The 57,671-nt window shown below is 47.2% G+C and carries 56 protein-coding genes and 1 riboswitch (1 of these 57 running past the window's edge); of the genes, 40 read left to right on the top strand and 16 right to left on the bottom strand.

Features of this window, described 5'->3' with window-relative positions; genetic code table 11:
- From ACFODW_RS15185 to ACFODW_RS15115, 15 genes are all read left to right on the top strand, one after another.
- Positions 1-221 carry the end of a thiolase family protein gene (locus tag ACFODW_RS15185; protein ID WP_390307637.1) on the top strand. The gene continues 949 nt to the left of window position 1, outside the view, so the window shows 221 of its 1,170 coding nt (coding positions 950-1,170); its start codon lies off the left edge, out of view; its stop codon occupies positions 219-221.
- Between the two features lie 69 nt (positions 222-290).
- The gene (locus ACFODW_RS15180; RefSeq protein WP_390307636.1) at positions 291-878 is read left to right on the top strand and encodes a TetR/AcrR family transcriptional regulator; all 588 of its coding nucleotides are present in this window, start codon (positions 291-293) and stop codon (positions 876-878) included.
- A gap of 33 nt (positions 879-911) precedes the next feature.
- Entirely contained in the window at positions 912-1,316 is a 405-nt protein-coding gene (locus tag ACFODW_RS15175) for an acyl-CoA thioesterase (protein ID WP_390307635.1), read from the top strand.
- Between the two features lie 34 nt (positions 1,317-1,350).
- The gene (locus tag ACFODW_RS15170) at positions 1,351-2,409 is read left to right on the top strand and encodes a phosphotransferase family protein (RefSeq protein ID WP_390307634.1); all 1,059 of its coding nucleotides are present in this window, start codon (positions 1,351-1,353) and stop codon (positions 2,407-2,409) included.
- A gap of 21 nt (positions 2,410-2,430) precedes the next feature.
- On the top strand, positions 2,431-3,222 hold the full coding sequence (locus ACFODW_RS15165; protein ID WP_390307633.1) for a 2-phosphosulfolactate phosphatase: 792 nt from the start codon (positions 2,431-2,433) through the stop codon (positions 3,220-3,222).
- Positions 3,188-3,982, top strand: coding sequence for an enoyl-CoA hydratase/isomerase family protein (locus ACFODW_RS15160; RefSeq protein WP_390307632.1), 795 nt, complete (start codon positions 3,188-3,190; stop codon positions 3,980-3,982). Before ACFODW_RS15165 ends, ACFODW_RS15160 begins: the two co-directional genes overlap by 35 nt.
- A gap of 42 nt (positions 3,983-4,024) precedes the next feature.
- Positions 4,025-5,695, top strand: coding sequence for a long-chain fatty acid--CoA ligase (locus tag ACFODW_RS15155; protein ID WP_390307631.1), 1,671 nt, complete (start codon positions 4,025-4,027; stop codon positions 5,693-5,695).
- Between the two features lie 88 nt (positions 5,696-5,783).
- Complete coding sequence (locus tag ACFODW_RS15150; protein WP_390307630.1) at positions 5,784-6,647, top strand: branched-chain amino acid ABC transporter permease; 864 nt, start codon at positions 5,784-5,786, stop codon at positions 6,645-6,647.
- On the top strand, positions 6,648-7,643 hold the full coding sequence (locus ACFODW_RS15145; RefSeq protein ID WP_390307629.1) for a branched-chain amino acid ABC transporter permease: 996 nt from the start codon (positions 6,648-6,650) through the stop codon (positions 7,641-7,643).
- A gap of 4 nt (positions 7,644-7,647) precedes the next feature.
- Entirely contained in the window at positions 7,648-8,412 is a 765-nt protein-coding gene (locus tag ACFODW_RS15140; RefSeq protein ID WP_390307628.1) for an ABC transporter ATP-binding protein, read from the top strand.
- Positions 8,405-9,112 (top strand): ABC transporter ATP-binding protein, encoded by a 708-nt coding sequence (locus ACFODW_RS15135; protein ID WP_390307627.1) that lies wholly within the window; start codon positions 8,405-8,407, stop codon positions 9,110-9,112. The genes ACFODW_RS15140 and ACFODW_RS15135 overlap by 8 nt, the downstream gene beginning before the upstream one ends.
- Before the next feature lie 47 nt (positions 9,113-9,159).
- Positions 9,160-10,350: an ABC transporter substrate-binding protein gene (locus ACFODW_RS15130; RefSeq protein WP_390307626.1), complete on the top strand. Its 1,191-nt coding sequence runs from the start codon at positions 9,160-9,162 to the stop codon at positions 10,348-10,350.
- 64 nt (positions 10,351-10,414) lie between these two features.
- Positions 10,415-11,425 carry an NADP-dependent oxidoreductase gene (locus ACFODW_RS15125; protein ID WP_390307745.1) on the top strand — a complete coding sequence of 337 codons (1,011 nt, stop codon included), beginning with the start codon at positions 10,415-10,417 and terminating at the stop codon, positions 11,423-11,425.
- Positions 11,426-11,442: 17 nt separating this feature from the next.
- Entirely contained in the window at positions 11,443-12,423 is a 981-nt protein-coding gene (locus ACFODW_RS15120; protein WP_390307625.1) for an MBL fold metallo-hydrolase, read from the top strand.
- Positions 12,424-12,508: 85 nt separating this feature from the next.
- Positions 12,509-12,715 carry a CsbD family protein gene (locus ACFODW_RS15115; RefSeq protein ID WP_390307624.1) on the top strand — a complete coding sequence of 69 codons (207 nt, stop codon included), beginning with the start codon at positions 12,509-12,511 and terminating at the stop codon, positions 12,713-12,715.
- A 363-nt stretch (positions 12,716-13,078) separates the two neighbouring features.
- On the opposite strand, the gene ACFODW_RS15110 is transcribed toward ACFODW_RS15115, so the two are convergent.
- Both ACFODW_RS15110 and ACFODW_RS15105 read right to left on the bottom strand, forming a co-directional pair.
- Positions 13,079-13,762 (bottom strand): hypothetical protein, encoded by a 684-nt coding sequence (locus ACFODW_RS15110; protein WP_390307623.1) that lies wholly within the window; start codon positions 13,760-13,762, stop codon positions 13,079-13,081.
- Between the two features lie 115 nt (positions 13,763-13,877).
- Positions 13,878-15,350 carry a potassium/proton antiporter gene (locus tag ACFODW_RS15105; protein WP_390307622.1) on the bottom strand — a complete coding sequence of 491 codons (1,473 nt, stop codon included), beginning with the start codon at positions 15,348-15,350 and terminating at the stop codon, positions 13,878-13,880.
- 185 nt (positions 15,351-15,535) lie between these two features.
- On the opposite strand from ACFODW_RS15105, the gene ACFODW_RS15100 reads away from it, so the two are divergent.
- From ACFODW_RS15100 to ACFODW_RS15090, 3 genes are all read left to right on the top strand, one after another.
- A complete protein-coding gene (locus ACFODW_RS15100; RefSeq protein WP_390307621.1) occupies positions 15,536-15,847 on the top strand; it encodes a hypothetical protein in 312 nt (103 codons plus the stop codon).
- A 100-nt stretch (positions 15,848-15,947) separates the two neighbouring features.
- Positions 15,948-16,056, bottom strand: a riboswitch (SAM riboswitch).
- Positions 16,057-16,221: 165 nt separating this feature from the next.
- Positions 16,222-16,662: a hypothetical protein gene (locus ACFODW_RS15095; RefSeq protein ID WP_390307620.1), complete on the top strand. Its 441-nt coding sequence runs from the start codon at positions 16,222-16,224 to the stop codon at positions 16,660-16,662.
- A 194-nt stretch (positions 16,663-16,856) separates the two neighbouring features.
- Entirely contained in the window at positions 16,857-17,156 is a 300-nt protein-coding gene (locus tag ACFODW_RS15090) for an iron-sulfur cluster assembly accessory protein (protein WP_390307619.1), read from the top strand.
- 48 nt (positions 17,157-17,204) lie between these two features.
- Here the strand turns inward: ACFODW_RS15090 and ACFODW_RS15085 are convergent, their stop codons facing one another.
- The 3 genes from ACFODW_RS15085 to ACFODW_RS15075 are packed head-to-tail and all read right to left on the bottom strand — an operon-like array spanning position 17,205 to position 19,802.
- A complete protein-coding gene (locus ACFODW_RS15085) occupies positions 17,205-18,221 on the bottom strand; it encodes an aliphatic sulfonate ABC transporter substrate-binding protein (RefSeq protein WP_390307618.1) in 1,017 nt (338 codons plus the stop codon).
- A gap of 44 nt (positions 18,222-18,265) precedes the next feature.
- The gene (locus tag ACFODW_RS15080; protein WP_390307617.1) at positions 18,266-19,027 is read right to left on the bottom strand and encodes an ABC transporter permease; all 762 of its coding nucleotides are present in this window, start codon (positions 19,025-19,027) and stop codon (positions 18,266-18,268) included.
- Positions 19,005-19,802 carry an ABC transporter ATP-binding protein gene (locus tag ACFODW_RS15075; RefSeq protein WP_390307616.1) on the bottom strand — a complete coding sequence of 266 codons (798 nt, stop codon included), beginning with the start codon at positions 19,800-19,802 and terminating at the stop codon, positions 19,005-19,007. Before ACFODW_RS15075 ends, ACFODW_RS15080 begins: the two co-directional genes overlap by 23 nt.
- A gap of 274 nt (positions 19,803-20,076) precedes the next feature.
- On the opposite strand from ACFODW_RS15075, the gene ACFODW_RS15070 reads away from it, so the two are divergent.
- Positions 20,077-20,733 (top strand): SDR family oxidoreductase, encoded by a 657-nt coding sequence (locus ACFODW_RS15070; RefSeq protein ID WP_390307615.1) that lies wholly within the window; start codon positions 20,077-20,079, stop codon positions 20,731-20,733.
- A gap of 91 nt (positions 20,734-20,824) precedes the next feature.
- Here the strand turns inward: ACFODW_RS15070 and ACFODW_RS15065 are convergent, their stop codons facing one another.
- Complete coding sequence (locus ACFODW_RS15065) at positions 20,825-22,048, bottom strand: helix-turn-helix transcriptional regulator (RefSeq protein WP_390307614.1); 1,224 nt, start codon at positions 22,046-22,048, stop codon at positions 20,825-20,827.
- A gap of 167 nt (positions 22,049-22,215) precedes the next feature.
- Between ACFODW_RS15065 and uidA the strand changes: the two genes are divergently transcribed.
- A complete protein-coding gene (gene uidA, locus ACFODW_RS15060) occupies positions 22,216-24,027 on the top strand; it encodes a beta-glucuronidase (protein ID WP_390307613.1) in 1,812 nt (603 codons plus the stop codon).
- Positions 24,028-24,321: 294 nt separating this feature from the next.
- On the opposite strand, the gene ACFODW_RS15055 is transcribed toward uidA, so the two are convergent.
- Positions 24,322-25,194 carry a YitT family protein gene (locus ACFODW_RS15055; protein WP_390307612.1) on the bottom strand — a complete coding sequence of 291 codons (873 nt, stop codon included), beginning with the start codon at positions 25,192-25,194 and terminating at the stop codon, positions 24,322-24,324.
- A 133-nt stretch (positions 25,195-25,327) separates the two neighbouring features.
- Here ACFODW_RS15055 and ACFODW_RS15050 point away from each other — a divergent pair, with 133 nt between their 5' ends.
- The 4 genes from ACFODW_RS15050 to ACFODW_RS15035 all read left to right on the top strand — a co-directional run bounded on the left by ACFODW_RS15050 (position 25,328) and on the right by ACFODW_RS15035 (position 30,512).
- Complete coding sequence (locus tag ACFODW_RS15050) at positions 25,328-26,161, top strand: aldo/keto reductase (protein WP_390307611.1); 834 nt, start codon at positions 25,328-25,330, stop codon at positions 26,159-26,161.
- Positions 26,162-26,192: 31 nt separating this feature from the next.
- Positions 26,193-27,143: a dipeptidase gene (locus ACFODW_RS15045; protein WP_390307610.1), complete on the top strand. Its 951-nt coding sequence runs from the start codon at positions 26,193-26,195 to the stop codon at positions 27,141-27,143.
- A 481-nt stretch (positions 27,144-27,624) separates the two neighbouring features.
- Entirely contained in the window at positions 27,625-29,031 is a 1,407-nt protein-coding gene (locus ACFODW_RS15040) for an APC family permease (protein WP_390307609.1), read from the top strand.
- A 293-nt stretch (positions 29,032-29,324) separates the two neighbouring features.
- Complete coding sequence (locus ACFODW_RS15035) at positions 29,325-30,512, top strand: M24 family metallopeptidase (protein ID WP_390307608.1); 1,188 nt, start codon at positions 29,325-29,327, stop codon at positions 30,510-30,512.
- Between the two features lie 107 nt (positions 30,513-30,619).
- Here ACFODW_RS15035 and ACFODW_RS15030 read toward each other — a convergent pair whose 3' ends face one another.
- Positions 30,620-31,603: a 2-hydroxyacid dehydrogenase gene (locus ACFODW_RS15030; RefSeq protein WP_390307607.1), complete on the bottom strand. Its 984-nt coding sequence runs from the start codon at positions 31,601-31,603 to the stop codon at positions 30,620-30,622.
- 248 nt (positions 31,604-31,851) lie between these two features.
- On the opposite strand from ACFODW_RS15030, the gene ACFODW_RS15025 reads away from it, so the two are divergent.
- From ACFODW_RS15025 to ACFODW_RS14985, 9 genes are read left to right on the top strand one after another with little or no spacing between them, the layout of a single operon-like run.
- Entirely contained in the window at positions 31,852-32,538 is a 687-nt protein-coding gene (locus tag ACFODW_RS15025; protein ID WP_390307606.1) for a GntR family transcriptional regulator, read from the top strand.
- Between the two features lie 19 nt (positions 32,539-32,557).
- Complete coding sequence (gene gabT / locus ACFODW_RS15020; RefSeq protein ID WP_390307744.1) at positions 32,558-33,913, top strand: 4-aminobutyrate--2-oxoglutarate transaminase; 1,356 nt, start codon at positions 32,558-32,560, stop codon at positions 33,911-33,913.
- A 39-nt stretch (positions 33,914-33,952) separates the two neighbouring features.
- Positions 33,953-35,383, top strand: a complete 1,431-nt coding sequence (locus tag ACFODW_RS15015) for an NAD-dependent succinate-semialdehyde dehydrogenase (RefSeq protein ID WP_390307605.1) — start codon at positions 33,953-33,955, stop codon at positions 35,381-35,383.
- A 30-nt stretch (positions 35,384-35,413) separates the two neighbouring features.
- Positions 35,414-35,800, top strand: a complete 387-nt coding sequence (locus ACFODW_RS15010; RefSeq protein ID WP_390307604.1) for a RidA family protein — start codon at positions 35,414-35,416, stop codon at positions 35,798-35,800.
- Between the two features lie 16 nt (positions 35,801-35,816).
- Positions 35,817-37,091, top strand: a complete 1,275-nt coding sequence (locus ACFODW_RS15005) for a M20 metallopeptidase family protein (RefSeq protein ID WP_390307603.1) — start codon at positions 35,817-35,819, stop codon at positions 37,089-37,091.
- Positions 37,024-38,010, top strand: a complete 987-nt coding sequence (eutB, locus tag ACFODW_RS15000) for a hydroxyectoine utilization dehydratase EutB (protein WP_390307602.1) — start codon at positions 37,024-37,026, stop codon at positions 38,008-38,010. Before ACFODW_RS15005 ends, eutB begins: the two co-directional genes overlap by 68 nt.
- Positions 38,003-38,851 carry a D-amino-acid transaminase gene (dat, locus tag ACFODW_RS14995; protein WP_390307601.1) on the top strand — a complete coding sequence of 283 codons (849 nt, stop codon included), beginning with the start codon at positions 38,003-38,005 and terminating at the stop codon, positions 38,849-38,851. The genes eutB and dat overlap by 8 nt, the downstream gene beginning before the upstream one ends.
- A gap of 31 nt (positions 38,852-38,882) precedes the next feature.
- A complete protein-coding gene (alr, locus tag ACFODW_RS14990) occupies positions 38,883-40,043 on the top strand; it encodes an alanine racemase (protein WP_390307600.1) in 1,161 nt (386 codons plus the stop codon).
- On the top strand, positions 40,040-41,107 hold the full coding sequence (locus ACFODW_RS14985; protein ID WP_390307599.1) for a tartrate dehydrogenase: 1,068 nt from the start codon (positions 40,040-40,042) through the stop codon (positions 41,105-41,107). Before alr ends, ACFODW_RS14985 begins: the two co-directional genes overlap by 4 nt.
- A 139-nt stretch (positions 41,108-41,246) precedes the next feature.
- Here the strand turns inward: ACFODW_RS14985 and ACFODW_RS14980 are convergent, their stop codons facing one another.
- The 8 genes from ACFODW_RS14980 to ACFODW_RS14945 form a co-directional block, all read right to left on the bottom strand.
- Positions 41,247-42,938, bottom strand: coding sequence for a DUF6044 family protein (locus tag ACFODW_RS14980; RefSeq protein ID WP_390307598.1), 1,692 nt, complete (start codon positions 42,936-42,938; stop codon positions 41,247-41,249).
- Complete coding sequence (gene rffA, locus ACFODW_RS14975) at positions 42,901-44,031, bottom strand: dTDP-4-amino-4,6-dideoxygalactose transaminase (protein WP_390307597.1); 1,131 nt, start codon at positions 44,029-44,031, stop codon at positions 42,901-42,903. The genes ACFODW_RS14980 and rffA overlap by 38 nt, the downstream gene beginning before the upstream one ends.
- A 4-nt stretch (positions 44,032-44,035) precedes the next feature.
- Positions 44,036-44,392 (bottom strand): EamA family transporter, encoded by a 357-nt coding sequence (locus ACFODW_RS14970; RefSeq protein ID WP_390307596.1) that lies wholly within the window; start codon positions 44,390-44,392, stop codon positions 44,036-44,038.
- Between the two features lie 4 nt (positions 44,393-44,396).
- Entirely contained in the window at positions 44,397-45,086 is a 690-nt protein-coding gene (locus tag ACFODW_RS14965; RefSeq protein ID WP_390307595.1) for a GNAT family N-acetyltransferase, read from the bottom strand.
- Positions 45,083-46,054: a glycosyltransferase gene (locus ACFODW_RS14960; RefSeq protein WP_390307594.1), complete on the bottom strand. Its 972-nt coding sequence runs from the start codon at positions 46,052-46,054 to the stop codon at positions 45,083-45,085. Before ACFODW_RS14960 ends, ACFODW_RS14965 begins: the two co-directional genes overlap by 4 nt.
- Positions 46,030-47,067 (bottom strand): dTDP-glucose 4,6-dehydratase, encoded by a 1,038-nt coding sequence (rfbB, locus tag ACFODW_RS14955; RefSeq protein WP_390307593.1) that lies wholly within the window; start codon positions 47,065-47,067, stop codon positions 46,030-46,032. Before rfbB ends, ACFODW_RS14960 begins: the two co-directional genes overlap by 25 nt.
- Positions 47,060-47,998 (bottom strand): glucose-1-phosphate thymidylyltransferase RfbA, encoded by a 939-nt coding sequence (gene rfbA, locus ACFODW_RS14950; RefSeq protein WP_390307592.1) that lies wholly within the window; start codon positions 47,996-47,998, stop codon positions 47,060-47,062. The genes rfbB and rfbA overlap by 8 nt, the downstream gene beginning before the upstream one ends.
- Before the next feature lie 176 nt (positions 47,999-48,174).
- Entirely contained in the window at positions 48,175-49,329 is a 1,155-nt protein-coding gene (locus ACFODW_RS14945; protein WP_390307591.1) for an acyl-CoA dehydrogenase family protein, read from the bottom strand.
- Positions 49,330-49,941: 612 nt separating this feature from the next.
- On the opposite strand from ACFODW_RS14945, the gene ACFODW_RS14940 reads away from it, so the two are divergent.
- From ACFODW_RS14940 to rpiA, 7 genes are all read left to right on the top strand, one after another.
- The gene (locus tag ACFODW_RS14940; protein ID WP_390307590.1) at positions 49,942-50,958 is read left to right on the top strand and encodes an ABC transporter ATP-binding protein; all 1,017 of its coding nucleotides are present in this window, start codon (positions 49,942-49,944) and stop codon (positions 50,956-50,958) included.
- Positions 50,945-51,877 (top strand): ABC transporter ATP-binding protein, encoded by a 933-nt coding sequence (locus ACFODW_RS14935; RefSeq protein ID WP_390307589.1) that lies wholly within the window; start codon positions 50,945-50,947, stop codon positions 51,875-51,877. Before ACFODW_RS14940 ends, ACFODW_RS14935 begins: the two co-directional genes overlap by 14 nt.
- A 7-nt stretch (positions 51,878-51,884) precedes the next feature.
- Positions 51,885-52,847, top strand: a complete 963-nt coding sequence (gene opp4B, locus ACFODW_RS14930; protein ID WP_390307588.1) for an oligopeptide ABC transporter permease — start codon at positions 51,885-51,887, stop codon at positions 52,845-52,847.
- 28 nt (positions 52,848-52,875) lie between these two features.
- Positions 52,876-53,784 carry an ABC transporter permease gene (locus ACFODW_RS14925; protein ID WP_390307587.1) on the top strand — a complete coding sequence of 303 codons (909 nt, stop codon included), beginning with the start codon at positions 52,876-52,878 and terminating at the stop codon, positions 53,782-53,784.
- Positions 53,785-53,943: 159 nt separating this feature from the next.
- Positions 53,944-55,782 (top strand): oligopeptide ABC transporter substrate-binding protein, encoded by a 1,839-nt coding sequence (opp4A, locus tag ACFODW_RS14920; RefSeq protein WP_390307586.1) that lies wholly within the window; start codon positions 53,944-53,946, stop codon positions 55,780-55,782.
- A 169-nt stretch (positions 55,783-55,951) separates the two neighbouring features.
- Positions 55,952-56,809 (top strand): chemotaxis protein, encoded by an 858-nt coding sequence (locus tag ACFODW_RS14915; protein ID WP_390307585.1) that lies wholly within the window; start codon positions 55,952-55,954, stop codon positions 56,807-56,809.
- 30 nt (positions 56,810-56,839) lie between these two features.
- The gene (gene rpiA, locus ACFODW_RS14910; RefSeq protein WP_390307584.1) at positions 56,840-57,520 is read left to right on the top strand and encodes a ribose-5-phosphate isomerase RpiA; all 681 of its coding nucleotides are present in this window, start codon (positions 56,840-56,842) and stop codon (positions 57,518-57,520) included.
- The last annotated feature ends 151 nt before the right edge of the window (positions 57,521-57,671 follow it).

The following is a 57,671-nucleotide window of genomic DNA, read 5'->3' as shown; positions in this document are numbered from 1 at the left end:
CAGCACAGGTGATTGCCTGTGACCGAGAGCTGGAAATGGATCTGGATAAGGTGAATGTAAACGGAGGGGCCATTGCCCACGGCCATCCGCTTGGAGCCACGGGGGCGATTCTTGTTACCAAAGCTGTCCATGAATTGCAGAGATCTGGAGGAAGATATGCATTAATTACTGCCTGTATTGGTGGCGGTCAGGGAATCTCGGCCATTATTGAAAGAGATTAATGAAGCTGTAGTCGACAAAATCTATATGCTGTAAGATAGAGTTATAATTTGTGGAGAGGAAATTGGCATATGAAGGATAAGATCATGCAAGCTAGTATCCGTTTGTTTGATGACAAGGGATACAGTGAGACATCCATACAGGATATTGTCGACTATCTCGGTGTTACGAAAGGGAGCTTTTATTATTACTACAAAAGCAAGCAAGAGCTGCTGAAGGATATCCACCTTAATTATATTGAAGGTTTGCTGGAGAAGCAGGAACAAGTGCTGAATGATTCCAGTAAAGGGTCGGTGGATAAATTATACAGTATTATCTTTCTGGTAATCAGCAGTATCCGGACACAAAGGCAAAGTGCGAGAATCTTCAATCGGGAAGGCCGTAACCTGGATGAAACACATACAGAGGAGATCCGGCAGAAACGCCAAACATTCAGGCTTGGATTCCAGCAAATGATAGAAGAAGGAATAAAAAATGGGTCCTTCAAGCCAGATCTCCGTTCCGATATCCTCACCTTTGGCTTGCTAGGAATGACCAATTGGAGCTTTTACTGGTTTAATCCAGAAGGAGAATTATCCGAAGAGGAGCTCACCCGTATCTATATGGATATCTTCTTATATGGAATTAAGAATGAAGAGGATGGGAATCCTCGAAAATAACTACTAAACCAGAAGATGGAAAGGGGGGAATTTATGGCTTCGCATGAAATTGACATTTATGTACGGTTTGCTGAAACGGATGCTGCCGGCCACGTCAACAATGTAAGTTATTTCCTTTATTTTGAAGAAGCACGTACTAAATTCTTCCAGGAAATATGCCCGGAAAGGGATGATACCTTCAACTTTATCCTGGCGTCTATTTCCTGTGATTATGTATCGCAGGCATATGCGGGGCAGGAGTTGAGGCTGTTGACAGATGTGGAGAAGGTGGGAGGAAAGAGTTTTACAGTCTATCATAAGCTGGTTAATCCGATGACAGGGGCAATAGTCGCAAAGTCACACGCTGTAACGGTGTGCTATAACTATGAAGAACAAACGTCCATTAAAATTCCGGACCATGTACGGCGAAAACTGGAAAATTATCTAGCCGTACACTAATGTTAGTCAGAATATTCAGTTTAGGAGGGAAGAGATGTCAGCAGAGACCATCCCCGTCCGTAAAGGAGAAGAGCTGAATCTGGAAAAATTGGAAGACTATCTACGGCACCATCTTCATGGACTGCCGGATGAGCCGCTTAAGGTCACTCAATTCCGTGCGGGAAGATCCAATTTGACTTACCAGCTGCAAATGGGGTCATGGGAAGCAGTGCTGCGGCGGCCGCCGCTCGGCCCCGTTGCTCCGAAAGCACATGATATGAAAAGAGAATTTACGATCATCAAGGAACTTCACCCTCATTTTCCACCTGCCCCTGAACCATATCTGTTTGCGGAAGTAGATATATTGGGAAGCCCATTCTTTGTCATGGAGAGAAAGCATGGAAGGGTACTGGATACCTCTTTTCCCGAGGGGGTTCAGGTGACAGAAGGACTATGCCGCAACATATCGCAAAAGATGGTGGATACGCTTGCTAAGCTCCATGCGATTGATTACTCGAAAACAAAACTGAAAGATATGACGAAGCCGGAGGGGTTCATGGAACGTCAGGTGCATGGTTGGATTAAACGATATGAACGGGCGCGTACCGATGATATCCAGGGAGAAGGCTTGCTGAAGAAATGGCTGGTTGATCATATACCTGCTTCCCAGCCGCCGACGATTATCCATTATGACTTCAAGTTGAATAATGCCATGTTCAATGACGACTTCAGTGAATTGGTCGGACTGTTCGACTGGGAAATGACAACCGTCGGCGATCCATTGGCAGATCTGGCGGTGGCCATGAGCTACTGGACACAGGCAGGGGACTCTCCACTGCTGAGGAAAGGATTGGGAGAAGAATCGGTCACCGTCCATCCCGGGTTTATGACGAGGGAAGAATTCATGGAGGCATATGCAAGGAAAAGCGGAAGGAACGTTGCCCATATGGATTTCTATTTGACCTTCGCCTATTTTAAGCTCGCCGTCATTTGTCAGCAAATCTATTATCGGTGGAAGAAGGGGCAGACCCAAGATGAGCGCTTCGCCAATTTGAATTCCTATGTTCGCAACCTCATTCAGTACGCACAGGAGACTGCCGGCAGGAAGATATGATGGATAAAAAGGTGGGGAAGAATGGCAAAATTACATGTTCTCTTAAGGAAAGAAGAATTGGATGAACAAAGGCTGGATGATCATAAAATTGTGGTTGTTTTTGACATATTGCTTGCGACAACTGCAATTACAGCTGCTCTTCATTATGGTGCCAGAGAAGTAGTCCCTGTTCTAGATCGAGAAGCTGCAATGGAAGAGGCGGCGGGCAGAGAGGAAGGGAGCTTTGTTCTAGCTGGTGAGTATCAAGGCGTGACAATTGAAGGGTTTCTTGCACCATATCCACAAGGGCTGGAAAAGGAGGTTGCCGGCAAGTCGGTGGTGTTGTCAACTACCAATGGGACAGTTGCCGTTAGAAAGGCCTCCGGGGCAAAAGTGGTTTATGTGGCTTCTTTGCTGAATACCCAGGCTGTCGTCCAGCATCTGCTTGAAAATCATAGTAATGAAACGGTTCTTCTCGTATGTGCCGGTTCGTCGGGTGAGTTCAATATTGAGGACTTCTATGGGGCAGGTTATTTCATAGAGAATCTAACAGCCAATTCAGAACAAACTTGGCAATACTCGGATGCTGCCCTTGCAGCCCATGAGTTCTACAAAGGTGCAGCCGACGATGGAAGGAAACTCCTCTATGGTTCTAGTGTAGGGAAGATGATCGTCAAGCACGGATATGCTCATGAGCTCGATTTTGTATTGCAAAAGGATATTTATCCGATAGTGTCCTATGTAAATACCGATCAGGCGGTGGTCGCCGCGGAAACAAAGAAGGATGGGAGAGAAGTTCATGCAGTCAACACAAACCGATCATCTGATGATTAAAAAAGAGAATGGAATCATGAACATTACATTGAACCGGCCGGAAAGCCTCAATGCATTCAGTACGGAGATGATTTCTGGCCTTTCCGAGGCGGTACGTGAAGCTGGTTCGGATGACACGGTGCGGGCGGTAACTATATCAGGTTCTGGACGTGCTTTCAGCGCAGGTGGTGATGTCAAAAGAATGGGCAGCAACACCCCAATGGATACCTATGCCCACATTGGAAATTTAAATAGGTTGATTCTATCGATGAAAGAGTTGGAGAAGCCAATTATTGCAATAGTCCATGGTTATGCAGCAGGTGCCGGATTCAATCTGGCGATGGCTTGCGATCTGATTCTCGCAGAAGATACAAGCAAATTCATTATGAGTTTTTCAAAAGTGGGACTGATTTCCGACGGGGGAGGCTTGTATTTTCTTACTAGACAGATCGGTCCATACCGTGCCAAGGAATTGATGTTTAATGCAGAGCCGATTACCGCCGAGGAAGCACATCAACTGGGAATTGTGAATCATGTCTACCCTGCTGCAGAGCTGGAAGAAAAGGCCGGAGAGTTTGTTCGCAGGATAGCAGAAGGTCCCTCTTCGGCATATGGGTTCATAAAAAAGATTGCCGATCAATCATTGAATGCCAACTTGGAGGAGATCCTTGAACAAGAACGGATCACCCAGGCAACTGTCGCAACCTCTGAGGAGCATAGGGAGGGGGTGGCGGCATTTAAAGAGAAAAGGCAGCCGGATTTTAAAAATAGCAGACAGTAGAATGGTAGGATGTTTGACTCATAATTAAGGGAGAGTGAATAAATGTTAACCCGTCATTATGAATATTGGCCAAAATTATCCAAATCGCTGACCATTCCGGAGACACCTCTCTATGATAATTTGTCTGTCAGTGCCAGCAGGTATCCGGATCATCAAGCCATCTACTATTATGGAAATGAAATCAGCTACCGCCAGCTGCAGCGGGAAGTAGATTCGCTTGCCGGCTTCCTCCAGGGAGAACTAGGAGTGTATAAAGGGGAAAAAATTCTTCTGTATATGCAGAATTCCCCTCAATTCGTAATTGGCTATTATGCCATCTTGAAGGCCGGAGGAGCAGTAGTGCCGATCAATCCTATGCTGACAGCTGAAGAGCTTGAATTTTATGTGAAAGACTGTGAGATTCTGCATGCATTGGTTGGGCAGGAGCTCTATGGGAAGGTTGCTCCCTTGCTGAAGGCTACTTCCCTGAAGAATCTTATCATTGCAGCATATTCCGATTATGCTGGCGATCATTTTCCGCTGGGCCTGCCGGAAGAAGTGAAAAAGCCACCTGTAGATTTTAGCTCCGTCAATCATTATCAGTGGAAAGATTGTATAAGAATCCCAGAGGGCCCGCAGGAAAGGGAAATAGAGGCCGGAGATTTGGCGGTGCTTCCGTATACGTCCGGTACAACCGGCCTTCCCAAGGGATGTATGCATACCAATAGTACTGTCCAGGCAAACACGGTGGGAGCGGCAAACTGGGCGGGTGCGACGGCAGATCATATTCATTTGGCCACTTTGCCATTTTTCCATGTGACCGGGATGGTCCACAGTATGCATATGCCTATCTATAGCGGTGGGACCATGGTCATTATGACAAGGTGGGATAGAAACGTCGCAGTAGAGCTGATTGAAACACAGCATTGCACCAATTGGGTGGCGATTAGCACCATGCTCATTGACTTCCTTGCGAACCCACAACTGAGAGCGGAACAGCTTTCTACCCTGATCTCGATCTCCGGCGGGGGTGCTGCACTGCCGGAAGCCGTGGGTGAGCAGCTCTATCAGTTGACAGGTCTCAAATTCGTAGAGGGGTATGGGCTATCGGAGACAATTGCTCAAACCCATTTCAACCCCTCAGACCGGCCAAAGATGCAGTGCCTTGGAATTCCCTCGTTCGATGTAGATGCAAGAATCATCGATCCAGCAACACAAAAGGAATTGGGGGTCGGAGAAGTAGGAGAGATTATTGTGAACGGCCCACAGATCATGACTGGCTATTATAATCGGGACGAAGAAAATGAAAACGCTTTTATAGAAGTGGACGGGAAACGGTTTTTCCGTACAGGAGATATAGGAAGATATGATGAAGAGGGCTACTTCTTTATGGTTGATAGAGTGAAACGAATGATCAATACGTCCGGATACAAGGTTTGGCCGACAGAAATTGAATCCTTCCTTTATAAGCATCCTGCAGTACAGCAGGCATGTGTGGTCGGCATACCGGATGCCAAAAAAGGAGAGGCAGTAAAAGCTTTCATTATCCTGAAACAGGAGCAAAAGGAAAAGGTTACAGAAGCAGAGATCATTGAATGGAGCAAGCAGCATATGGCCGCATATAAATACCCGCGCCATGTGGAGTTCCTGGATTCATTGCCGACGACAAGCAGTGGAAAGATACTGTGGAGGAAACTGCAGGAGAAGGAAAGGGAAAAGTCGAAGTTGCAGTGATTTTCGGACTAGGAGTATAGGGGGAGTCACCTTGAGTCACCCCCTGTACTCCCAAATCTATCATTGTTTTGCGGAAGGGGAGGAAAGAGTGGATATATTTTTGCAGCAGCTGTTCAATGGGTTGACCGTCGGCAGTGTTTATAGCTTGGTAGCCTTAGGCCTGACTCTCGTATATGGGATCTTGCATATTCCCAATTTTGCCCATGGTGCCCTATATATGCTGGGTGGGTATATGACATTAACCATGATGGTGTACCTGGGGATGAATTATTGGATGGCGATTCTGATTTCCATATTGGTTGTAGGCCTTACAAGTGTTCTGATGGAAAGGTTGGTGTTCCATCCTTTACGCCACTCCACACCAATTCAGCATAAGGTGGCTGCTATTGGTATCCTGCTGTTTCTGGAAGCATTGGCACAACTGATCTGGGGAGCAGATTTCCGGCAGATGCCCACCCCATATGGCGGTGTCATCAATTTCGCAGGACTCACGTTTACAGGCCAGCGCCTTTTGATTGTAGGGGCGACCATTGTGGTAATGATACTACTTTATCTATTTTTGAAGAAGACATTTACCGGTGCCACCATTGTAGCGATGGCACAAAACCGCGAAGGAGCTTCATTGGTTGGTGTGAATACCAATAAGGTGGCCATTCTTACTTTCTTTATCGCAGGGGCTTTGGCTGCCATCGGCGCCTCCTTGTCCTCTCCTATTAATCTGGTTTTTCCAGGGATGGGGCATCTGGTGATTCTAAAGGCTTTTGTCATTATTATTATCGGAGGAATGGGGAGCATTCCCGGTGCAATCCTTGGCGGCTATATTCTGGGTTTCAGTGAGAGTATCGGAGCTACTTATATTTCCAGTGACTATAAGGATATCATTGCCTTTGTTCTGCTCGTGGCTATCTTGTCTATTAAACCAGAGGGCATCTTTGCCAAGGGGGGATTATAAGTGAAACAGCTTTTGGAGAAGAAAAGCCTGCTTGCATTATTAATTGTCCTTGCCTTGCTCTTTCCTCTCTTTGTTCCGAATCAATATTATATTCACATTCTGACATTGGCCTTCATCTGGGCAATAGCTGTATACGGGCTGAACCTGCTCTCAGGGTTTACTGGATATCTGTCACTGGCGCATGCAGGTTTCTTCGCCATCGGTGCCTACGCTCTCGGCTTATTGACAGTGAAAGCGGGGATGGGGTTTTGGCCGGCTTTTATTCTAGCGCCGCTCATTACCAGTGTAATTGGCTTTTTTATCGGTTTGATAGCTTTACGGACAAAAGAACATTTCTTTGCCATCTATACGCTGTGTGTCGGTTACATCATCTACTTGGTTATTGATAAATGGGACAGCCTGACCGAAGGAGTAAGGGGGCTGATGGGAATACCGGCACCGGGCGATATTGGGCCTGTCTCTCTTTCTACTCCACTTGCTCAGTATTACTTCGTGTTTGCTGTGCTGCTGCTCGTGATTTTTACGGTATATCGGATTGTGAATTCGTTGACGGGAAGATCCTTTATCGCCATCAGGAACAGCGAGCAGCTGGCCCAGTCTCTCGGCATTTCACCATGGAGAAATAAAATCACCTCCTTTGTTCTCTCTACCTTTTTTGCTGGTGTGGCAGGTGCCCTATACGCTAGCTTCATACGGTTTATTGGCCCGGAAATTGCCTACACCACCATCACCTTTGATTTGCTAACCTACATGATTGTCGGGGGCATCGGCACCTTATCAGGTCCACTTATCGGTACACTGCTGATTGTCTGGCTTTCGCAGAACCTGCAGTTTTTGCAAGATTACCGGATGCTTATTTTCGGCCCTTTACTGACATTGCTGATCATTTTCTCCCCTGGAGGGATTGTCGGTTCCTTCCGTAATTGGCAGTTTAATAGGCAGGAAAAGAAGAGATTATATGCGGCAAACCTGAAAAAACAAGCACAGGAGGGGTGACTGAATGTTTTTGGAAACAAGGGATCTTACCAAAAAATTTGGAGGACTGACAGCCATTAATGGGGTGGACTTCTCAGTGGAAAGGGGGAAAGTCAACGCCATCATCGGGCCAAATGGAGCAGGGAAGTCGACGTTCTTCAATTTGATCACTGGCATCCACCGCCCAAGCTCAGGGGAGGTGAAGTTTAAAGGGAGGGATATTTCGGCACTTTCTCCCAATAAGATTGCAGAATTGGGATTGGCACGCACTTTTCAAACGACCAATCTGTTTGATAGGTCCACCGTTTTTGAAAATGTGGTAGTTGGCCACCGACTCCGGACCAAATCCAATCTATTTGATGCTATATTCCGCACAAATCGGCTGAAGAAAGAAGAAGAGAAGTGTAAGGAAAAGGCATTGAAGGTGCTTGAGTTTGCCGGTCTTTCCGATATTACGGATAGGGTGGTAGCCAACATTTCACAGGAAGAAAAGAAACGGGTTGCCTTTGCCCTAGCTCTTGCTACCGATCCGGAAGTGGTTTTCATGGATGAACCGACAGCAGGTGTCAATCCGGATGAAACGGAAGAGCTGTCCCTCTTAATCGAGAAGATGGCCCAAAAAGGGATAACTGTATGCCTCATCGAGCACAAAATGAAAATGATCATGAATATGGCGGACAAAATAATGGTGCTCAATTACGGTGAAAAAATTGCAGAAGGAACACCGGAGGAAATCAATAATAATGAAGAGGTCATAAAAGCCTATTTGGGAGGAGATGCCAGTGCTTGAATTGAAGCAGGTGACAGTAAACTACGGCAATTTTTCTGCGGTCAAGCAGGCTGACATCTCCGTAGGAAAGGGAGAAATAGTTGTACTTCTTGGAGCAAACGGTGCGGGAAAAAGCACTACATTCCGGGCGATTAGCGGATTGGTGAAACCCAAGGAAGGAGAAATCATGTTCAATGGCAGTCCAATCGGCGGGAAATCCCCGGATAAAATCGTCAAAATGGGTGTGGTGCAGTGTGCCGAAGACCGGAAGCTGTTTCCGCAGATGAGTGTGGAACAGAATCTGACCATGGGCGCCTATGTCCATCGGAAAAACAAGAAAGGAATAAAAATGACGTTGAAAGAAGTGTACGACTTGTTTCCAATTTTGTACGACAAGCGTGGAGAATTTGCGGGTTCTCTAAGCGGGGGACAGCAACAGATGCTTGCAATTGGCAGGGCATTGATGGCCAAGCCGGACCTGATGCTCTTGGATGAACCCTCCATAGGGCTGGCACCGTTGATTGTTGAACAGATGTTTGAGAGCATCCAGCAGATCAACCGGGAGGGAACAACCATCCTTCTGGCAGAACAGAATGCCAATGCAGCTCTCAGTATTGCAGACAAAGGGTATGTCTATGAGAATGGCAGGATTGTTGTAGCAGGAAAGTCGGAAGACCTGTTTGCCAATGAAAAAGTCAGAAAGGCATATGTTGGTGCATAAAAATTCAGGGTGTTTAAGTAGATATATTAAATTTGGGAGGGATATAGATGAAGCGTGCGGGAATGGTGGTAATGCTGGTGTTGCTCCTGTCATTGCTGGCAGCCTGTATTGATTCTGCGGGAAATACGGGAGAGCAGGCAGATGTGGGTGCAGGTGATGGAGAGAAGGTTGTAAACATAGGATATAGCGGCCCATTGAGTGGTGCAGCAGCATATTATGGTGAGAATACCCTGAACGGCCTTGAACTCGCGGTAGATGAAATTAATGAAGAAGGCTTTGAAATTGACGGGGAAACCTATAAGCTGAACGTAGTTGCCTTGGATGATAAATATTTGCCGAACGAGACAGCTGCCAATGCCCGCCGATTGGTACAGGAGAATGATACGCCGATCATCTTTACGCCGCACAGCGGAGGGGTCTCGGCACTGCAGGTGTTTAATGAACAGGAAAAGTTTCTGATTGGTGCTTATTCCAGTGAGCCGTCTATTACGGAGGCCGGAAATTCGCTGACTGTCCGGATTCCACCGAGCTATGACGGGTATATAGAGCCATTTACGAAATACTCCATGGAGCGTTTTGGCAATAAGCTGGCGGCAATCCCACCGGTGACCCAATATGGAAAGGACTGGGCAGAAGCATTGCTGCCACACTGGGAAAGCGAAGGAGGAGAAGTGGTCTATGAATCTTCTGTCGACTTTTCCAAGGATACAGACTTCTTCACCCTTCTGACTAACGCGTTGGAAGAAGATCCAGATGTCTTGTTTATCGGCGGACCATCCGAGCCGACGGCCAAGGTAGCGCAACAAGCGAGAGATCTAGGCTTTGAAGGCGGCTTTATGATTATGGACCAGGCAAAACTGGATGAAATGAAAAACGTCACAGGAGAAGACTCCTATGAGCCATTTGAAGGTGCCATTGGTACTATGCCGTTAGTAAACGCGGACTACCCGGGAGTGCCGGATTTTGTTGAGAAATACAGGCAGGAGTATGATAAAGATCCAGGTTCAGAAGCAGGCTTCCACTATGTTGCCATGTATATTTTCGTAGAAGCCATGAAGGCGGCAGGCAATGTAGAAGATGCCGAGGCAATTCGCAGCCATATCCAAGATGGGCTGGACAATCTTCCAGAAGATAAGAAGGTTTATGTCATTCCATCGATCGGCGAGAACGGCGGGTTTGAGATCGATACAAGATATGGTTCGGTGGAGGACGGAGAAATTGTGCCATATGATGGCTGATTCAATCAAGGAAGAAGCCGCTAACATCGGCTTCTTCTTTATGAAAAATAAGGGAGGTATGACAATGGGGGGAACGAATCGTTGTATATTATTGCGCTCTAGGCCGGATGGGATGCCATCGGGCGAAAACTTCGAATTGGTGGAAGAAGGAGTGCCCGAACCCGGCGAAGGGGAATTGGTGGTTCAGACCATCTATCTTTCCGTAGACCCTTATATGCGGGGGAGGATGACAGGAGTAAGGACATATATTTCTCCTTTTGAAACAGGGAAAGTACTGACAGGCGGAGTTGTCGGTAAAGTAGTTGAATCAAGGAACCCGGATTTCAAAGAGGGGGAAATTGTGACGGGCAATCTCTCATGGGCTGATTATTCCCTCTCTGATGGAAAGCATTTGCGGAAATTAGATCCGGAATCAGCTCCCATTTCCACTTCACTTGGCATTGTCGGGATGCCCGGACTCACCGCCTATTTCGGCTTACTTGACATCGGAAAGCCAAAGCCGGGCGAAACTGTGGTCATTTCCGGAGCGGCCGGAGCGGTAGGAACTGTTGCAGGGCAAATAGCCAAGCTATACGGATGCAAGGTGGTCGGCATCGCAGGCTCAAAGGAAAAAACATCCTATCTAAAAAAGGAGTTGGGATTTGATGCAGTAATCAATTATCAGAGAGAAGAGATTTCAAAAGCTGTAAAGCTGCATGCTGCCGAGGGAGTCGATATTTATTTTGATAATGTAGGAGGCCCCATCTCTGACAGTGTAATGAGGAGAATCAATTACAAAGCAAGGATCATTCTCTGTGGACAAATTTCACAGTATAATTTGAAAGAGCCGGAGAAAGGCCCCCGAGTTCAAGGACAATTGATTCAGCGAAGCGCCTTGATGCAGGGATTTATTGTCTCCGATTATGCTGACAGGCAGGAGGAAGGAATTAAGCAGCTTGGTCAGTGGGTAAGGGATGGGAAATTGAAATACAGAGAAAATATGGTAGAAGGACTAGAGAACGCCCCACAGGCTTTTATCGGTCTGTTTAATGGGGAGAATTTAGGTAAACAGCTGGTGAAAGTTTCGGAGGAGTAGAAAGGAGGTCCCGTCGGATGGCGATGCAAGAACCGAAATCAGCCAAACATGCAGAAAATCTGCTGCAAAAGTGCGGTCTGTATTCAGTTACACTGGACCTTCCTTTTCGACTCGACCATGTCAACTGTTTTATGGCCGAGGGATCAGATGGATGGACGGTAATTGATGCAGGTTTGCATAATGAAGAAACTCTAGCCAGGTGGAAGAAGGAATTGGCCGGCAGGGAAGTAGCTGAGATATTGGTCACCCACTACCATCCAGATCATTATGGGTTTGCGGGCCGGCTGCAGGAGTGGACCGGGGCAAGAGTCAGAATGTCCCGCACAGATGCCAATCTAGGCCTGCAAGCTTGGCGGCCGGAATTTATAAAGAAGTTGCAAGATAATTATATATTGGCGGGTATCCCTGGTGAAATGGGAAGAAGGATGGCAAATAACACGGAAAACTTCATCCCTCGGGTCACCCCATATCCCAAAGTGACTGATTTCCTTGAAGAAGGAGAGAAATTAGCCATAGGCCCTCATGATTATGAAGTTATTTTCACACCAGGGCATTCAGATGGATTGGTGACCTTCTTCAACAGGGAAGAAAATATCCTGCTTTCAACGGATCATATTCTGCCGAAGATAACACCTAATATCTCCTATTGGTTCCATGGAAATCCAGATCCACTCAAGTCCTATCTGGATTCTTTGAAGAAGATAAAGAGACTGGATGCTGAACTGGTAGTCCCTTCTCACGGCCTGCCTTTCTACGGGGCAAATGAGAGAATAGACGAAATCCAGAAGCATCATGGGAAGCGGTTGGAAGAAACCCTTGAATCGATAAGCTGCGGTGCCACTGTATATCAGGCGTGCTTGAAATTATTTCGAAAAGATCTCACCATCCATGAGATCCGGTTTGCGATAGGGGAGACGCTGTCACATTTGGAATACTTAAGGTATCAAGGGGAGTGTCAGCGTGAATGGAAGAATGGCAGTTACTGGTATTATGTATGATTCGAGACCATAAACAAGTTGTTTTTCTCCCTCCATTGGATGGGTATATACCGATAGATGGATAATTTTTAATGGAGGGACAAAAATGGCAGGTAATAATTTTGGAGATAAAGCAAAAGGGATGAAAGATAAGGTGAAAGGTATGGCCAAAGAAGAGATGGGCAGAGTGACAGGAAACCGCCGCAAAAAATCTGAAGGCATGGTGGAAAGAATGCAGGGAGAAGCAAAGGATGAACACGGCAACCAGAAAAAGAACCTTAACTCCTGGGAGAAGAAACGCAAGTCCGATTAGGAAAAAGGGGCAGCGCTGTACATACAGTGCTGCCCCTTTTTTCATGAGTGAAAGATTATAATGCTAGGTGATATTATATTCTTAAGCAGGCATCCGGCTCCAGTGGGGAGAAAGGGTGAATCCTCGGTGTTTCAGCCTTAATTTAGAAGGGAGAATGCCGAACATTTAGGTTAGCGGAGATAACTGCTGCGGAAATATGCTTCGCTTTCCGCGGGCGGCTGGTGAGCCACCTTGTGCTCCGCACTGCGGTGTCTCGCCTAGGCCTTTCCTCCCGCAGGAGTCTACGCATATTTCCTCCGCTGAAGAAGTGTTTCGTTCCCCCTCTAGGCCGAACAGTTTATTTGCGGCCCACCCTCTAATATATTACTCTGATTGTTCAAATGCATCTGGGTATATGATCGTATCAATTATTTCTCCTGATTCCGCATTTTCTACATTTATGGTGACCTCGTAGTCATCAGGGTCCACCCCATCCAATAACTGATAAAACATTCCGCTGAATCCCAGGCTGACTGCAGCAAACCCATCAAAGCTGTTTTCAAATGCTGCTTGGTCGACTACCATGGTGAATTCAGAAAAAGAATCATTGGAGGTTATATCCTGGATGGAAGGTAAATCCCCTGAACCAGCCATCTCTTCGATTGTGGCATTCATCTCGGATTTATATTCGTCCATTAGCTCTCTGTGCTTCCGCTTGGACATTTTATAAGTCAGCGAACCGTCATCATTCTCGATGACTTCATCGATTCCCATTTCCTCCGCTTCCGCAATGGTTTGCTCGATGCTCGTTACACCCTCGTTTGAGTCGAAGAAAGAGGCAGGAAAAGTAATTTCCACATTCAAAAGTCCTTCGTCTACTTCGACTGCTTCGTCCTCATTGGCAGAATCATTCCCGCTTCCGTCGTCAGCAACCACTTCTGAATTGGCCGCATCTCCATCCTCTGCTTCTTCCTGGGCGATATTCCCTTCTGCATCCGCCGGTTCCTCACTGCCGCATGCAGCCAATGCGAACAGGGAAATTAATACTATAAGTAAAAGCTTGTTCAAGGTTTCCAGCTCCCTATGTTTTTTACTATTGTACCATAAGACCAAGCTGGAAATAGTATGGTAGCCAGTTTTTATCGGACGGCAAAAAGCGGGTACAATAAATAGATTGTATCCGCTAACCGCTTCCTCTCAATACATTCTCCAGTTCATCGATTTGATCATTTGGAACCAATATATAGATGAGGTCGCCCTTCTGTAGTTCAACATTTCCATGCGGTGCTAAGGTGTCTCCATCCCGTAGAATGATGGCGATATTGGCTTTGGCTGGAAAGCCAGTTTCTTTGATCTTTTTTCCATTTACCGTTGTTGATTCATCCACCTTATATTCCAATAATTGGATATCCTGTTTTCCGACCGATAGGAAGTCCAACGAATGGAGAGGATTCAGTCCGGTTGGTTTGGCTACTTGGAGCTTATCGGCAATTAATGCCATGGTTGTTCCTTGGAAAATGGTTGAGGACAGAACGACAAAGAAAATAATATTGAAATATAACTGGCTATGCTCCAGGCCGGCGAGCATCGGAAACAGGGCAAGGACGATTGGCACAGCGCCGCGCAGCCCTGCCCAAGATAGGAACAGTTTTTCTTTCAGATTGAATTTCATGCCTGCGACAGAGATGAACGTTGCGACAGGCCGGGCAATAAACATGAGTATAAGAGACAGCAAAAGCCCCTGAACCATAATGTCCCATGTGAAAAGATCTCCTGGTACAACGAATAGGCCGAGGAAAAGGAACATAACAATCTGGGCAATCCAGCTGAATCCTTCATTAAATCTCAGGATGGTGTTCCGCTGTTTCAACCCGGTGTTCCCAATGACCAGGGCGGTGACGTAAACGGCTAATAAGCCACTTGCATTTGCTAGTGAGGCAGTGCTGTAGGCTAAAAAAGCAAATGAAAAGGCAAGCAGAGGATAAAGTCCGCTGGAGGCCAAGTGGATCCTATGTAGCCCTTTACTGCCGACCCAGCCGATCAACAGTCCAATCAGAAGCCCTCCGCCCATCTGCCATATGAATTGCCCAATAAGCCCCAAAATCCCTGCATTCTCACCACTGACAAACGAGATAAGGGTCACGGTCAAGAATACCGCCATCGGATCGTTGGCACCAGATTCCCCTTCCAAGGTTGCGTCCAGCCGATCATTGATATTTTTGCCGGAAAGCATGGCAAACACGGCGGCAGCATCCGTGGAACCCACGAGTGCCCCCATCAAGAATGATTCCGCCCAGCTTAGCCCAAAGATGAACTTTGCTGCAAGCCCGAGAATCATGGAAGTGAGGAATACACCTAAAGTAGCAAGAGAGATGGCAGGCATCGCCATCGGGCGTATGGTTCCCCAATTCGTCTTGATTCCGCCGTCAAACAGAATAACGACCAAAGCCATCATCCCGATAAGCTGGGCTATTTGCGGATCCCGGAATTGGACTAAATTAAATACATCTCCTCCGACCACCATGCCGATACCAATGAAAAAAATGAGGGAAGGCGCATTGATACGGGTGGAAAACTGTACTCCAAGGATGCTGATGATAAATATAAGTGAGATTGCCAAAATGAAAAAATTAGTATTGGTTAATTCTTCTGACATACGCAGACCTCCGGCAACAGAACAATTAAAGTGATGGTTTAATTACTATACCCGAAGTAAATATGCTAAACACCTACCTCAAGCCCATAGGCATTTTGTGGCTGGAATTGGAAATGGCCGTATATTTTCCCTTTTCTCGGGTAAGGTAGGAAAGGTTAATTGGTGGTATGAAAGGAGTGTTCTGATTGCGCGGAATGATTGCTGTCTTACTGTTCATCAGCTTTTTTGCCAGTGCAGGCTGGTTAGGGGGAGAAGCCCAAGCCCAGGTGGAAGAGAGAGAAGATACAACACATGAATGGGTGGAATCCAGTACGACTGAGGATATTATTCATGCTGACAGCCATGAGTATACCTATTGGAAAAATTTCCTTCGGGTAACCCGTACTTGTGAAATCTCCCATCGGGTGACTACTACTGTCTATTATTGTGATGCCCATAATCATACAAAATCGGAAACAAATCTGGATGAGATCATTCACAGTGGAAAGCACCGTTGATAAGCCTGCCAACATAAGCGGCAGGCTTATCAACGGTGCCCAAAAGAAAAAAAAGCCCTTTTTATAGCAAAAAGGGCACAAGAGCAAGATCTTTATCCACTTCTCATCTTTCAGGCAATGCTATTGCCTGGTGGAATTGGCACAGTCACGCTTACGAGTCCGATGCCGAGGTTTCCAGGGGCCATTCCCTCCACCTCTCTGGATAAGAAGGGTATGTAATTGGTTTATAAGTTACACGCTCTTTAAGGTTTTGTCAATACATTTTTCACAAAAGATGATGAATTTTTTAATTTTTCGCGAATCCCATAGCATATAGCGCCGCTGCTGTTGTATAATTGTCCATAACAACCAAGTTTTACGACGGAGGACAAGCAATGAAGACAGCATTCCTGCCTCTGTTTTTGGCAGTAACTATTCTGCTTGGAGGATGTATGAACCAGGCGTCTGCACGGGTAGTGGAAGATATGTACAATGCCGCCCTTGTAGGAAATGACGAATACATCAGGGGGATGTTTTCCCGTCATTACGAGGGTATAGATGAGCATTTGGATGAAGTAGTGGGGGAGCTGGCTTCTCAGGTTCAGCATATGCAGGGCGTGAAAAATATGAGCATTCAGCAGCTGCGTAAATTGCAGATCCAGTCGGGGGTCATTGGCCATCTGGATGAGAAATATGATGAAAACTGGTATCTGATTGTCGCCAGGCTCGATGATGACCAGGTAATCCTTTGGACAGTGAGGAAGGACGGCTATTATTTTATCGCTGGAAGCGAGGAAATGAGTAATGAGGAATATCAGGAGGAAATCCTCAAATAATACTCCTAAGTTTTATATGAGAGGCGCTCCATCCATCATATAGATAAGGGATGCCAATCGCATTTCGATTGGCATCCCTTTTATATTCGCACTTCAGTCGGCCGTATGCTGGTGAAGAAAGTAAAGCGGAATCTTTTTCATTTTCCCTTTGAAGTGAGATAATAGACAGGAATAAATGAAATGGAGGCTGGCCCATGAGAGTGAAAATGAACCGCAATGCCGCTAAAGAGCTTAAAAAAATTCTGGGAAGTGAAGAAGCGGAAGGAAAGATGATCCGCGTATATATTACGGAAAATCATGGCAATCACGCCCATTTTGGCATCAGCCTTGATACGCCGACCGAACATGATGAAGTAGTGGAGACAGATAAAGGTGTGGATATTCTGCTCGACAAGCGGGAAGAATTCCTCGATAATCTGTGGATCAAGTACTTCCATGTGGATGATAGGGGATTTGAAATCACGAATCTTACCACTGGCGCCCATCATCATTAATATACTAAAAGAGGAAGGTCCCTAATGGAGCCTTCCTCTTTCTGGTTCTTACTCTTCAATAAAGCTGGTATCTACCAATCCTGTCAGGTCTGGGGCTTCATCTAGAAACTCCAGATCATGGGAGGAGTTTGCAAAATCCTGCAGTACCTCTTCATCGATTTCATAAGTGAAGGTAATACGCTCCCATGCATTGTCAATTGCTGATGCGGACAACTCCTGGTCGGTGATGTCCTTGATCTTGTCAATGGCGATGGTTTTAGACTCTTCCGGATTTTCTTGGATAAACTCCGTGGCTTTTTTATGAGCGTCCACCAAGTTCTGGATTAATTCTGGATCTTCTTCAGCCAGGCGCTGAGAAGTTACAAACACAGCTGCTGGAAGGGTCTCCCCATAGGCTACATCCGGTGTATCAATGAGCACCTTTCCACTTCCTTTTTCTTCAATCACTGAAGCCCATGGTTCCGGAACCGTGGCAGCATCTACATTTCCCGTTGTGAACAAGCTATGATACGTTGCCGGTTCACCGGTAACATGCTTCATTTCCCCTTTGACACGGTCGGAAGTAAGTCCGTACTCTTCTTTCATCATAGTTTCGAACTGGACATCATGTGTGCATCCGACTCTTGGAGAGATGAATGTCTTTCCAGCAAGGTCTTCCGGGCTTTCGATATCTGCATCACTTCTTGCCATGATGACAGTACCGCCAGTAGATCCTGAGGCAACAATGTTAATCTCCGCTCCACTTGCATAGTGGTTCATTGCTGGCCCGGGGCCGACAAGTCCTCCTTCAATCTCGCCTGTTTCGATGGCCGTCATGAATGCCGAACCATCTGGGAAGTATTGATAATTCACCTGTGTGCCGTCAGGAAGGGTCTCCGAATAGAGATCTTTTTCTTCAGCTACCATTCCGGCAACATGGTTGATATTCGGAAAATACCCGATGGTTATTTCTTCGCCTTCCGCTTCTGCTGCACCTGATTCGCTGGATTGCTGTTCTCCGCTGCCGCAAGCTGTGAGCACCAGGCCAAGCAATAGAATCAGTGCACTGAATAGAAATTTTTTCATGTTTCTATCATCCTCTCACATAAATGTAATAGATTAGTATTCCTTTATTTAACAAGTCCCCATCGTTTCATTACGTTTTTCTCCAACTTCGAAAAGACCAGATTATCCACGACTGCCCCAATTACTCCAATAATAATAATGATAGCAATTACCTGGTCCATTCGTGCATAGTCTTGCGCATAGCTAAGCGTATATCCCAGCCCAGGGCCATTACTCAATAACTCACCAGCCATCAATGCTCTCCAACTGAATGCCCAGGCTAATCTGATACCACTCATGAAATAGGGAATGCCTGCCGGTACTTCCACTCGGTAAAACAGCTTTACGCCTGTTGTGCCCATCGTCCTTGCTGCCCGCACAAACTGAGGGGGTACGTTATGGATGGCTGAACGGACATTTAAGGCCATTACAAATGTTCCACCAAGCACCACAACGAAAATTACCGCGAATTCGGAAAAACCGAACAGCATGATTGCAAGTGGAACCCAGACAATGCTTGGGATGCTTTGCAGGGCGATCAAGTACATGCCCGCTGTTTCATCCGCCTGCTTGGATTTACCTAAAATTACACCTACTACGGTTCCAATCAGTATGGCCAATGACATTCCGGTAAACAAATGACGGAAACTGGCTCCTAGGGCAACAAGGAAGTCTCCATCTGCAAACCCTTCATATAATGCGACAGCTACTTTGGCTGGTGGCGGGAAGATAATTTCTTCAAAGATGCCCAACGCATACACCAGCTGCCAAAGTCCGATGATTACTGCTAAAAATAATATTCGTTTAATTGCTATATTCCACTTCATTGGACAGCTCTTCCTTTAACACTTTATTGATTTCTCCTTCGAGGAGGTCCATCACCTTTTTTTCCATATCAATGACTTCCTGATCGTCCCGCTTCCTTGGACGGGGCATATCAATGGAAAAGTCGGCAATAATTCGGCCCGGCCGTGTTCCCATTACGACGACCCGGTCTGATAGTTTTATAGCTTCATGGATACTGTGGGTGACAAATAGAATCGTTTTCTGTGTCTCCTGCCAGATTTTGACCAGTTCATCATGCAGGATATGTCTGGTCTGCTCATCAAGTGCTCCAAATGGTTCATCCATCAGCAGGACTTTGGGGTCCATTGCGAGCGCGCGTGCAATCGCCACCCGTTGTTGCATTCCACCTGAAAGCTCATAGATATAATGTTCTTTGAACTTGCTGAGCTGTACCATCTTCAGGAAGTGGTCGGCCCTTTCATTGGCTTCCTTCTTGCTCATCTTGCCTTTTAATGGAAAGGTGATATTATCACGCACATTAAGCCAAGGAAACAAGGAAGCCTGCTGGAAGACCATCCCTCGGTCAGGGCCCGGCTTTTTAATTTCCTCATCTTCCAGAGAGATGGAACCTTCTGTTGGATGTTCTAGACCGGCGACCATAGAAAGAAGGGTCGATTTGCCGCAGCCGGAAGGTCCAAGTATGGAAACGAATTGGTTTTCTGGGATGGACAGGTCGACTCCGGAGAAGACTTCGAATGATGATTGCTTTGTATCGTCGGTAAATACTTTTCCGACCTGGTTTAGTTGTAGAAACACCGGTCATTTCCCTCCTAACTCGCTAATTCCTATAAAAAAAGTAGGGTTTTTAGTTGTGTCTCATTATACGCACAGAATAACAAATTCGTCAACCTGTTACTATAATTAATCCAATCAATATGCTTGGTTATTTTGTCGGGGGAATAGTAAGCGTCAGCTTGGATGGCGGAAATGGCGGTCGAATATAAGTATGGCAGATTTCTGACATCGACCCTATCATTAGACAAACCGGCCCTGCATCGATACGATAAATGTAAGATAAGATTTTGAAAGGATGGTTGCTGTGAAAACTCTGATAGTCGGCGCGAATGGAAAGATTGGAAAACACCTGGTTCGTAAAATCGTAGAAGGCGGCCATGAGGCAAGAGCCATGATCAGGAAAGAAGAACAGGCCCCTTATTTCGAAGACCTCGGTGCTGAAACAGCAATAATTGATCTCGAGGACAGTGTAGATGAGATTCGCAAAGCTGCTGAAGGCGTAGACGCAGTCGTATTTACCGCGGGATCCGGCCCAAATACAGGAAAAGATAAGACGATACTGATCGATCTGGATGGCGCAGTAAAAACTGTGGAAGCAGCGCAGGCGGCAGGAGTGGAGCGCTTCGTACTTGTCAGCTCCTTTGATACGAGCAGGGAGGCTATTCAGGAATCTCCGTCGTCCTTCTCACCATATGTAGTCGCCAAACATTATGCGGACAAAGCACTGCGGGACAGCGGACTTCAATATACCATCGTCCATCCGGGCATCCTTACCAATGAGGAGGCAACAGGAAAAGTAGACGCAGCGGAAGTAGTCAACCGCGGGGAAGTGCCACGCGAAGACGTAGCAGAAGTCCTCTTCCAGACCTTGCAGACAGATTCCACCATCGGGAAGGAATTTCAGGTGGTAGGGGGAGAAACTCCTATTCATAAGGCAGTTCAGTCAATATAACGTTAAGAAGGCAGCTGATAGCAGGCTGCCGATCTTATAGCATTGGAAGTAAAACAGGCCCCGGCAGAACAGTTCCGTTCCGCGGGGCTTGTTACATGCTGTTTTCCTTTACATAGGCGGTGGGTGCCATTCCTGTATATCGTTTGAACACCTTGCTGAAGTAATTCACATCATTAAACCCGACCATCAGTGCTACATCCGTAACAGCTATCGTATCGCGTTCAAGGTACCATTTTGCTTCTTCTACCCGTTTCTGGTTTATAAATTCGGTCATGCTTACCCCGGTATCTTCCTTGAACTTCCTTGAAAGGTGGGAAGGAGTGATAAAGAGTTCGGCGGCCACCACCTCCAGTGACAGCTTTTCTCCCAAATTCAACTGGATAAAGTCAACGGCCTTCCGCACAATTGGCCTGTATTCGCCTGTGGAAAACTGTTGAACAAGGTCACAGTAATCTTCTGCCATCACCGCCATCAGTTTCTCCAAATTGTTGATCGTCACTGTCTTTTCAATCAATATAGCAAAACGTTCGGACATATTGTGCAGGTAGACAGGATGGACACCAGCCCGTTCAGCGGCAACACGGTAAAGTGTATTGGAAACAGATGCAATATTCTTGGCTGCCCGTACCGGATTGCCTGGGAGCCGGTCGGAAAAATCCATTATGCCTGAAAAAAAATTGATGGCCTGGTGGACGGCTTCCTTATCTCCTCTTTCAATATAGTGCATCAACTTGTTCTGCAGGTCATACCGCTTTTCAATAATCTGCTGGTTATCTTCAATATCTACTTGCAGGTGGGCAGGATCGAGAACAGGTTTCGGTGTGTCTGCTGTAAAATAATGTGCTTTTACTTGATGGTGTGCACACAGGTTTACGATTAATTCCCCAGTGTCTTTCAGTTCCACCTCACTTAGAAGGGGGAGCGATTGATAAAACTCCTCCAGTTGTTTCCGCTGGCCGATGGGCAGGTTATTGGCAGAAAAGATATCCTGCATCCGTTCAACTACGGAGAGTCCTGAAATGACTGGACCTGCCAGCAAGGTTCCCTGAAAAGCATTCCCCGTCCATAAGCCGACAGCGATGTATTCCAGGCCATAACTATTCTGGTAATGGTAGTAGGAGTTTTGGGGGAGACAGCGAACTGCTCGATTGATGTCCACCATTTCCTCGCTGAGGCGGTCGACGACAACAGGAAGAGAATGATTCACAAATCTGGCAGCTATTTTGCCGGACGTATCACAGAGCCATGAATCTATTTTTATTGCAGAGTGGATCATTCTGCATTTATCGATGAAATTTTGCTCATCGAATTCCATACTGTTTCTTCCTTTCTTTAAATAATACGCTGATTATAGCAAATTTTTACGAATTAGCACATAAAATTACGATTAATGTCAGGTGTTTTTCGGTAAAATAGAATAAAACCCTTACAAGAATATAAAGGTTTGATAATAATGGAACGCAGAAATGGAGGAAATAAATTATGTTATATCCAATAGCCACAGATAGCCGTGTTGTTCTAGATCTCAGTGGGATTTGGAATTTTATGCTGGAAGACGATAACCAGGAAGTTGATGTGAATCAGCCCCTGCCTACGACAGATTCCATGGCAGTGCCTGCATCTTTTAATGATCAGTCGGTTGCATCAGAAGTACGCCGGCATACAGGCTATGTTTGGTACGAAAAGGAATTCACCGTTGCAAAGGCGCTTCGCAATGAACGCCTGGTGCTCCGCTTCGGATCTGCTACACATGAGGCATGGGTCTATTTAAATGGTGAACTGCTTGTACATCATAAAGGCGGGTTCACGCCATTTGAGGCAGAAATGAATGACCTCTTGACAGAAGGCACCAACCGTCTGACAGTGCGGTTGAGCAATATTCTAGACTATACGACATTGCCTGTTGGCAACTATACCGAAAAGAAAGACGAAGACGGCAACCTTGTCCGGAATGTCGATGAGAACTTTGACTTCTTCAACTATGCGGGGCTCCATCGTCCTGTCCGCATTTATTCGACACCGTTCGATCGTATTGAAGATATCGTGATCGTGCCGGAAGTTGATCTGGACAATAAGAAAGCAGACGTGAAATTCTCTGTGAAAACAGGTGGAGAATTTGATGAAGTACGGGTAACCATCCTGGATGAAGATGGAAAGGAAGTTGCTCAAGCAGCAGGACAGGAAACCAGCGCTACCATCGATAACGTAAACCTTTGGCAGCCGCTTGATGCCTATCTCTATACGGCTAAAGTGGAAGGAATCAAGAATGGAGAAACAGTTGACGTATACAATGAGCCATTTGGTGTACGCAAGGTAGAAGTGAAAGAAGGAAAGTTCCTCTTCAATGGAGAGCCATTCTATTTCAAAGGTTTTGGTAAACACGAAGATACATTTGTACGTGGGCGCGGGCTGGATGAAGCATATAACGTGCTTGACCTGAATCTGATGAAAGATATGGGTGCGAACTCGCTCCGTACGTCCCATTATCCTTATTCCGAGGAAATGATGCGGCTTTGTGACCGTGAAGGGATCGTCGTTATCGATGAGACACCTGCAGTAGGCCTGATGGCATCTTTCAACTTCGATCTTTCCATGCTGGAAAAAGGTGCAGTAGATGACGGGACATGGGATAAAATGGATACAACAGAAGCACATGAGCAAGTGATCCGTGAACTGATTGACCGTGATAAGAACCACGCTTCTGTCGTAATGTGGTCTATTGCCAATGAGCCTGCATCTTATTCTAAAGGCGCCTATGAATACTTTAAGCCGCTATTCGATCTGGCACGTGAGCTGGACCCGCAGAACCGTCCGTTGACGTTTGTAAATATCATGCTTGCGAAGCCGAAAGCAGACTTGTGTGCAGATCTTGTTGATGTGATTGCCCTCAACCGTTATTATGGCTGGTATGTAAACACAGGTGACTTGGATGAAGGGGAAAAAGGTACACGTGAAGAGCTGCTCGAATGGCAGGAAAAGTATCCGGAAAAACCGATGATGTACACAGAATATGGTGCAGATACGGTTGCTGGAATGCACAGCATGTATCATGAGCCGTTCAGTGAAGAGTACCAGGAAGACTACTACCGGATGAACAGTAAGGTCTTTGATGAAATTCCTAATTTCATTGGTGAACAGCTGTGGAATTTTGCGGATTTCCAGACAAAGTTTGGCATTATGCGGGTTCAAGGGAATAAGAAAGGTATATTCACTCGTGCAAGGGAACCTAAAAGGGTTGTCCGTTATCTTAGTGAGCGTTGGAACAGTATTCCGCATCTGGGATATAAAAAGTAAGTTTTATATGCAAAACCCTTGAAGTATAGTAATACTTCAAGGGTTTTTATTTTGGAAACAAATGCTCACAGAAATTTTGTCTAGTGGAGATACTCGCTGCGGAAATATGCTCCGCTTTTCCGCGGGCGGCTGGTGAGCCATCTTGTGCTTCGCACTGCGCTGTCTCGCCTTGGCCTGTCCTCCCGCAGGAGTCTGCGCATATTTCCTCCGCTGATTCAGTATTGTCCCCCATGCTGGTTAAATAGGAAAGTTATGCCCGAACCTCTTATTTAGGTAGAGAATCAAGTATGAGCATTAAAGTTTCTGGCCGTAGTATCTGTCGAGGCTGAAGCCTCTTCCCATAATCTCGGAAGCATTGAGAAAGATCACAAAGGATTCCGGTTCCTCTTGTTGCAGGAGTTTTTTCAGCTGGACAGCTTCCGGCTGTTCCGTTACACAGAGGATCATTGTCTTTTCTTCCCTGGAATAGCCGCCGACAGTTCGAACTTTAGTCAAACCACGGTCGATTTTGTCACGGATCAGTGCTTGGACCTTTTCCTCTTCATCGGTAATGATCATTACCAGTTTGGTGGCAGATGTCCGCAATTGGACGATATCGATGACCTTGCTGCATATATAGATGGCCATCAGTGCAAACAGAGTTAGTTCTAGACTGAATACAATGATTGAGCCTGCTACAACAAGTCCATCCACAAGCAGTTGGGAATAACCACTGGAGATGCCGGTGAACTTCTTGACGATTTGAGCAATAGCCGCAGTACCGCCTGTCGAGCCGTTACCTTTGTATACAATTCCCAACCCGATACCAAGTACAATACCGCCATAGACGGCGCCAAGCAGCGGATTGGTGATGGAGAAAGGGATATCCGCCGTCAGGTAGATGACAAAAGGGACCCAGAAAGTTCCTAGAAGTGTCTTCCAGCTGAAGTCGCGTCCCATGGCAATCCAGCCGACGATGAACAACGGGATGTTGATGGCGAACTGGACGAGGGCCGGACTGAGCGCATATAGTTCAAATAGTATGGTGCTTACACCTGAAATGCCGCCTGCTGCCAGCCTGGCGGGCAGCAGGAACATGTTATAGGATAAGGCCACAATCGTAGCCCCGAAGATAATATATACATACTCCAGCAAAGGCTGGTCGATTTTGTAACGCAATCCCATCATTATGCAGTCCCTTCTGAAGTTCGTGTGATGCCTGTTTCATTCTACCATATCGGCTTCTTCCCTGCCGCCTGTTTTGAGGAATCTTTTGCAATGGGGTAATATAGTGGTATATAAGCTGAATGGAGGGTAATGCATGATAAGTAGTTTGAATGATAAAGTCAAGCTGAATAATGGCGTGGAAATGCCAGCGTTCGGCCTGGGTGTCTATAAGGTGGAAGATGGGGAGGTGACCATCAGCTCTGTGAGAACAGCCATCGAAAATGGGTATAGAAGCATTGATACAGCAGCGTTCTATGGGAATGAGCGTGGTGTAGGACAGGCCATCAGAGAGAGCAGTGTGCCACGTGAGGAATTATTCATCACCACCAAGGTATGGAATGACCAGCAGGGCTATGATGAGACACTACAAGCATTTGAGGAAAGCCTGAGCAAGCTTGGTCTCGACTATCTGGACCTTTATCTGATCCATTGGCCTGTCACTGGCATGTATAAGGATACGTGGAAGGCGATGGAGAAGCTGTATGAAGAAGGACGGGTGCGCGCTATCGGTGTTTGTAATTTCCATGAACAGCACTTGAACGACCTCCTGCCCGAATGCACGGTGAAGCCGGCCATCAACCAAGTGGAATATCACCCACACCTTACCCAGGAAAAGCTGATGGAATACTGTGACCGAGAAGGTATCCAGCTCGAGGCATGGTCGCCATTGAAACGCGGTGAGATTTTCGATGAACCGATCTTGCAGGAAGTGGCTGAGAAACATGGGAAAACAGTGGCACAGGTTGTTCTTCGCTGGGATTTGCAGAATGGCGTGATCACCATTCCGAAATCCACCAAGGAACATCGCATCAAAGAAAATGCCGACATCTTTGATTTTTCATTAAGTGATGAGGATATGGAAAGAATCAACAGCCTTAATAAAGATGACAGAGTCGGAAGCAGCCCAGATAAATACCCGGTAGAATGACAGCTGAAGACGTATGGAGGGAAGACGTTTAATGAGAGTGCTGGATACACATTGTGATGCACTAATGAAGCTGCAGGTGGAAAAAAGAGGGGTCCATTATGGAAGGACACCGCTGGATTTCCAGAATGCCGATATGCTGGATACAAATTTGAAGCGGCTTAGACAGGGCAAAGTCGGAACCCAGTTTTTCGCCATTTTTATTGAGCCGGATATCCCAATGGAAGAGAAGTGGCAGCATGCATTGGAACAGTTGGATTTATTTCATACAGAAGTTCTTGATAAAAATCCCCAAATGAAACAGGTTCGCAGCTGGGCCGACTTGAATACGTTAAAGGAAGATGAAATTGGCGCAGTGCTTACCCTTGAAGGGGCAGATCCGATCGGCAATGACCTTGGCAAATTGCGGCATCTGTACCGCGCCGGAGTCCTTGCCATTGGTCTGACATGGAACCATGCCAATCTCTGTGCAGATGGAGTCCATGAGCCGAGGGGCGGGGGATTGACACTGCTCGGCAAAGAGGTGGTGCATCTTAATAATCAGCACCAGGTGTTGACAGATGTTGCCCATTCTACGGTCCGGGGATTCTGGGATATATTGGAGCTGGCAGATTACCCATTTGCCAGTCACTCCAATGCCAGAGCGGTATGCGACCACCCGCGAAACCTTTATGATGACCAATTGCAGGCACTTATCGAGAAGGACGGAATGATCCATGTCGTTTTTCATCCGGAATTTATTTCCGATAGAAAGGAAACAGTGGAAATCAGTGATCTTCTCCGGCATATCGATCATATATGTTCCCTCGGCGGTGTGCGCCATATCGGCTTTGGTTCGGATTTCGACGGCATTGACAGGTATGTGAACCAGCTGGAAAATGCCGCAGCCTATCAAAATCTGATCAATGAATTATTGAAGCATTACCCGGAAGAGCAAGTACGTGGATTTGCCGGACAGAATTTTTTGGATCACATGCCGAAATAGGTGAATGAATCAAAACTGTATTCCCATTTAGCAGGATCATGGGGATACAGTTTTTTTTGTGCGGAAAAGTTGGGGATTTTACGTATTATTCCATGTCCGAGCAGGAGTAGCCCGTCCAGCTTTTCCCTTAATTGCCTAGAACTCCAGATTACCGGTGCAATGCGTCCTATCCTCGATGTACTGAGCAGAGTCAGTCCGCACCCGAAAGGATCTTTGCGCATAGCCTTCCTATACTAAACTTCCTTCTTTAGGCATATACATCTAACATCCACATAGATAAGTTTTGATTGTTTAGGGGGGAAGCCATGGAGGGATGGAAAATTCGACTGTTCGCTTCTACTGCCCAAGGGTGTCCACCACCGGTCAGGGGAGCAAACAGAGCGCGCGCTGATCCATTTAGTTTAAGCAGTTTCTACCTATAAAACTACTGCATAGTTTAGATCCTATCGATTATAAAACCTGTAGGAATGGAGGTAGGAAAATGAGTGATCAGAAACTGCTGAAAATCCTTGGAAGAAAAGATACACTCGCATTGGCATTTGGGGCGATGATTGGCTGGGGCTGGGTGGTTACTACTGGACTCTGGATTACCGAGGCTGGATCATTAGGTGCGATTCTTGCTTTTGCCATTGGCGGCTTGTTGGTATTGGTGGTAAGTCTCACTTATGCGGAATTATCCTCAGCTCTACCGCTAGCCGGGGGAGAGCATGTATATACGTACAAAGCTATGGGGAGAACCGCCTCGTTTATTGCCACATGGGCCATTATTCTAGGATATATCTCGGTAGTTGCCTTTGAAGCGGTGGCTCTGCCGACCGTATTTGAATACCTGGCCCCCAATTACAGTCAAGGATACTTGTACACGATTGCTGGCTGGGATGTAACCGCCACTTGGGTGGGGGTAGGAATGATTGGTTCGCTATTTATAGCTTGGATCAATTATAGGGGAATCAAGCTTTCCACTGCAATTACATTTATCCTCACGTTGCTGATCCTTATTGCCGGGCTCTTACTGATAACAGGAAGTACGGTTGCCGGTAATACTGAGAACATGCAGCCCTTTTTTGAGAATGGCATGGCCGGTCTATTGGCTGTAGTGATCATGACCCCGTTCATGTTCGTCGGTTTTGATGTAATTCCGCAGGCGGCGGAAGAAATCAATCTTCCAAAGAAGCGGATTGGCCAGCTACTCGTATTTTCCGTAGTACTTGCAATCATCTGGTATATTGCTGTTATCTTCGGTGTGTCAAGGGTCATGAGCCCTGCTGAATTAGGAGGCTCGGAATTAGTGACAGCGGATGCAATGGCAGCAGCATTCGGGGGGAGCCAGTTCATGGGCAACCTCTTGGTTTTAGGAGGTATTGGCGGTATCCTGACAAGCTGGATCGGCTTCTATGTCGGCGGCAGCAGAGCAATTTTCGCACTGGCAAGAGCTGGAATGCTGCCGAAGAGCCTTGGTGAACTGCATCCGAAATACCGGACACCACATAAAGCCATTCTGCTTATTGGCGTATTTTCCACTGCAGCACCCCTGCTAGGCCGACCCGCTCTGGTCTGGCTTGTCGATGCAGGCGGACTCGGATTGGTGGTGGCATGGCTGATGGTGGCGGCTTCTTTCATCATTCTCCGAAAAAAGGACCCGGGGATGAACCGTCCGTTCAAACTTGCCGGCGGTGCTGCCATCGGCTGGATAGCTGTAGTGATGGCAGGCGGTGTCACACTTTTATATATGCCGGGAATGCCATCAGCCCTTATTTGGCCATATGAATGGCTGATTATTCTTCTTTGGATTGCCCTGGGATTTGTTTTATACCGGCTGTCGATCGCTCGATATGGGAAAGCCTATGCGGATGAGCATATGAAAAATGAGATTGACCGGATTACCTGATTATATGGAATAAGGTTCCCGTATCGGGGGACCTTTTTATTATCCACATAAAAAAATAACGGAATTTTCTATTAATATATTGACAGCAAGGCTGGGGAGACACTACACTATAAAAAAGGAATTGTCGACAATCGACACAACGCACCCATATCAGATCACCTATTATGTCCACTAATGATCCTCTATTGCCTATTTATTGAAAGAACCCGTCAACGTACGAAGCAGTGTTTCATACAATGTATAAACGGCTCAGCTGGTGGTACTGAAATAAAAAAAGAGGGGAAGGGATGTGTATGTTAACATTTTCCGTTTCTGAGTTTCAGGAAAGGATTGCGAAAACAAAGGAACGCATGGCTGCAGAGGGGATGGATATTCTGCTGGTTACAGATCCAGCGAATATGAATTATCTTACCGGCTATGATGCATGGTCCTTTTATGTCCACCAGCTGTTGGTCGTTATGATTGATGAGGACCAGCCGTACTGGATAGGACGGGGGTTGGACGCCAATGCTGCAAGATACACAACCTGGTTGGATGAAGAGCATATACTTCCCTATGCCGACCACTATGTGCAGTCGACTATAAGGCATCCAATGGATTTTGTGTCAGATTTTATTCGAAGCAAAAAGAGCGGGAACCAACTGATCGGTGTCGAACTTGATGCTTATTATTTCACTGCCCAGTGCTATATCCATTTAGCGCATGGGTTGCCGGATTCCCGGTTCAAGGATGCCACTAATTTGGTAAATCGCATCCGCATCGTTAAGTCAGACCAGGAAATTGCCTATATGAGGAAAGCTGCGAAAATCTCAGAGAAAGCTATGCAGGCGGCATTTGAAACCTTGAATGAAGGTGTACGGCAAAGCGAGGTAGCTGCAGCCATCAGCCATGCGCAAATCATTGGAACAGAAGAATTTGGCGGAGATTACCCATCGATTGTTCCAATGCTGCCAACGGGGGAGAAAACATCCGCCTGCCACCTGACTTGGACAGACGAGACCTTCTCTGAAGGAGAACCTGTAATCATTGAACTGGCCGGATGCTATAAACGCTATCATTCTCCGTTGGCCCGTACGGCAGTCGTCGGGATGCCAAGCGAAGAAGTATATCAACTAAGTGAAGTTGTCATTGCAGGCATCCAGGCTGCTTTGGAAGCGGTTAAACCAGGAACTGCCTGTGAAGAGATCGAGCAGGCCTGGAGAAAAGAAATTACCAAGCATGGCCTGAAAAAGGAATCCCGCATCGGTTATTCTGTAGGACTGAACTATCCGCCTGATTGGGGAGAGCATACAGCAAGCCTCCGTCCGGGCGATAGAACGATCCTGGAACCGAATATGACCTTTCATATGATACCGACCATTGACCTTGGCCATATCGGCATGGAAATCAGTGAATCTTTCCGTGTCACTGAAGACGGCTATGAAACGCTGGCCAAATTTCCGCGGGAATTGCTGATAAAGCCCAATGCCCGGCTTGCCTGAATAGCTGCAGGAAATAACGCCGGAGCAGTTGAAACACTAAACCCCGAAGTCCTGCCATCCCCACAGCAAAAAAAAGCCGTACCCTGTCAAGTGTACGGCTTTTAGCTTTACCCTTTATCTTCCCATACTTCTGCGTTAATCATTGTCGGCGGTTTTTCGCCGGCCAATCCGGCCCTCAGGTTCTTTGCAGCCAGATCGGACATAGCCAGTTCGGTTTCCCAAGTGGACGAGCCTATATGCGGGGTGGTTACAGCATTCTTCATTCCAAGCAGTGGATTATCCAAGTCCATCGGCTCCTTCTCGAATACATCCAGTCCGCACCCGGCAATTTCCCCCTTCTTCAAGGCCTCGATCAGATCGCTTTCTATAATGGTTTTCCCCCGGGATCCATTAATGAATATGGCCGTGTTCTTCATCAGGCCGAATTCCCTTTTGCCAATCATACCCTCTGTCTCCGGTGTCAACGGTGTGATCAGGCAGACGAAGTCGGATTCTCCGAGGAGCTGGTCAAAATCCCGGTAGACTGCATCAAATCGTTCTTCGGCTTCCGGCTTTCTTCTTCGGCTATGGTAGATAATATCCATGTCAAAGCCGAAGCGGGCCCGCTGTGCAATCGCAGCTCCAATTTTCCCCATACCGATGATTCCCAGTGTCTTGTGGTGGACATCTATTCCGTAATGTTCTGGGCCAAGCGGTTCCGTCCAATTGCCGCTCTTTACTTTATTGTCCAGCTCGGGGATCCGCCTGGCCGCACTGATGATCAAACCGAACACTGTATCTGCCACCGTATCGGTCAGAATATCGGGTGTGTTGGTGGCAATAATGTTTCTTTCCGTCAGCTCGGAGATATCCAGGTTATCATAGCCGACCGAGACGTTGCTGACGATTTTCAGGTTTGGTGCACGGTCCAATAGTTGTTTGGTGACAGGCAGGGCCAGCCCGATAATTCCTTCAGCTTCCCCCAGCCATTCAAGGAATTCCGGGTCTTTGTCCACGTCAATATTTTTAAAAAAGCGGACATCGAATTCTTTTTCCAATTGATCCAATACCGGCTTTTCCACCCGGTTGTAGGCGAGTACTTTCTTCTTCAATATTCATCCCCCTTGTTCATCCGTCTACTTCATTCTATGCGGGCCGCGGTCATGCAAAACTGAACCTGGCAGTACATAGATCAGTTAACATCAACATAGATGAGAAATACCAGGAAGTCAATACGAAATAAATATATTTTAAATTATCGGAAAATGATTGACAGACACGGAGAATATCTTTTATTCTAAGTATTAAGATATTGTCGACAATCGACAATAGGCATGTCAAGCAGGGAAAGAGCATATTCATGGAGAAGGGAAGTCAAACAACGATGGAAGAGGACCGTACGATTGTACAGAAACCGTTGAGTGAATTGATTGCAGAAGAATTGAGGCAGCGAATCTGGAATAGGCAGATACAGTTTGGCGAGAGACTGCTGGAAACCGAACTGGCAGAAATGTTTGATGTGAGCAGAAGCACGATTCGGGAAGCATTGAAGATCCTGGAACAGGAACAGCTTGTCATCAGCAAGGCCAGAAAGGGAACCTATGTTACCCAGTTCACCGATGAGGACCTGGAGGAGATCATCGAGCTTCGGACTCTGATGGAGGCACATGCGTTTCAAGATGCACTGCCAGGGCTTGGAAAAGAACAGTTTGCCGAACTGGAAGAAATGCTGGAAGATATGAAAACTGCTGCCGGAAAGGGGAAATGGGGAGAACTCTTCGATCTGGACATGAAACTGCACGGTTATATCGTCAATCAATCCGGAAATTCACGGATCATCCGTATCTATGAATCCATCCAGGTACAGATTCGTGCCTATCTCGTCCACCTGGACCAATACTACTCCAGTCCACAGTCATTCTATAAGGAGCACCGGGACTTGGTGGATGCCCTGAAAACGAAAGATTCCAAGAAAGTCGACCGCAGTGTAAGGGATCATATATCCTATGTGGAGGAAAAGCTGCTTCAGACAAAACAGACACAATAAATTGTGAGGGAGGCTGCATATTATGACTAAACAGTTTGCCAACGTAAGGACACAACTGCCGGGTCCAAAAGCAAAGGAGCTTCTGGACAGAAGGCACGCTATTGTGCCGGACGCCGTAAGTTACGGAGCGCCGACATTTGTCAATAAAGCCAAAGGTGCATTGCTTGAGGATGTGGATGGGAATACGTTTATCGATTTTGCAGGAGCCATCGGTACGATCAATGCAGGGCACAGTCATGAGACGGTAACAGATGCTTTGAAGGATCAGGTGGACCGTTATATTCATACAGGATTCAATGTGATGATGTATGACCCATATATCGAACTGGCAGAAAAAATAGCGAAACTCGCTCCGGGTGCTTTCGATAAGAAAGTGATGTTCTTGAACAGTGGAGCAGAAGCAGTGGAAAATGCCGTTAAACTGGCCAGAAAATACACCAAGCGCCAGGCTGTTGTATCCTTTGCCGGTGGCTTCCATGGACGCACGTTGATGACCATGTCATTAACCGGAAAGGTGAAGCCGTTCAAATATGAATACGGCCCATTTGCCCCGGAAGTCTATAAAGCAGCCTATCCTTACCATTACCGCCGTCCCGAGGGCATGACCGAAGAAGCTTACAGCCGCCATCTCCTTGATGAATTGGAAAAATTCTTCATCAGCCATGTGGATCCGAGTCTAGTTGCAGCAGTAATCATGGAACCGGTCCAGGGGGAAAGCGGGTTCATCATTCCTGATAAGGCGTTCGTACAGGGAGTGAAGCAGCTTTGTGAGAAGCACGGCATTCTTATGATTGCCGATGAAATCCAGACTGGTTTCGGCCGTACGGGCAAATACTTTGCCATGGAGCATTTTGATATAGAACCGGATCTAATAACCATCTCCAAATCGATGGCTGCAGGCCTGCCGATCAGCGGCATTATCGGCCGGAAGGAAATCATGGATTCCCCGGGAAGCGGTGAGCTCGGCGGAACGTACTGCGGAAGTCCGCTGGGTTGCAGGGCAGGGCTTGCGGTACTGGAGATAATGGAGAAAGAGAGGATCAATGACCGGGCGGTTTCCATTGGAAAGCAAGTGATGGACCGGTTTAAGGATCTCCATGAAAAATTTGAGGCGGTTGGCGACTACCGGGGGCTTGGTGCCATGTGTGCCATGGAATTTGTCAAAGACAGAGATACAAAGGAACCGGATAAGCAGCTTACCAATGAAATTTTCAAGGAAGCCTACAGCCGGGGGCTCATTTCCATGAAAGCCGGCGTCTATGATAATGTGATCCGCCTGTTGATGCCGCTTGTGATTACGGATGAACAATTGCAGGAAGGACTTGATATCCTGGAGGAAGCTGTAGAAGCAGTGCTTGCACCTGCGAAAAATTAACCGAATATTTAATCAGAAACAAGGATTGGAGGGGCATATATGAAAAAATATTTGATGTATGTAGATGGAGAATGGGCTGGGAATGAACTGGACACGATGGACGTCGTCAACCCGGCAAATGGGGAAGTCATAGGCACTGTCCCCTATGGCGGTAAAAAGGAGGCACAGGCGGCCATTGAGGCGGCTGACAGGGCTTTTTCCTCCTGGTCCAGCCTCACTGCTTATGAAAGAGCCGGATATTTGAAAAAGCTGCAGGAACTGATGCTGGAAAATGAGGAAGAGTTGGCAGAGACAATGACCTTGGAAATGGGGAAGCCGATGAAGGAATCGAGGGGGGAAGTAAGGTATGCAGCCTCTTTCCTTGAATGGTTTGCCGAGGAAGGGAAGCGGGTGTATGGGGAAACAATCCCTTCCCATCTAGGCGGCAAGCGGCTCCAGGTCTGGAAGAAGCCTGTCGGTGTTGTAGGAGCCATCACGCCATGGAATTTCCCTGCTGCGATGCTGACACGTAAAATAGGTCCCGCCCTGGCTGCAGGCTGCCCGGTTATCATGAAGCCTTCCAGAGAAAGTCCGCTCACGGCAGTCAAACTTACAGAGCTTTGTGTGGAAGCTGGTTTTCCAAAGGGCGTTGTAAACCTGGTGACAGGTTCTTCTTCTCAAATAGCCGGAGAACTAATGCAGAATGAAAAAGTACGGAAGATCACGTTTACAGGATCTACAGAAATCGGCAAGCAGCTGATCAGGCAGAGCGCAGACCAAGTCAAGAAGCTTTCCTTGGAGCTTGGCGGACACGCGCCCATGCTTGTGATGGATGATGCAGACCTGGATAAGGCGGTCAAGGGGGTAGTTGCATCCAAGTTCCGCAATGCCGGTCAAACTTGTATCTGCGGCAACCGGATCTTTGTCCAATCAGGCATCTATGATGAGTTTGTCCAGAAATTCTCCGAAGAAGTCCAAAAACTGAAAGTCGGGGATGGACTGGATGAAGAAACAGATATCGGTCCGCTGATCAACAAGGATGGCCTTGAGAAAGTCGCCAGGCATGTTGAGGATGCAGCCCGTAAAGGAGCGAAAGTGGTTACTGGTGGCAAGCCGATAACCGTCAAGAACGGAATGTATTATACACCGACCGTCATGTCGGAGGTTAGCGAAGATATGATCTTAATGAAAGAGGAAACATTCGGTCCGGTGGCTCCGATCATGAAGGTGGAGACCGACGAGGAAGCAGTCAGGCTGGCGAATCAGACACCATACGGTCTTGCTGCTTATGTATTCTCTGAGAATGTAGCCAGAGGCATGAAGATCATCGAGCAGCTCGACTATGGCATTGTCGGCTGGAATGATGGCGCACCATCGGCAGCCCAGGTGCCTTTCGGTGGTATGAAGGAGAGCGGAATCGGCAGAGAAGGCGGCCACGAAGGAATGGATGCCTTCATTGAATCTCAATATGTTTCCATCGGCATAGATTGAGTGAGTTTTCTACGAAGGGAAGTGGATGCGATGAAGGAAAAAATCCAGACCAATAATGCACCTGCGCCGACAGGGCCATACTCCCAGGCTATTTTTCAAGATGGATTCGTCTTCATTTCCGGGCAGGACGGTATTCATCCTAACGGGGAATCGGCTGGAGAGACGATTGCCTTACAAACGGAAGCAGCTCTGAGAAATATTGAAAGTATTTTAAAAGAAGCCGGCGGTAGTCTGGAGAATCTAGTCTTCGTAACCTGTCATCTTGATGAGTTGACGGAAGAGAATGCACATGAGTTCAATCAAGCATACCGCAAGTATTTTGAACAAGTAGAAAATAAACCGGCAAGAATCACGGTCGGCAGCCAGCTGCTGGATGGAAAGGTGGAAATAACGGCGATCGCCGCCATAGGCAGCTGAAGGAAGAGGGGGGCTTATGGAAAAAAAGAAGATGATTATGAAGGAAAAAGCGCAGGAAATCGCAAAGGACCTCTCCTTATGGCGGCGCCATCTGCATCAGCATCCGGAGCTTAGCTTCTCGGAACACCATACGGCCGAATTTGTTGCCGGGCTGTTGGAAAAGATCCCAGGGATGAAAGTGGAACGGAATGCCGGCTACCCTACAGCAGTGGTCGGCACTTTATCCTCTGGTGATGGTCCGACAGTGGCAGTAAGGGCCGACATGGATGCCCTGCCGATCCAAGAGGAAAATACAACAGGCTACAGCTCTCGTATAAAAGGGGTCATGCATGCCTGTGGACATGATGCACACACAGCAATCGTCCTGGGAGTGGCACATCTGTTGGGTGATAGTTTCCGAGAAGAGGAATTGAAGGGAACCATAAAGTTCATTTTTCAGCCTGCGGAGGAACGAGCAGATGATACTGGATCCACCGGGGCGCCCTATATGATCAGACATGGTGTCCTCGACGGTGTGGGAGCAGTGTTTGCATTGCACATGGATCCCGAGTACCCATACGGTTGTGTGAAACTCCATAACGGCTACAGCATGGCTAATGTCGATGTATTTCGCGCAAAGATCAAGGGAACCGGCGGGCATGGTGCCTATCCTCATCTTGGCACTGACCCCGTCTGGATGCTTGGCAATGTTCTGCAGGCTGTGTATGGGATTACTGGAAGGCATGTATCTTCCCTCGACTCTGCCGTCATCAGTATCGGCAGAGTCGAGGCAGGTTCAGCCAGTAATGTCATTCCAGCGGAAGTGGAAGTTGGCGGGACTGTCAGGACCTATAAACCGGAAATCCGTGAGAGAACCCATAAGGAGCTGCAGCGGGCATTTTCGGTTGCTGAATCATTGGGTGGCGAAGCCGAATTGGAGATAACGGCCGAGGATCCCGCTTTATACAATTCACCGGAAGTGAACAGGATGATGGAGAGCGCTATTAAAGGATTATACCCGGATTTCCAGCTGGCGGATGAGCCGTTCGGCATGGGCGGGGAGGACTTTGCCCATATGGCTGGCACTGTCCCTGGTGCTATGTTTTTCCTGGGCTGCCGTCCGGATCCGGATCGAGTACGCCATCTTCATACCCCTTTCTTTGATATTGATGAGAACAGCCTTATAGCCGGAGCAGCCATCCTAGCAGAAACGGCCAGGCAATATATGAAGGGGGAGATAGAGCATGCAACAGCAAATAACACAGAGGGATGTCTGGAAAGCGAAGCACAGGATAGCTTCCGTCGTAAATAAAACACCGTTGATCCACTCGCAGGAATTATCGAAGCTCAGCGGTGCCAACGTGTATCTGAAGCTGGAAAATCTAACAGTGACCGGATCCTTCAAAATCAGGGGCGCGGCAAATAGGATTCTGAAGCTTTCCCAAGAGCAGAGAGAACGCGGGATTACCACCTTCTCTACCGGGAATTTCGGCATGAGTGTCGCTTATATGGCAAAGCGGCTTGGGATACCGGCAACCATCTGCATCTCGGAAAGGGTTCCGTCTGCAAAGGTGAAAGTGCTGGAAGAGGCCGGCGCCGAACTCGAGGTTTACGGAAAATCACAGGATGAGGCGGAAAAAAGAAGCTATCAACTGGGAAAAGAAAATGGATGGGCGGTTATTCATCCGTTTGATGATCCGGACATCATTGCCGGCCAAGGGACCATGGGCTTGGAGGTGCTGGAAGAACTGCCGGAAACAGACATGGTCATTGCCGGCTTATCTGGAGGGGGATTGCATGCTGGTTTAGGGACAGCTTTGAAAGCGGCTGATCCGGATTTATCCCTGCTGGGTGTTTCAACGGAAAAGGGGCCTGCCATGCTAGCAAGCATCCGTGCCGGAAAGCCGGTCACCGTCCAAGAACACGACACATTGGCTGACAGCTTGCTCGGCGGAATAGGCTTGGATAATAAGTATACCTTTAAGCTTGTTCAGCAGTATGTGGACGATATCCTCCTGATCAGTGAGAAAGAAATTGCGGAAGGGATGTCCTATATGTTCCACCACCACCGGATGATGATTGAAGGGGCAGCGGCTGCCGGGATAGGCGCCCTGCTCAACCATCGTATTAATCCCAGTACAAATATTGTGCTGGTCATCAGCGGTGGGAGTGTGGATCCGCAAACAGTTATGGACATTGCCGCAAAGCAAAAGGGGTGGGCAGATGAGTAAAATTTTATTTGATGGCCAAATCATCGACCGGGATAACCTGGTCGACATCGAGGACCGAGGATACCAGTTTGGTGACGGAGTTTATGAAGTGATCGGGGTTTACGAAGGAAGGCCGTTTATGATGGATGAACATTTACACCGGCTGAAGAGGAGTGCAGGGGAAATCCAGCTGAACCTGCCATTCAGTCTGGAGGAATTTCGCCGGCAATTGAACCAGCTGGTAAAAGCCAACCATTTGGATGAAGGAATCATCTATCTGCAGGTGACCCGCGGGGCGGCATCACGCTGGCATGAGTTCCCTGGAAGAGGAGTCCGGCCAAAAGTGACTGCATATACACGGGCAGAGGAGCGTATGACACAGGTGGAGGATCAAGGGGGCCACGCTGTGCTTACGGAAGATATCCGCTGGCTCCGCTGCGATATAAAGACACTGAATCTGCTTCCAAATGTGCTGGCCAAACAAAAGGCAGTGGAAAATGGCGCTGTTGAAGCCATCCTCCATCGAGGAGATACCGTTACGGAAGCGAGTGCATCCAATGTTTTTATCGTGAAAAACGGGGAACTGTTCACCCATCCGGCTAATAACTATATCCTTAACGGCATCACCCGGCAGAAGGTATTGGAAATCTGTAGGAAGATCAATATTCCTGTCCATGAACAGACCTATACCGTGGATGAACTGCTAGCAGCCGATGAGGTATTTGTGACGGCTACCAAATCGGATATTATTCCAATCTTGGAGGTGGATGGAAATCAGATCGGTTCCGGCAAGCCCGGTGCGACCACGGGTCAAATTCTGAAGCAGTTCCGCAGCTTGATCCATGAGCTGGTGCACACCTGAGGAAAAATTAATCAGGGGATGGGGGCTTTGTATGGTATTATCCCAACATCTCACAGGCAGCCCGACAGAAGCCATTGTACAATTGCATAAATTCCGCGAAAACGTGAAGAAGGTTAAAAAACATCTGAATGAAACCTGGCTGATGGCAGTGGTGAAAACGAATGCCTATGGCCATGGAGCAGTACAACTCAGCAAGGAGGCAGTCAAAGCAGGCGCCGACCGGCTTGGTGTCACTTCCGTTGCCGAGGGAGCCCTGCTGAGGCAGGAAGGAATTCAGATTCCGATCCATATCCTAGGATCCATTCCTGCGGTCCAGGCAGAGGAGGCAGTGAAACATGATCTGATCGGTTCTGTTTCCACGATCAAACAGGCTTCGGCTCTAAGTAAGGCAGCGGTCCGACAGAAAAAATGGGGATACGTTCATTTAAAGATCGATACAGGACTCCATCGGTTCGGTGTCTTGCCGGAAGAGGCACTCGCCTTTTTAGAGGAATGCAAGGGCCTGCCAGGTTTGTACTGGGAAGGAATCTATACGCATTTCTCCCATGCAGATGAAGGGGAGTGGGATCGGACAGAAAGGCAATTTGACACATTCATCCAAACTGTCCACATGCTGGAGAACAAGGGGTGGGTGTTCCCGGTCCACCATGCAGGAGGTTCTACCATTACATTGGAGCGGCCTGATATGCATCTCGATATGGTGCGGCCGGGAATCTCTTTGCTGGGCTATCCGCCGGCCCCTCACCGGCAATCCACCCTCCCACTGGAACCCGTCATGGAAGTGAGAACCCGCATCCTGCAGATTCATGAGCTTCCCCCACAGACACCAATTGGCTACGGCGGCACCTACACCTGTCCTTCCCATCGAAAGATTGCTGTCGTACCGGTCGGCCATGGAGATGGATATGCCAGAAGTTTATCTAATCGGGGTCAGATGATTGTACGTGGGAAAAGGGCAAATATTGTGGGAACCATATCACTGGACCAGACTTTCCTGGACATTACCCATATACCTGGAGTGGTTGAGGGGGATAAAGCAGTTCTTATCGGGCGGCAGGATGAAGAACAGATCGACGCTTATGACGTGGCCGGATGGATGGACAGCATCACCGATGAAGTGCTGGCAAGTCTGAAGGAAAGAATCCCCCGTATTTATACAGATTTGGATACAGGAAAGGAGACTAATTCGTGAAAAATATCAATATAGCAGTCATACCAGGGGATGGGATAGGGCCTGAAGTAATCGGGGAAGGAATCAAGGTGTTGAAGGCAATTGAAGCCAGGGACTCCAACCTTTCTTTTTCTTTTACAAAATTTCCCTGGGGCTGCGAGTATTACCTCCAGGAAGGAAAAATGATGGATGCAGACGGCATCGACCAACTGGCCGGATTTGATGCGATTTATCTAGGAGCAGTTGGTTATCCTGGGGTTCCAGATCATATTTCTCTCTGGAATCTATTATTAAGGATCAGGAAATCCTTTGACCAGTATGTCAATCTCAGGCCAATCAGTCTTCTTCATCCCGAACTGACGCCACTTAAGGGAAAGTCGGGAGACGATATTGATTTCCTGGTGATCCGGGAGAATAGTGAAGGGGAGTATGCCGGAGCGGGCGATCGGCTTTTTCAGGGAAAACCGGAAGAAGTTGCCCTGCAGACCGGTGTATTTTCCAGGAAGGGCACAGAGCGGATCATCCGTTATGCCTATGAGGAGGCAAGGCGGTCCAACCGGACACTTACAAGTATCAGTAAAGGCAATGCCCTGCAATATTCCATGGTGTTTTGGGATGAGGTCTTTGAAGAAGTAGGGAGGGAGTATCCGGATGTAGAGACTTACTCCTACTTGGTCGACGCGGCAAGCCTCTACTTTGTGACGGATCCGGAACGGTTTGAAGTGGTGGTGACCTCCAACCTGTTCGGGGACATTTTGACAGACCTTGGGGCAGCGCTTACCGGCGGACTGGGTCTTGCTGCAGGAGCGAATATCAACCCGGAGCACAAATATCCGTCCATGTTTGAGCCCATCCACGGATCTGCTCCCGATATTGCTGGAAAAGGGCTTGCAAATCCATTGGCCTCCATCTGGTCGGCAAGTCAGATGCTAGATTTTTTTGGAGAAGAGGAGTGGGGAAAAACAGTACTGGAGATCATGAGGGAGATGTTGCAGGAACCGCAGCAGTTGACACCAGACCTTGGCGGGAAAGCTACGACACAGGATGTCGGCGATCGATTTGCTGACATGCTGGGGAAGAGGTAAAGGACATAGTTGATGATTTTTTAAGAGGCTTGGGCAAGAAGAGTCCCAGCCTCTATATTTACGTTATACAGTATGCCCAACTCGTGCCGCACCAGCCTCCACTCGGTCGCCACCATACTCAACTCGTGCCGCCACCGCTTCAGGACAGACTATATAGCCTGATTTCCCATGGCGATTGGTCATTTTCAAAGGTCTCTTCATATTCGAGTCCCAGTTCTTCGTAGTTGCTTATTGGAACTGCAGACAGGATATAGTCACCGCCAAGCTCTTCCAACGCATCTGTGTTGATATCCAGCTGTTCGATCGGTTCGTTGCGATTCTTGGTAAAAAGATAGTCTTTCCCGTGCTCTGCTACATACATATAAAGCCGGCCGCCCCAGTCATCGAAGTAGTTCTTCAGTGTTGGGTTTTTTTCCAGTTCACCGGCAATGATTTTCCGGAACTCATGCTTATATTCCAGTGGATAGCTGTTATTGTATGTGTCTAGCGTATAAAAACCGTTGAATTGAGCAATAGTCGGATGCATACCGATACTCACGACGCGGTAATCGGACTGGTCCTCTCCGATATAATCCTCAATTTCCTGGAACAATTCCTCGGAATAGAACTCGGCAAATGTCGGCATGCCATAGGAGCGGTATTTCAATTCCTCATTCAATCCGAACAGATGGTATGCCTGCATGAAAATCAGTACTGCCACAAGGATAGGCCCCCATTTCACATGTCTCCAAACTACAGCCAGCGCAAGGGCAAAGGCGATATACCAAATCGCCGGGTCGAAGAAATGGATACGGGCGAAGTTGAACGTATTGGCAACCATGAAATTATCCTTCAATACCCGCATACCTTCCCAGTACCAGAAGGCATACCATGTGGCGAGAATCAAATTTACGGCCCACAATGCCAGCAGCTTTTTCGGCGGGATATTCTTCCATGCCAATATCAACATAGCCGTAAGAACCAATGGAACAATGATATAGGCCTGATGTGCTTCATCATGGGTGAGTCCGTACAGGAAATTTTCCCATGCTAATTCGTACGTACGTTCAAAGGAATTGTAGCCAAGATCCATTTCTTCCCGATGGGAGGTGAACCCTTCGGAAAAGAACATTGAAGTGATCAGAAGGTAATTCTTTACCACATAAATTGCTGTCATCGTACAAATGGCCGTAAACCATGGCCAGTTCAGCTCCTTTTTCCGATACCAGTCGATAAGCCAAAATAAGCCCATGACCCCGAGAAAAAAGACGAAGGTGAGCACAAAATTGGAGAAGAATGGAATCAACAGGAGAACCAGCCAGTGCCGCTTAGGTGTATCCCAGCCATGTTTCCGAATCATCAAAAATAGATAAAGCGCTAATGGAAGGCCGGCAATGGACAAGGCTCCCGACGGCCAATAAGGAAGCATGGCAAAACACAGGGAAACACCCGCGGTAATCAGCTGGCGGGATTTCTGCTTAAAGACGAATCGGCTTAGCAGCAGATACATGCCAATAAATGCACCGACACGCATGATGGTCTGGCTGATCGTATAAGCTGTCATTGGTTCGAACCATACATACAGCCAAACCACTGCATCAAATGCTGAAGGTAGCGTACTTCTCGGCAGGCCGTTGATGACCTGAGGCAGCTCTGCATCCTCGAAGGTGAAAATTGGGCCATGTTCTGCCAGCAGCTGGTACCAGACGATATTGGAATCCATATTATCATGGACCCGAATATGGGTGTCCTCACCAAGTATGTAGTAGGGGAGGAGATATGTAGCTAATATAATTCCGGCCAGCCAGATGTACTTATTTTTGGAAATATGCGTGAACAGCCTTGATCCCATGATCCACATCCTTTTCTGTCAGTCCATAGTACAACGGCATCCGCAACAGCTTTTCGCTTTCCGCTGTCGTCCACCTATCTTCACCAACGAATGTCCCGAACCGTTTTCCGGCATGCGAAGAATGGAGTGGAACATAGTGTGGAACAGCCATCACACCCTGTTCTTTCAGATGGGCAGCCAGCATAGAACGTTCCTCTGAATTCTTTGCCTTCACATAAAACATATGGGCATTATGTTGACAATCATCGGGAATCTGCGGTCCTTCCAAATGTCCATCATCAAATAGCTGCTGCAATCCCTGCTGGTACCTGCTCCATATTCGGAGCCGCTGTTCGTTAATGTCATCCGCATGGTCGAGCTGCACAGATAGATATGCAGCATTCAGCTCGCTTAGAAGGTAGGAGGAGCCGAGGTCGCGCCACGTATATTTATCCACCATCCCTTTGAGGAACTGGGAGCGGTCTGTACCTTTTTCCTGTAAGATCTCTGCCCGTTCAATCAGCGAGGAATCGTTGACCAGCAGTGCTCCACCTTCTCCACATGTGTAATTTTTCGTTTCATGAAAACTGAACGTTCCCATATGGCCGATGGTGCCAAGGGGCCTTCCCTTATAATTACTCATCAATGACTGAGCGGCGTCCTCAATTACCCATAAATGGTGTTCTTGGGCAATTTCCATTATCCGCTCCATATCACAGGAAACACCTGCATAGTGGACAACGACAATGGCTTTTGTCCGGCTTGTGACCGCTTTGGCGATCTGTTCGGCATTGATGTTCATCGTCTCTGGCGAAATATCGACAAAGCGGATGGACGCTCCCCTCAATGCAAAGGCATTGGCAGTAGAGACAAAGGTATAAGAAGGCATAATGACTTCATCACTTTCACCGATCTCTGCCAATAGGGCTGTCATCTCCAGGGCGGCTGTACAGGAAGGAGTGAGGATCGCTTTTTCGGTGTCGAGGCGGTCCTCCAGCCAGTTGGAGCATTTTTCCCCGAATGGTCCATTGCCTGATAGTTTACTCTGATTGATTGCTTGTCTGATAGCTTCTTCTTCTGTACCGATGCTGCAAGGTTTGTTGAATGGAATCATATGATCACCTCATTACGATAATCCCTAGGACAATCAGGGAAAAGCCGATAATTTTTTGTGTGTCTACTGGTTCGCCAAACAAGAAGGCGGAAAGGATGAATACCAGCACGAAAGACAGGCTCATGAACGGATACGCATAGCTGATATCAAACTTGGTCATCGCCGCCATCCAGCTCAATGCTGCAAGGAAAGCCGCCAGGAATCCGGAAATGATCCATGGGTTCAGCAGCAATTGAAGAAGAAAAAGGATCTTATCCCCAAGTGGGCCTGGCAGGTTTCCTTGCTGGTCAATCTTCCATTTCAGAATGAGCTGTCCATACACGGTGAAGAAAATCGTGCCGAAAATATAGGCATAGCCCATAGTCTTACCCTCCTACCGGCAAGGAGCCGTTCAGCTTGTGATAGATATCGACCGCACCATTCAAACGGAAACCCAGTGAAATGAACACATTCAATGATGCCGGATTGGAAGGAGAGATGGAAGTTTTCAGCCGGTCATACCCGGTAATTCGGAACTGCTCTTCAACACATGCACTGGTAAAGGCCTTGGCAAGGCCTCTGCCGCGAAAATCCTTGTGCATGCCAAGCAGCAGGATTTTATCTTTTTCATAAGCAAAGAAGCCGGCAGTCTTATCTTCGAAGTGGAGGGCAAGAATCTGATCTTGCTCCATGAGATCGCCGACCCAGTTGCGGTATCTCCGGTCTGCCATATAGTCGGGAATGTTGAAATCGCGGTGGAAGCGCCCGCCGCTGAATGCCTCTGCTGCAATATCCAAAATTTTTTCTGGGTCGTACTCCCGGGAAAATTGAATGCCTTCTTGATGGACAGTATCAAGCCGGCTCCTGCTGCAGACAGGCTCTGTCAGTGTATCCACGTAATAGAATCCATATTTCACTAGATTTTGCGTGTCCGCAGATGGGGAGACCTTCAGGGTGAAATGTCCTTCCGTTTCACTTGTCTGCTGGAGAGCGGCTTCACTGTATTCTGTCAGTTGGTACGTATCAATCAGGAAGTTCCGCTTATCCCACGGGGTGGGTTCCAAGTACTCGGTCATTCTATCAGCTCCTGTTCTTCTGTATCTGTTGCTTCGTCTGTTGTTTCGCGTATTAGATATAAAGGCCTGGCTTTTGTCTCGTTAAAAATTTTTCCGATATACAGGCCAAGGATGCCGAAATTGAAGAAGATCAGCCCTCCGATGAAGAAGATGGATACCATCACACTGGTCCATCCTGCAACACGCTCATCAAGGAAAAAATAGCGGGCAAATAAGTATAAGGCATATAAAAAGGATGCGAAAGAGACAAGAAAGCCAAACTGAATCGACAGTCTCAGCGGCTTGTTGGATTGGGAAACGATCGCATCGGTTGCCAGCGTAAGTAATTTACTAAGGTTATAGGAAGATTTGCCTTCTTTTCTGGCATTATGTTCGACAGGGATTTTCGCCGTCCGGTAGCCCATCCATTGAATAAATAGAGGGAAGTAGCGGTTCTGCTCCCGCATTCGGCGATATCCCGATACCACTTTTTTGGCACTGATGCTGAAGTTGGCCACGGTAAAATCGGTGGATTGCCCGCTGAAATAATCATAGATTTTATAGAAAAGCCGGGAACCCTTCTTCTTCAGCCAGCTGTCCTGGCGTTCCACTCTTTTTCCAAACACCACTTCATATCCTTCCAATGCCTTTTGATAGAGGCTGGCAATCTCTTCCGGACGGTCTTGCAGGTCACAGTCCATGACAACAACCCAATCTCCGTTTGTATAGTCGAGACCGGCGGTAATAGCATGATGCTGGCCGAAGTTTCGTGCAAAGTCCAATCCAGTAATGTTTGTGTCTTGTTCACTAAGTTTCCTGATGGTTTCCCAAGCTCCATCAGGGCTGGCGTCATTGACCAGGATGATTTCATATTGGGCTGGGATACTGGTAATGGTGTCACGGATACGGCTGCAAAGCTCTACCAGGCAGGTTTCACAGCCATAGACCGGGATCACCACCGATATTAGAATGTCTGGACTTTTTTCCATTCGTTCACATACCATTCTACGGTTTTCCAGAGTCCCGAAGCGAAATCAACTACAGGCTCCCAGCCCAGTTCCTGTCTGATTTTCCGGTCATCTACTGAATATCTCCGGTCATGCCCTTTCCGATCCTCGGTGAATGTAATTAGTTCTTTATAGCTCATAATAGCGGAAGACTGGCGGTAATCGGGGACGAATTCATCCAGGATGCTACAAATCTGTGAGGCTATTTCCTTATTGGTTCGTTCATTTCCTCCGCCGATATTATATGTCTCCAAAGGGCCGCCTTGATGATAGACTGCATCGAGTGCTCGGCAATGATCCATGACATACAGCCAGTCACGGATGTTTTCTCCGTCCCCATAAATAGGAATCTGTTTTCCATCCAAAGCATGATGGATGATAGTTGGAATCAGCTTCTCCTTATGTTGCCGAGGGCCATAATTATTGGAACTCGAGGAGATGACCACATTCATCCCATACGTGTGGCCGAAGCTTTTGACAAAGAAGTTTGCACTGGCCTTGGATGCACTGTATGGGTTCCTTGGATTGTATGGGGTGGACTCGGAAAAGCTTCCTTCTTTACCGAGGGAGCCATAGACTTCATCGGTGGAAATTTGATGGAACCTTCTGGTCGCAAGCTCTCCCTTTTCCTCCCAATCCTTTTTGGCTGCATTTAATAAGGTTAGGGTGCCAAGCACATTGGACTCCACAAATGCATGGGAGTCCTCAATGGACCGATCCACATGGGATTCAGCAGCAAAATTGATCACACCTGAGATATCATATTCTTCAAAAATGGAAGTAACCGTATCTTCATCTCCAATGTCTCCCTGAATGAAATGGTAGTTCTTCCTCGGTTCAATCTCTCGGAGATTATCCAGATTGCCTGCGTAAGTAAGCTTATCAATATTTAATACCTGGGTTTTCGGATATTTTTCTGTAAAAAAGTCGATGAAGTTAGAGCCGATGAATCCGGCTCCTCCTGTAATTAGCAGTGTCTGCTGGTCATTATTCATTTCCAGCCAGCCCCAACATCGGATGCTGATCGATGGAATCCGGGTCCCAGTATTGGGTAGTATGCTTCCGGGCAGCAATCTCCAGCAAATATTGGCCGTAGTCATTCTTCTCCATCGACTTCCCTTTCCGGTTTAGCTCATCTTTAGAAATATATCCTAGGTAGTAGGCGATCTCTTCCAAACAGGCCAGCTTGAAGCCTTGCCGTTGCTGCGTGATTTTTACAAACTCGGCTGCTTCAAACAGTGATTCATGTGTGCCAGCGTCCATCCATGCAAAGCCACGGCCGAGCAGCTCTACATCCAGCTGGCCGCGTTTTAAGTATTCTTTATTTAAATCAGTGATTTCCAGTTCACCTCTTGCCGACGGTTTCAGCTTTTTGGCGATCTTTACGGCACGGTGGTCGTATAGGTACAGACCAGTCACAGCGAAATCCGATCTCGGATCTTGGGGTTTTTCCTCCAGTGAGAGAACCTTTTGGAAGCGGTCGAATTCCACAACTCCAAATCTTTCCGGGTCTTTCACACGATAGCCGAAAACAGTGGCATGCCGGTGGTTCTTGATGGCTTTCCGGAGCAGGGTGGTGAACCCTTGGCCGTAGAAGATGTTGTCAGCCAGAATCAATGCCACCTTGTCGATGCCGACAAAGTCTTCGGCAATGATCAACGCTTCAGGTATTCCCTTTGGCTCCCTCTGCTCCTGATATTCCAGGCGGATTCCAAGCTCTGAGCCATCACCTAAGAGCTGTTGGAAGCGTGACGTATCTTCTGGTGTACTGATGATCATGATTTCTTTAATCCCTCCGAGCATCAATACGGAGAGCGGATAATAGATCATCGGTTTGTCGTACACGGCGAGCAGATGTTTATTGATACTGTTTGTGCTCGGTGACAGTCTTGTTCCACTGCCGCCGGCAAGTATGATTCCTTTCATGTGTCTCACCCCTAGATAGCTGATATGCATGGCATCAGCTTAATTTAATCGAAGCCTTGTATTCGTAAAAAAAGCATGATATATCTTATAATCTAATACCACACTTATGAAGGAGATAATCTTACATTTGTATTTCAATTAAATTTCTAAAACGCCAAGGATTGTAAAAATGAGAGTCAGGAATAATCATCTAGACTCTTGGCTGCCAACTGCATAATGGTCATATCATCCATAGGTGGGTTATGCAGTCCGGCACGTACATCACGGTAATGGCGCTGCAGGGGATTCTGCCGGGAAAGGCTGCGCGCACCAGCCACTCTCATGGCTATGTCGACCGCTTCGACTGCTTTATTGACGACAGAAAGCTTTACCGCACCGAGAACCGGTTTCATCGCATTGCGTTTTTCCAAGTTTCCCTCATCCCATTGAGCAGCGACATTATATAGGAAGTGCTCGCTCTCCATCAGCAATAATTCAATCTCTCCCAGCTTTTGCTTGACGTTAGGCAAATCGGAGATGGTGCCCTCAATGCTGTTGGGTGAGTATGTCGAGGCAAAATCAACAGCATATTTTTGTGCCGCTCTTGCAATGCCTAAATAACATGCAGGGATATGCAGGAGCCACCCTGCTGCAGGTTTGTTACCCGGCTTGATGTATTCCACTAAGTCATCCTTATTTACTTGTACATCATTAAGTACGAGGTCATGGCTGCCAGTGGCCCGCATGGCAATGGAATCCCATGTCTCTTCCACAGAGACGCCGGAGTTTCTCCGGTGAACCAGAAAGTTCCTTGTTTGGTCTGTTCCTTCAATGGAAGCACTCACTACAAAATAGTCCAGGATAGGAGCCATGGTGGTAAATGTTTTCCGGCCGTTGATCATCCAGCCGGTATCTGTCCCTTGCGCTGTGGTCTCCGGTCTTCCCCCGCGGGTTGGGCTTCCTGTTGCCGGCTCAGTTGCTGCATTATTAAGTAATGCTCCGTTTTCTTTGACGTCTTCGGCAAATCGTTTATACTTCTCCTCTGGCCAAATTTCATTCTCCCCAAGATGTTTGGTGATGCCCATGTGCCAACCGATGGATAGAGCTGTTGCGCCATCTTTTTTCGCAATAGTTTCCTGCATTTTAAGAAGTTCATAAAGAGTGATTCCCAGGCCGCCGTATCTTTTTGGGATAGAAAGGGCCGGATACCCAATATTTTTCAGTACCTGGAAATTTTCAAACGGAAAGCTCCCTTCCTCATCATATTGTTGGGAACGATCGGCAAATTGTGAGACGGCGTCTTCTAATTTCTCTATTCTTTCTTCCATGGATCCAAGTCCATATAGTTTCACTTTATATCCCTCCTATTTTTTCTGGAAAAAGTTTGATATATAACAGAGAAGTCCTGTAACTGCAAAGCATCCATAAATTCCCAATTACAAGCGGTTCTTCGTTCCGATTACTTACAAAAGCCGACAGTAAAAGAGAACATGCACCGCCGAATCTGTAAAAAGATATTGCATTATCAAAAATCTTAAATTATACTACTCTTAACCTACTAAAATTATATTTCAACTCTACTTCGTAATTTTTACACTATCCTCTTGTACAGCTGTACTATCAGCTGTACTACCATACATCGTTTTCGAAACGGGGGACGCCATGAACAGCAGCCAAGACAGACACTTCCGCAGCCTCTTGCCAACCAATCTTTCAAAACACCAGACAGTAGTACAACCCCTGAAAACCAAACACTCATGGGAAGGCTAATTTTTTACAGACAATTATCAGAAGTTTCAACCTACAAGTGAATTGTAAAGGAAATAATGGAAGGCTGGAAAGAGAAAAGCACTGCCGTCTTCAGACGAACTTAGGATATTTTGTTGGCGGCTCGGAGTCTGGACTGGGGTGAATCACCCCAAACCCTTCTATTATAGGTGCAGCTTCTGTTAAGGGGGATTATCGTGGGAAACAAAGAAAAATTATTAGATATAAAAAATTTGAAGACATCTTTTCGTATAGGTGATGACTATTATGCGGCGGTGGATGATGTGTCCATCGCTTTGAATAAAAATGAGGTGCTTGGAATTGTGGGTGAATCGGGCTCAGGCAAAAGTGCCTTGGCATTTTCTATTATGGGCTTGCACACGAGAGCGAGAATTGAAGGGAATATTATGTTCAAGGATCGGAATATTGCTGAAATCTCGCCGGGAGCACTGAACAAACTGCGTGGAGATGAAATGGCAATGATCTTTCAAGATCCGCTTACGGCATTAAATCCACTGATGGAGATAGGCGATCAGATTGCCGAGACCTTGATTCTCCATCGGCCGGAAATGACCCAAAGGCAGCGGAAGCGCAGAATCATTGAACTGCTGGACCAGGTAGGGATTCCACGGCCGGAATATGTATTCCAACAGTTTCCCCATGAATTATCCGGAGGAATGAGGCAGCGGGTGATGATCGCCATTGCCATTGCAAATAAGCCGGAGCTCTTGATTGCGGACGAACCGACAACTGCATTGGATGTAACCATCCAGGCGCAAATCCTGGATCTGATCAGGGAACTAAAAGAAGACATGCAGTCCGGTATCATCCTTATTACTCATGACTTGGGAGTCGTGGCCGAAATGGCCGACAGGGTCGCTGTCATGTACGCCGGTCAGGTGGTGGAAATCGCGGATGTATATACGCTGTTTGACAGACCGCTGCATCCGTATACTAGGTCTTTGCTGAATTCGGTGCCGACAGAAGGGCAGGATAAACTGCATGTCATCCAGGGGATTGTACCCTCACTTAAACATCTTCCGAGAGAAGGCTGCCGTTTTGCCGCGCGTATTCCATGGATAGATGACTCGGCACATGAACCCCGTCCAGAGCTGCATGAAGTGAGCCCTGGACATTTTGTACGCTGTACATGCTATAAACATTTCTATTTCCCGGAAGAAAGCAAGGAGGGGCAGGCCCATGGGGTTACTTGAAGTCAAGAATCTGAAAGTTTATTTTCCAGTCAAAGGCGGCATTTTCAACCGTACCATGGATCATATCAAGGCAGTAGATGATGTCTCCTTTACCATAGAAGAAGGAAAAACCTATGGCCTTGTCGGTGAGTCCGGTTCCGGTAAATCAACAACAGGTAAAGCGATCATCGGTTTGGAGGATATTACGGAAGGCCAAGTTATTTTCGAAGGCAAGGATATTACCGGAAGGAAAAGCAAGACAAGGGGGATGCGCAAGGATATTCAGATGATTTTTCAAGATCCATATTCATCCTTGAACCCAAGGAAAAGGGTGCTTGATATTGTAGCCGAGCCTTTAAGGAATTTCGAGAAGCTCGGCAGGCAGGAAGAGAAGAAACGGGTACAAGAACTGCTTGAAATGGTGGGATTAAGTCCTGAAAGTATCGTAAAATACCCCCATGAATTTTCCGGGGGCCAGCGGCAGCGGATCGGAGTAGCCAGAGCAATCGCCTTGAAGCCCAAACTGATTATCGCTGATGAGCCTGTATCAGCCCTGGATGTGTCTGTCCAGGCACAGGTGTTGAATTTTATGCAGGATATCCAGAAAGAACTGAATCTCACCTATTTATTTATCAGCCATGATTTGGGAATCGTCAAGCATATGTGTGATGATATTGCTATCATGTACAAAGGCCGCTATGTCGAAAAGGGCACGAATGAAGATATTTTCAACCATCCACAGCACATTTATACCAAACGTCTGATTGCCGCCATGCCCGATATCAATCCGGCGAACCGGAAAGAGCAGTTCCTATATCGTCAGGAAGTCAAGCGGGAATATGAGCAGTCTTACGATGATTATTTTGACAACGAGGGCTTGGCATACGGGTTGAAGCCGATTTCGGAATCTCACCTGGTGGCCCTGCCGGAGAGAGGGTGATTGGCAGATGTGGAAATTCATAGTGAGGCGGCTGTTGATCACCATGCCGCAGATTATCATACTGAGTGTGCTCGTCTTTTTGATGGCTCAGGCCATGCCGGGAGATGCTCTTACCGGAATGCTTGATCCAAATGTGGACAGGGCTACACTGGAAGAACAAAGGGAGAAAATGGGTTTGAATGATCCTTGGTATATACAATACCGTGATTGGGTTGCTGGTGCGGTGCAGGGTGATCTTGGTCAATCCTTCCGTTTTAAAATGCCGGTGACCGAACTAATGGAACAGAGGATCATCAACTCTTTTTGGCTTTCCCTGGTGACATTGATATTTACATATCTAATTGCTATACCACTGGGTATCTTAAGTGGGAGATATAATGATACTTTGCTGGATCAAGGGATCACAGGCTATACGTATATTGGTTTTGCTACACCATTATTCATTTTCGCGCTTGTCATGCTTTGGGTATTCGGGTATAACCTGGGCTGGTTTCCGACAAGTGGCAGTGTTGCTCCGGGACTGGAGCCTGGGACATTCGATTATTTCCTAAGCAGAATTTATCATTTGATTTTGCCTGGCTTGTCCTTGGCACTGATCACCACCGTCAATACGGTTCAGTATCTACGAAGTGAAATCATCGACACCAAGCAGCGTGATTTTATCGTGACGGCTAGGGCCAAAGGTGCTTCAGAATCAAGGGTTTATAATAAGCATATTTTAAGAAATTCCCTGCTGCCGATTGCCGCATTTTTCGGCTGGGAAATCACCAGCCTAATCAGCGGCACGGTTTTTATCGAGCAGATTTTTGGTTACCCAGGCATGGGCCAGCTTTTCTTGGAATCTATTAACCTAAGGGACTATAGTGTGGTAACTTCAGTTGTTCTGCTGTTTGGTATCGCTTCCATTCTTGGGGCGCTGCTATCAGACATCATCTTGAGCATCGTGGATCCGCGCATACGTATCAAATAAGAATTAGATAGACACTGAGGTGAGAAGAATGGAATCAAATAAAATGAATGCAGAAGCGGAGAAGATGGATTCCACCAGGAGCCCTTCCGGTATGCAGGTCCTCTGGCGGGAGATTGTACGGGATAAACTGGCTCTTGCCTCCCTGATCTTTCTTGTAGTCATAACGGTTCTTGTCTATGGGATCGCTCTGTTCCTAGATCAGGATGAAATTGTAAAAGTTGATTTATTCGCTATTCACGAGCCACCCAGTGAACAGTTTTGGCTGGGGACGGACTATGGCGGCCGCGATATATTTGGCCAATTGATCATCGGTACTAGAAACTCCCTTTCCATCGGCTTTCTTGTTACATTGATGAGTGGGGCTATCGGTATCATTTACGGATTGGTTTCCGGTTATTTTGGCGGCCATATCGATAATGCACTAATGAGGGTATTGGACTTCTTTATGATTCTGCCGATGTTAATGATCGTCATTGTCTTTGTTTCAATGGTGCCGGATTACAGCATTATCTCCTTCTCCCTGATCATGACGGCATTCCTCTGGATGGGGATAGCGAGGCTGATTCGCTCGAAAGCCCTGCAGGAAAAAGAATTGGATTATGCCCAGGCTTCCAAAACATTGGGATCATCCGATTTCAAAATCATGTTCACCCAGGTGTTGCCTAATATCACCTCCTTGATTGTTGTCACGATGACACTTAATCTTGCTGCTAATATCGGCCTGGAGTCGGGGCTTTCCTTCTTAGGCTTTGGATTCCCGGAGAGTACTCCAAGCCTTGGAACATTGTTGAGCTATGCAACCAATCCACAGACATTAGAATATAGATGGTGGATCTGGATGCCTGCTGCTGTACTTATTCTTCTGCTGATGCTGGCGGTGCGCAATGTCGGAGAGGCTTTAAAACGTGCCACGGATGCCAGACAGCGGAGAGGCTGACTTTTTATACTAGATCTTTAAGGAGGTGACCGCCTGGAGGCAGCAGCAGTCAATTTTCATCGGTGCCATCATCAATAGGTCCTTGTATTGATGTGGCGTATACAGCTGGCCGGGGTTCCTGGCGGGCAAAGGAAAAGATTAAAAGGGGAGGTTACAAGGATGGAAGAAAGAAAAGTTGGCAAGTGGCTAGTTGCACTTATGATAGTATTGCTTCTCGTGCTGGCAGCTTGCGGCAATGAGAGCGGTGGGGACAGCTCGGAAGGGGCCGGAGATTCCGGTTCTGAATCTACAGGCGAGGGCACGAAAAAGGGGGCAGATGACCAACTCTATTCCATAGAAGACTTCGAGCCCGTTACAACTAATGGGGGAGAAGCAATTGATGGAGGGACCCTGAATTTCGGTCTGGTAACAGATACCGTGTTTGAAGGGACGTTGAATTGGGCCTTTTATTCCAGTGCTTATGACGCGGAAATAATCGATTGGTTCGATGATGAATTACTGTCAATAGATGAGAGTTTTAACTATACAAATGATGGGGCCGCTACTTTCGAAGTAAGCGATGATGGCACGGTGTTCACGTTGACCATCCGTGATGGAGTGAACTGGCATGACGGAGAGCCGGTTACAGCCGAGGATTGGGCCTATTCTTATGAAGTGATCGGCCATCCGGATTATACAGGCATCCGTTATGACTCCAGTTTCACAAATGTAGAAGGGATGCATGAATATCATAACGGGGAAGCTGATGAGATTTCCGGCATCGAGGTAATCGATGAGAAAACATTGCAAATCACCTTCCTGGAAGCTGGGCCATCCCTTCTTGCAGGCGGAATCTGGCCATATGCCCTCCCGAAACACGTATTCGAGGACATCCCGGTAGCAGAGATGGCAGAATCTGAGGAAGTGAGGGAAAACCCTATCGGTATGGGAGCCTTCAAGGTGGAAAGTATCGTGCCGGGCGAATCAGTAACAATGACGGCGAATGAAGATTACTGGAAAGGCGAGCCTAAACTGGACGGGGTAACAGTAAAAGTCGTAAACCCACAGACCGTTGTACAGGCATTGGAAAACGGTGAGGTAGACCTGGTTGACAGCTTTCCTACAGATCAATATCCGGATGTAGAAGAAAGTTTGACAAATGTTGAATTTCTGGGCCGTGTTGACCGTGCCTACACCTACATCGGATTCAAGTTGGGTGAATGGGATGAAGAAGCAGGCGAGGTAGTTATGGATGAAAATGCAAAAATGGCAGATGTGGACTTGCGCCGTGCAATGTGGTATGCCGTTGATAATGAGGCAGTTGGCAACCAATTCTATAATGGGCTTCGCTGGAATGCCAATACCTTGATTCCGCCATATCATGCGGAGTATCACGATCCATCCATTGAAGCACCGACATATGACCCGGATATGGCAAAACAGATCCTAGACGAGGCTGGGTATGAAGATACTAATGGAGATGGCATGCGTGAAACACCAGAGGGAGAAGAGCTGGTGATCAACTTTGCATCCATGTCTGGCGGCGATACTGCTGAACCTCTTGTCAATTACTATATTCAAGCGTGGAACCAAGTTGGCTTGAATGTCCAATTGCTAGATGGGCGTCTATTGGAATTTAATTCGTTCTACGACAGAGTAGAGGCTGACGATCCAGAGATTGATATCTATCAAGGGGCATGGGGAGTAGGTACAGATGTGGATCCTGCAGGCCTTTATGGCAGGGATGCCATGTTCAACTATTCCCGTTATGCCAGCGAAGAAAATGATAGGTTGCTGGAAGAAGGGTCATCCAAAGCTGCCCTTGACTTGGACTATCGTAAAGAAGTATATAGTGAGTGGCAGAAATTGATGGTTGAGGAGATCCCTGTATTTCCGACCCTTTATCGGGCGGAATTGGTGCCTGTCAACAATCGAGTACAGAACTACTCTATTGAAGCTGACTGGTGGGAGCCGCAGGAAATCAGTTTAACCCAAGAAAACCCGGAGACAGTGCAATAATAAATGGGGAAAAAGGTCCACATTAGTGGGCCTTTTTCCTGATTAGGCAAGAAATACTGTTGGTAGTAAAAGGAAAAAAATAGAAAATGGGTAATTTATAACTTAAAAACTGGGCCGGCATCTAGTAAGCTCTAAGTATAAGAACCCGGCCATAGATGGGGGGATTCCGTTGCGGATAGCAGTAGCGGTGATACATGGAGCAGGAACACCGGATAAGGATTTCGCCCGCGACACCATTGCAGCAGTATCTCAGGAATTTGAACGCCTTACCGGGGTAAAACACGTTGATCAGGAACTCATTTTTGAGCCTGTCTATTGGTCTGAAGTTTTTGCTCCGGAACAAGAGGAGCTATGGGGCAGACTTAAGGAAAGCGCCGACCTTGATTACACCGGACTAAGGCGGTTTGTTATAGAATTTTTAGCAGACGCGGTGGCATATCAGCCGGCGGCAAATGGGAAACTCAATTATGATAAGGTGCATGCTGTACTGGCAGCTGCGCTCAACAGGCTTCGTAAAAAAGCGGGACCAGATGCCCCACTATGTGTGATTGCCCATAGTCTCGGCTCCATTGTAGCGGGCAATTACTTTTACGACCTTCAGCATCATCCGGGAAGCCGAAGTGCCAATTCGAGAGAAGATGTTGAGATGTCGCCATTGGAACGATGCCATACCTTGTCTTTGTTCTATACCTTGGGGAGTCCGATGGCATTATGGACGCTGCGCTATATTGATTTCGGCTTGCCTATCACCATTCCCACACCAGCCATTTATGACTATTATCCGAGCCTGGAAGGGGAGTGGGTAAATTTCTATGATAAAGATGATGTGCTGGCATTTCCGCTGAAGGCAATCAATGAGGCTTTCGAGGAGGCGGTTACGGAGGACATTGCCGTCAATGCGGGCGGGTTATTCACCAGTTGGAATCCTCTGGCCCATCTTTCGTATGACCGGAATAAACAGGTTGCCGGCCGGATTGCATATGGCCTTGCCAAGACATGGCGCAAGATAAATGGTAAGGTAGACTAGGGAAAACATTTCCCGAGAGGAGGAGATGGAATGAAAGAGGCAGATCAGTTAAAGAAGCTTGTCGGAGAAGCAGCGGCCGATGATATCAAGGACGGTATGACCGTAGGCCTTGGCTCTGGTTCCACTGTCTACTGGATGGTAAAGAAACTTGGAGAAAAGGTGAAAGAAGGACTGCAAATCCAGGGAGTCCCTACTTCCAATACCACTGCCGAGTGGGCAAGGGAATTCGGGGTGCCATTGACAGACTTCTCCAAGGTTCAGGAGCTTGACCTTACCATTGACGGAGCAGATGAGGTAGGTGAGAATCTGCACCTGATCAAAGGTGGAGGGGGAGCATTATTCCGTGAGAAAGTGGTAGCCGCTGCAGCAAAGGAACTGGTCATCATCGTTGATGGATCCAAACTAGTATCCCATCTGGGTGAATTTGCTTTACCAGTCGAGGTGCTGCCATTTGGATGGGAAGTAACTGCTGAACAAATTTCTAATCTTGGATGCTCTCCGACATTGCGGACAAGCCAAGGAGAAACATATATTACAGATAATGGGAACTATATTCTGGATTGCCCATTCGGCCAGATCACCGACCCGGAAGTATTACATAGTGAATTGAAATCCATTGTCGGTGTCATTGAAACAGGCCTTTTTATCGGTATGGCCGATAAAATCGTGGTAGGGAAAGAAGATAAGGTAGAAGTCATATCCAAAACGTAAAAGGAACATCCAGGCTACACCAGCCAGGCTGTCGAGAAAGTTCTCGACAGCCTTATTTTTTGTCCATTTTTCTAAAATTCATTTTCTTTACATGTTATTCTTAAGATAGAATTTCCAAAGGCGGTGATGAACTTGTTTCAATCAATGAAAG

This window comes from Virgibacillus sediminis (assembly GCF_042643265.1).
Taxonomy (GTDB): Bacteria; Bacillota; Bacilli; order Bacillales; family Amphibacillaceae; genus Virgibacillus_O; species Virgibacillus_O sediminis.
Note: the sequence above shows the minus strand (reverse complement) of the source record. Positions and strands in the feature narration are given on the sequence as shown.

Bases quoted from the DNA above. Each gene is read 5' to 3' on its own strand.
- ACFODW_RS15085 (WP_390307618.1), bottom strand. From the start codon at position 18,221: ATGAAAAAATTTCTATTCAGTGCACTGATTCTATTGCTTGGCCTGGTG.
- ACFODW_RS15015 (WP_390307605.1), top strand. From the start codon at position 33,953: ATGAAAAAATATTTGATGTATGTAGATGGAGAATGGGCTGGGAATGAA.
- dat (WP_390307601.1), top strand. From the start codon at position 38,003: ATGAGTAAAATTTTATTTGATGGCCAAATCATCGACCGGGATAACCTG.
- ACFODW_RS15050 (WP_390307611.1), top strand. From the start codon at position 25,328: ATGATAAGTAGTTTGAATGATAAAGTCAAGCTGAATAATGGCGTGGAA.
- ACFODW_RS15120 (WP_390307625.1), top strand. From the start codon at position 11,443: ATGGCGATGCAAGAACCGAAATCAGCCAAACATGCAGAAAATCTGCTG.
- ACFODW_RS15080 (WP_390307617.1), bottom strand. From the start codon at position 19,027: ATGAAGTGGAATATAGCAATTAAACGAATATTATTTTTAGCAGTAATC.
- ACFODW_RS15160 (WP_390307632.1), top strand. From the start codon at position 3,188: ATGCAGTCAACACAAACCGATCATCTGATGATTAAAAAAGAGAATGGA.
- ACFODW_RS15165 (WP_390307633.1), top strand. From the start codon at position 2,431: ATGGCAAAATTACATGTTCTCTTAAGGAAAGAAGAATTGGATGAACAA.
- rfbB (WP_390307593.1), bottom strand. From the start codon at position 47,067: ATGAATAATGACCAGCAGACACTGCTAATTACAGGAGGAGCCGGATTC.
- ACFODW_RS15065 (WP_390307614.1), bottom strand. From the start codon at position 22,048: ATGGAATTCGATGAGCAAAATTTCATCGATAAATGCAGAATGATCCAC.
- ACFODW_RS15090 (WP_390307619.1), top strand. From the start codon at position 16,857: ATGAGAGTGAAAATGAACCGCAATGCCGCTAAAGAGCTTAAAAAAATT.
- ACFODW_RS15055 (WP_390307612.1), bottom strand. From the start codon at position 25,194: ATGATGGGATTGCGTTACAAAATCGACCAGCCTTTGCTGGAGTATGTA.
- ACFODW_RS15045 (WP_390307610.1), top strand. From the start codon at position 26,193: ATGAGAGTGCTGGATACACATTGTGATGCACTAATGAAGCTGCAGGTG.
- ACFODW_RS15095 (WP_390307620.1), top strand. From the start codon at position 16,222: ATGAAGACAGCATTCCTGCCTCTGTTTTTGGCAGTAACTATTCTGCTT.
- ACFODW_RS15040 (WP_390307609.1), top strand. From the start codon at position 27,625: ATGAGTGATCAGAAACTGCTGAAAATCCTTGGAAGAAAAGATACACTC.
- ACFODW_RS15025 (WP_390307606.1), top strand. From the start codon at position 31,852: ATGGAGAAGGGAAGTCAAACAACGATGGAAGAGGACCGTACGATTGTA.
- ACFODW_RS15035 (WP_390307608.1), top strand. From the start codon at position 29,325: ATGTTAACATTTTCCGTTTCTGAGTTTCAGGAAAGGATTGCGAAAACA.
- ACFODW_RS14970 (WP_390307596.1), bottom strand. From the start codon at position 44,392: ATGGGCTATGCCTATATTTTCGGCACGATTTTCTTCACCGTGTATGGA.
- alr (WP_390307600.1), top strand. From the start codon at position 38,883: ATGGTATTATCCCAACATCTCACAGGCAGCCCGACAGAAGCCATTGTA.
- eutB (WP_390307602.1), top strand. From the start codon at position 37,024: ATGCAACAGCAAATAACACAGAGGGATGTCTGGAAAGCGAAGCACAGG.
- ACFODW_RS15115 (WP_390307624.1), top strand. From the start codon at position 12,509: ATGGCAGGTAATAATTTTGGAGATAAAGCAAAAGGGATGAAAGATAAG.
- ACFODW_RS15140 (WP_390307628.1), top strand. From the start codon at position 7,648: ATGTTTTTGGAAACAAGGGATCTTACCAAAAAATTTGGAGGACTGACA.
- ACFODW_RS15170 (WP_390307634.1), top strand. From the start codon at position 1,351: ATGTCAGCAGAGACCATCCCCGTCCGTAAAGGAGAAGAGCTGAATCTG.
- ACFODW_RS15070 (WP_390307615.1), top strand. From the start codon at position 20,077: ATGGTTGCTGTGAAAACTCTGATAGTCGGCGCGAATGGAAAGATTGGA.
- ACFODW_RS15105 (WP_390307622.1), bottom strand. From the start codon at position 15,350: ATGTCAGAAGAATTAACCAATACTAATTTTTTCATTTTGGCAATCTCA.
- ACFODW_RS15005 (WP_390307603.1), top strand. From the start codon at position 35,817: ATGGAAAAAAAGAAGATGATTATGAAGGAAAAAGCGCAGGAAATCGCA.
- uidA (WP_390307613.1), top strand. From the start codon at position 22,216: ATGTTATATCCAATAGCCACAGATAGCCGTGTTGTTCTAGATCTCAGT.
- ACFODW_RS14965 (WP_390307595.1), bottom strand. From the start codon at position 45,086: ATGACCGAGTACTTGGAACCCACCCCGTGGGATAAGCGGAACTTCCTG.
- ACFODW_RS14960 (WP_390307594.1), bottom strand. From the start codon at position 46,054: ATGGAAAAAAGTCCAGACATTCTAATATCGGTGGTGATCCCGGTCTAT.
- rfbA (WP_390307592.1), bottom strand. From the start codon at position 47,998: ATGAAAGGAATCATACTTGCCGGCGGCAGTGGAACAAGACTGTCACCG.
- rpiA (WP_390307584.1), top strand. From the start codon at position 56,840: ATGAAAGAGGCAGATCAGTTAAAGAAGCTTGTCGGAGAAGCAGCGGCC.
- ACFODW_RS15175 (WP_390307635.1), top strand. From the start codon at position 912: ATGGCTTCGCATGAAATTGACATTTATGTACGGTTTGCTGAAACGGAT.
- rffA (WP_390307597.1), bottom strand. From the start codon at position 44,031: ATGATTCCATTCAACAAACCTTGCAGCATCGGTACAGAAGAAGAAGCT.
- ACFODW_RS14935 (WP_390307589.1), top strand. From the start codon at position 50,945: ATGGGGTTACTTGAAGTCAAGAATCTGAAAGTTTATTTTCCAGTCAAA.
- ACFODW_RS15180 (WP_390307636.1), top strand. From the start codon at position 291: ATGAAGGATAAGATCATGCAAGCTAGTATCCGTTTGTTTGATGACAAG.
- ACFODW_RS15125 (WP_390307745.1), top strand. From the start codon at position 10,415: ATGGGGGGAACGAATCGTTGTATATTATTGCGCTCTAGGCCGGATGGG.
- ACFODW_RS15130 (WP_390307626.1), top strand. From the start codon at position 9,160: ATGAAGCGTGCGGGAATGGTGGTAATGCTGGTGTTGCTCCTGTCATTG.
- ACFODW_RS15155 (WP_390307631.1), top strand. From the start codon at position 4,025: ATGTTAACCCGTCATTATGAATATTGGCCAAAATTATCCAAATCGCTG.
- opp4A (WP_390307586.1), top strand. From the start codon at position 53,944: ATGGAAGAAAGAAAAGTTGGCAAGTGGCTAGTTGCACTTATGATAGTA.
- opp4B (WP_390307588.1), top strand. From the start codon at position 51,885: ATGTGGAAATTCATAGTGAGGCGGCTGTTGATCACCATGCCGCAGATT.
- ACFODW_RS14980 (WP_390307598.1), bottom strand. From the start codon at position 42,938: ATGGGATCAAGGCTGTTCACGCATATTTCCAAAAATAAGTACATCTGG.
- ACFODW_RS14925 (WP_390307587.1), top strand. From the start codon at position 52,876: ATGGAATCAAATAAAATGAATGCAGAAGCGGAGAAGATGGATTCCACC.
- ACFODW_RS15010 (WP_390307604.1), top strand. From the start codon at position 35,414: ATGAAGGAAAAAATCCAGACCAATAATGCACCTGCGCCGACAGGGCCA.